General features: G+C 54.7%; 57 protein-coding genes, 3 tRNA genes and 1 pseudogene (1 of these 61 running past the window's edge). 22 read left to right on the top strand and 39 right to left on the bottom strand.

Going from position 1 to position 56,864, the window contains the following annotated elements:
- Together DWZ82_RS11415 and DWZ82_RS11410 are read left to right on the top strand one after the other, a co-directional pair.
- Positions 1–534 carry the end of an ABC transporter substrate-binding protein gene (locus DWZ82_RS11415; RefSeq protein ID WP_118480943.1) on the top strand. It extends 657 nt beyond the left edge of the window, so 534 of the gene's 1,191 nt are visible here — the last part of the coding sequence; the start codon falls outside the window, past its left edge; the stop codon is at positions 532–534.
- 27 nt (positions 535–561) lie between these two features.
- Positions 562–1,221 carry a DUF1847 domain-containing protein gene (locus DWZ82_RS11410; RefSeq protein WP_110436009.1) on the top strand — a complete coding sequence of 220 codons (660 nt, stop codon included), beginning with the start codon at positions 562–564 and terminating at the stop codon, positions 1,219–1,221.
- Between the two features lie 175 nt (positions 1,222–1,396).
- Here DWZ82_RS11410 and DWZ82_RS11405 read toward each other — a convergent pair whose 3' ends face one another.
- The 24 genes from DWZ82_RS11405 to DWZ82_RS11290 form a co-directional block, all read right to left on the bottom strand.
- Positions 1,397–2,302, bottom strand: coding sequence for a DMT family transporter (locus DWZ82_RS11405; RefSeq protein ID WP_118480941.1), 906 nt, complete (start codon positions 2,300–2,302; stop codon positions 1,397–1,399).
- A gap of 180 nt (positions 2,303–2,482) precedes the next feature.
- Positions 2,483–3,757: a GTPase ObgE gene (gene obgE, locus DWZ82_RS11400; RefSeq protein WP_110436007.1), complete on the bottom strand. Its 1,275-nt coding sequence runs from the start codon at positions 3,755–3,757 to the stop codon at positions 2,483–2,485.
- Between the two features lie 351 nt (positions 3,758–4,108).
- Positions 4,109–4,387 carry a 50S ribosomal protein L27 gene (gene rpmA / locus DWZ82_RS11395; RefSeq protein ID WP_110436006.1) on the bottom strand — a complete coding sequence of 93 codons (279 nt, stop codon included), beginning with the start codon at positions 4,385–4,387 and terminating at the stop codon, positions 4,109–4,111.
- Complete coding sequence (locus tag DWZ82_RS11390) at positions 4,374–4,709, bottom strand: ribosomal-processing cysteine protease Prp (protein ID WP_118480939.1); 336 nt, start codon at positions 4,707–4,709, stop codon at positions 4,374–4,376. The genes rpmA and DWZ82_RS11390 overlap by 14 nt, the downstream gene beginning before the upstream one ends.
- A 4-nt stretch (positions 4,710–4,713) precedes the next feature.
- A complete protein-coding gene (gene rplU / locus DWZ82_RS11385) occupies positions 4,714–5,025 on the bottom strand; it encodes a 50S ribosomal protein L21 (RefSeq protein ID WP_117489775.1) in 312 nt (103 codons plus the stop codon).
- 161 nt (positions 5,026–5,186) lie between these two features.
- The gene (locus tag DWZ82_RS11380; RefSeq protein WP_118285920.1) at positions 5,187–6,083 is read right to left on the bottom strand and encodes a hypothetical protein; all 897 of its coding nucleotides are present in this window, start codon (positions 6,081–6,083) and stop codon (positions 5,187–5,189) included.
- A gap of 28 nt (positions 6,084–6,111) precedes the next feature.
- Complete coding sequence (gene rpiA, locus DWZ82_RS11375) at positions 6,112–6,789, bottom strand: ribose-5-phosphate isomerase RpiA (protein ID WP_110436003.1); 678 nt, start codon at positions 6,787–6,789, stop codon at positions 6,112–6,114.
- Positions 6,790–7,234: 445 nt separating this feature from the next.
- Positions 7,235–8,089: a bifunctional methylenetetrahydrofolate dehydrogenase/methenyltetrahydrofolate cyclohydrolase FolD gene (folD, locus tag DWZ82_RS11370; RefSeq protein WP_118480937.1), complete on the bottom strand. Its 855-nt coding sequence runs from the start codon at positions 8,087–8,089 to the stop codon at positions 7,235–7,237.
- A 27-nt stretch (positions 8,090–8,116) separates the two neighbouring features.
- Positions 8,117–8,950: a prolipoprotein diacylglyceryl transferase gene (lgt, locus tag DWZ82_RS11365; protein WP_118480935.1), complete on the bottom strand. Its 834-nt coding sequence runs from the start codon at positions 8,948–8,950 to the stop codon at positions 8,117–8,119.
- 20 nt (positions 8,951–8,970) lie between these two features.
- Positions 8,971–10,233, bottom strand: coding sequence for an EF-P 5-aminopentanol modification-associated protein YfmH (gene yfmH / locus DWZ82_RS11360; protein ID WP_118480933.1), 1,263 nt, complete (start codon positions 10,231–10,233; stop codon positions 8,971–8,973).
- Positions 10,230–11,513 (bottom strand): EF-P 5-aminopentanol modification-associated protein YfmF, encoded by a 1,284-nt coding sequence (gene yfmF / locus DWZ82_RS11355; protein ID WP_118480931.1) that lies wholly within the window; start codon positions 11,511–11,513, stop codon positions 10,230–10,232. The genes yfmH and yfmF overlap by 4 nt, the downstream gene beginning before the upstream one ends.
- 1,091 nt (positions 11,514–12,604) lie before the next feature.
- Positions 12,605–12,680 (bottom strand) — tRNA-Val (locus DWZ82_RS11350).
- Between the two features lie 3 nt (positions 12,681–12,683).
- Positions 12,684–12,758 (bottom strand) — tRNA-Glu (locus tag DWZ82_RS11345).
- 9 nt (positions 12,759–12,767) lie between these two features.
- Positions 12,768–12,844, bottom strand: a tRNA-Met gene (locus tag DWZ82_RS11340).
- A gap of 121 nt (positions 12,845–12,965) precedes the next feature.
- Complete coding sequence (locus tag DWZ82_RS11335; RefSeq protein WP_118480929.1) at positions 12,966–13,742, bottom strand: transglutaminase domain-containing protein; 777 nt, start codon at positions 13,740–13,742, stop codon at positions 12,966–12,968.
- Between the two features lie 92 nt (positions 13,743–13,834).
- Positions 13,835–14,617, bottom strand: a complete 783-nt coding sequence (locus DWZ82_RS11330; RefSeq protein WP_118480927.1) for a hypothetical protein — start codon at positions 14,615–14,617, stop codon at positions 13,835–13,837.
- Positions 14,618–14,642: 25 nt separating this feature from the next.
- A complete protein-coding gene (locus DWZ82_RS11325; RefSeq protein ID WP_118480995.1) occupies positions 14,643–15,368 on the bottom strand; it encodes a 16S rRNA (uracil(1498)-N(3))-methyltransferase in 726 nt (241 codons plus the stop codon).
- Between the two features lie 78 nt (positions 15,369–15,446).
- Positions 15,447–16,409 (bottom strand): 50S ribosomal protein L11 methyltransferase, encoded by a 963-nt coding sequence (prmA, locus tag DWZ82_RS11320; RefSeq protein ID WP_118480925.1) that lies wholly within the window; start codon positions 16,407–16,409, stop codon positions 15,447–15,449.
- 304 nt (positions 16,410–16,713) lie between these two features.
- A complete protein-coding gene (locus DWZ82_RS11315; protein WP_118480923.1) occupies positions 16,714–17,745 on the bottom strand; it encodes a hypothetical protein in 1,032 nt (343 codons plus the stop codon).
- 54 nt (positions 17,746–17,799) lie between these two features.
- Entirely contained in the window at positions 17,800–19,284 is a 1,485-nt protein-coding gene (locus tag DWZ82_RS11310) for a S41 family peptidase (RefSeq protein WP_158575209.1), read from the bottom strand.
- Between the two features lie 292 nt (positions 19,285–19,576).
- The gene (gene argS, locus DWZ82_RS11305; RefSeq protein ID WP_118361060.1) at positions 19,577–21,274 is read right to left on the bottom strand and encodes an arginine--tRNA ligase; all 1,698 of its coding nucleotides are present in this window, start codon (positions 21,272–21,274) and stop codon (positions 19,577–19,579) included.
- Between the two features lie 39 nt (positions 21,275–21,313).
- Positions 21,314–21,757: a DUF1934 domain-containing protein gene (locus tag DWZ82_RS11300; protein ID WP_118361062.1), complete on the bottom strand. Its 444-nt coding sequence runs from the start codon at positions 21,755–21,757 to the stop codon at positions 21,314–21,316.
- 13 nt (positions 21,758–21,770) lie between these two features.
- Positions 21,771–22,568 carry a glutamate racemase gene (gene murI, locus DWZ82_RS11295; RefSeq protein WP_118480917.1) on the bottom strand — a complete coding sequence of 266 codons (798 nt, stop codon included), beginning with the start codon at positions 22,566–22,568 and terminating at the stop codon, positions 21,771–21,773.
- A complete protein-coding gene (locus tag DWZ82_RS11290) occupies positions 22,561–23,631 on the bottom strand; it encodes a D-alanine--D-alanine ligase family protein (protein ID WP_118480915.1) in 1,071 nt (356 codons plus the stop codon). Before DWZ82_RS11290 ends, murI begins: the two co-directional genes overlap by 8 nt.
- Positions 23,632–23,848: 217 nt before the next feature.
- Between DWZ82_RS11290 and DWZ82_RS11285 the strand changes: the two genes are divergently transcribed.
- From DWZ82_RS11285 to DWZ82_RS11265, 5 genes are read left to right on the top strand one after another with little or no spacing between them, the layout of a single operon-like run.
- Positions 23,849–24,166, top strand: coding sequence for a PadR family transcriptional regulator (locus DWZ82_RS11285; protein WP_110435989.1), 318 nt, complete (start codon positions 23,849–23,851; stop codon positions 24,164–24,166).
- Positions 24,163–24,822, top strand: coding sequence for a DUF1700 domain-containing protein (locus DWZ82_RS11280; protein ID WP_118480913.1), 660 nt, complete (start codon positions 24,163–24,165; stop codon positions 24,820–24,822). The genes DWZ82_RS11285 and DWZ82_RS11280 overlap by 4 nt, the downstream gene beginning before the upstream one ends.
- Entirely contained in the window at positions 24,819–25,709 is an 891-nt protein-coding gene (locus tag DWZ82_RS11275) for a DUF4097 family beta strand repeat-containing protein (RefSeq protein ID WP_118480911.1), read from the top strand. The genes DWZ82_RS11280 and DWZ82_RS11275 overlap by 4 nt, the downstream gene beginning before the upstream one ends.
- Positions 25,710–25,767: 58 nt before the next feature.
- Positions 25,768–25,977: a PspC domain-containing protein gene (locus DWZ82_RS11270; protein ID WP_110435986.1), complete on the top strand. Its 210-nt coding sequence runs from the start codon at positions 25,768–25,770 to the stop codon at positions 25,975–25,977.
- A 40-nt stretch (positions 25,978–26,017) separates the two neighbouring features.
- Complete coding sequence (locus DWZ82_RS11265; protein WP_118480909.1) at positions 26,018–26,467, top strand: hypothetical protein; 450 nt, start codon at positions 26,018–26,020, stop codon at positions 26,465–26,467.
- A gap of 92 nt (positions 26,468–26,559) precedes the next feature.
- Here the strand turns inward: DWZ82_RS11265 and trmD are convergent, their stop codons facing one another.
- The 8 genes from trmD to DWZ82_RS11225 form a co-directional block, all read right to left on the bottom strand.
- Positions 26,560–27,294, bottom strand: a complete 735-nt coding sequence (gene trmD / locus DWZ82_RS11260; protein ID WP_118480907.1) for a tRNA (guanosine(37)-N1)-methyltransferase TrmD — start codon at positions 27,292–27,294, stop codon at positions 26,560–26,562.
- Entirely contained in the window at positions 27,291–27,797 is a 507-nt protein-coding gene (gene rimM, locus DWZ82_RS11255; protein WP_116705292.1) for a ribosome maturation factor RimM, read from the bottom strand. Before rimM ends, trmD begins: the two co-directional genes overlap by 4 nt.
- A 663-nt stretch (positions 27,798–28,460) precedes the next feature.
- Positions 28,461–28,691 carry a KH domain-containing protein gene (locus DWZ82_RS11250; RefSeq protein ID WP_110435982.1) on the bottom strand — a complete coding sequence of 77 codons (231 nt, stop codon included), beginning with the start codon at positions 28,689–28,691 and terminating at the stop codon, positions 28,461–28,463.
- A 14-nt stretch (positions 28,692–28,705) separates the two neighbouring features.
- Positions 28,706–28,948: a 30S ribosomal protein S16 gene (gene rpsP / locus DWZ82_RS11245; RefSeq protein ID WP_110435981.1), complete on the bottom strand. Its 243-nt coding sequence runs from the start codon at positions 28,946–28,948 to the stop codon at positions 28,706–28,708.
- Between the two features lie 64 nt (positions 28,949–29,012).
- Positions 29,013–30,371, bottom strand: coding sequence for a signal recognition particle protein (gene ffh, locus DWZ82_RS11240; protein ID WP_118480905.1), 1,359 nt, complete (start codon positions 30,369–30,371; stop codon positions 29,013–29,015).
- A 1-nt stretch (position 30,372) separates the two neighbouring features.
- Positions 30,373–30,744: a YlxM family DNA-binding protein gene (gene ylxM / locus DWZ82_RS11235; RefSeq protein WP_110435979.1), complete on the bottom strand. Its 372-nt coding sequence runs from the start codon at positions 30,742–30,744 to the stop codon at positions 30,373–30,375.
- 181 nt (positions 30,745–30,925) lie between these two features.
- Positions 30,926–33,919 (bottom strand): EAL domain-containing protein, encoded by a 2,994-nt coding sequence (locus DWZ82_RS11230; protein ID WP_118480903.1) that lies wholly within the window; start codon positions 33,917–33,919, stop codon positions 30,926–30,928.
- A gap of 42 nt (positions 33,920–33,961) precedes the next feature.
- A complete protein-coding gene (locus DWZ82_RS11225) occupies positions 33,962–35,386 on the bottom strand; it encodes an extracellular solute-binding protein (protein ID WP_118480901.1) in 1,425 nt (474 codons plus the stop codon).
- Positions 35,387–35,762: 376 nt separating this feature from the next.
- On the opposite strand from DWZ82_RS11225, the gene DWZ82_RS11220 reads away from it, so the two are divergent.
- Positions 35,763–36,293, top strand: a complete 531-nt coding sequence (locus DWZ82_RS11220; RefSeq protein WP_110435976.1) for a DUF5662 family protein — start codon at positions 35,763–35,765, stop codon at positions 36,291–36,293.
- A 281-nt stretch (positions 36,294–36,574) separates the two neighbouring features.
- Here the strand turns inward: DWZ82_RS11220 and DWZ82_RS11215 are convergent, their stop codons facing one another.
- From DWZ82_RS11215 to DWZ82_RS11185, 7 genes are all read right to left on the bottom strand, one after another.
- Positions 36,575–37,591, bottom strand: a complete 1,017-nt coding sequence (locus DWZ82_RS11215) for a sugar ABC transporter substrate-binding protein (protein ID WP_118480899.1) — start codon at positions 37,589–37,591, stop codon at positions 36,575–36,577.
- Between the two features lie 79 nt (positions 37,592–37,670).
- The gene (locus DWZ82_RS11210) at positions 37,671–38,615 is read right to left on the bottom strand and encodes a sugar phosphate isomerase/epimerase family protein (protein ID WP_118480897.1); all 945 of its coding nucleotides are present in this window, start codon (positions 38,613–38,615) and stop codon (positions 37,671–37,673) included.
- A gap of 96 nt (positions 38,616–38,711) precedes the next feature.
- A complete protein-coding gene (locus DWZ82_RS11205; protein WP_118480895.1) occupies positions 38,712–39,719 on the bottom strand; it encodes a Gfo/Idh/MocA family protein in 1,008 nt (335 codons plus the stop codon).
- Positions 39,720–39,937: 218 nt separating this feature from the next.
- Positions 39,938–40,972, bottom strand: coding sequence for a LacI family DNA-binding transcriptional regulator (locus tag DWZ82_RS11200; protein ID WP_118480893.1), 1,035 nt, complete (start codon positions 40,970–40,972; stop codon positions 39,938–39,940).
- Between the two features lie 501 nt (positions 40,973–41,473).
- A complete protein-coding gene (locus tag DWZ82_RS11195) occupies positions 41,474–42,847 on the bottom strand; it encodes a YARHG domain-containing protein (protein ID WP_118480994.1) in 1,374 nt (457 codons plus the stop codon).
- Positions 42,848–42,850: 3 nt separating this feature from the next.
- Positions 42,851–43,183, bottom strand: a complete 333-nt coding sequence (locus tag DWZ82_RS16120) for a DUF2085 domain-containing protein (protein WP_367575343.1) — start codon at positions 43,181–43,183, stop codon at positions 42,851–42,853.
- 7 nt (positions 43,184–43,190) lie between these two features.
- Positions 43,191–43,880 carry a hypothetical protein gene (locus tag DWZ82_RS11185; protein WP_118480889.1) on the bottom strand — a complete coding sequence of 230 codons (690 nt, stop codon included), beginning with the start codon at positions 43,878–43,880 and terminating at the stop codon, positions 43,191–43,193.
- Between the two features lie 146 nt (positions 43,881–44,026).
- Here DWZ82_RS11185 and DWZ82_RS11180 point away from each other — a divergent pair, with 146 nt between their 5' ends.
- From DWZ82_RS11180 to DWZ82_RS11110, 14 genes and pseudogenes are all read left to right on the top strand, one after another.
- The gene (locus DWZ82_RS11180; RefSeq protein WP_118480887.1) at positions 44,027–44,392 is read left to right on the top strand and encodes a helix-turn-helix domain-containing protein; all 366 of its coding nucleotides are present in this window, start codon (positions 44,027–44,029) and stop codon (positions 44,390–44,392) included.
- A gap of 306 nt (positions 44,393–44,698) precedes the next feature.
- A complete protein-coding gene (gene cas9, locus DWZ82_RS11175; RefSeq protein ID WP_118480885.1) occupies positions 44,699–45,262 on the top strand; it encodes a type II CRISPR RNA-guided endonuclease Cas9 in 564 nt (187 codons plus the stop codon).
- Positions 45,263–45,420: 158 nt separating this feature from the next.
- A complete protein-coding gene (locus tag DWZ82_RS11165; RefSeq protein WP_118480883.1) occupies positions 45,421–46,800 on the top strand; it encodes a ParB/RepB/Spo0J family partition protein in 1,380 nt (459 codons plus the stop codon).
- Between the two features lie 309 nt (positions 46,801–47,109).
- Positions 47,110–47,466 carry a DUF7768 domain-containing protein gene (locus DWZ82_RS11160; RefSeq protein WP_009901612.1) on the top strand — a complete coding sequence of 119 codons (357 nt, stop codon included), beginning with the start codon at positions 47,110–47,112 and terminating at the stop codon, positions 47,464–47,466.
- The gene (locus DWZ82_RS11155) at positions 47,453–47,728 is read left to right on the top strand and encodes a DNA cytosine methyltransferase (RefSeq protein WP_199667484.1); all 276 of its coding nucleotides are present in this window, start codon (positions 47,453–47,455) and stop codon (positions 47,726–47,728) included. Before DWZ82_RS11160 ends, DWZ82_RS11155 begins: the two co-directional genes overlap by 14 nt.
- Before the next feature lie 107 nt (positions 47,729–47,835).
- Entirely contained in the window at positions 47,836–49,437 is a 1,602-nt protein-coding gene (locus tag DWZ82_RS11150) for a site-specific integrase (RefSeq protein ID WP_118480881.1), read from the top strand.
- 1 nt (position 49,438) lies between these two features.
- Positions 49,439–50,407 carry a tyrosine-type recombinase/integrase gene (locus tag DWZ82_RS11145; protein ID WP_118480879.1) on the top strand — a complete coding sequence of 323 codons (969 nt, stop codon included), beginning with the start codon at positions 49,439–49,441 and terminating at the stop codon, positions 50,405–50,407.
- Positions 50,400–51,425 carry a tyrosine-type recombinase/integrase gene (locus DWZ82_RS11140; RefSeq protein WP_118480877.1) on the top strand — a complete coding sequence of 342 codons (1,026 nt, stop codon included), beginning with the start codon at positions 50,400–50,402 and terminating at the stop codon, positions 51,423–51,425. Before DWZ82_RS11145 ends, DWZ82_RS11140 begins: the two co-directional genes overlap by 8 nt.
- A gap of 665 nt (positions 51,426–52,090) precedes the next feature.
- Positions 52,091–52,432 (top strand): DNA cytosine methyltransferase, encoded by a 342-nt coding sequence (locus tag DWZ82_RS16115; RefSeq protein ID WP_227359021.1) that lies wholly within the window; start codon positions 52,091–52,093, stop codon positions 52,430–52,432.
- 4 nt (positions 52,433–52,436) lie between these two features.
- Complete coding sequence (locus DWZ82_RS11130; RefSeq protein ID WP_117567937.1) at positions 52,437–53,150, top strand: antirestriction protein ArdA; 714 nt, start codon at positions 52,437–52,439, stop codon at positions 53,148–53,150.
- A 14-nt stretch (positions 53,151–53,164) separates the two neighbouring features.
- Complete coding sequence (locus tag DWZ82_RS11125) at positions 53,165–54,214, top strand: hypothetical protein (RefSeq protein WP_118480873.1); 1,050 nt, start codon at positions 53,165–53,167, stop codon at positions 54,212–54,214.
- Between the two features lie 91 nt (positions 54,215–54,305).
- The gene (locus DWZ82_RS11120) at positions 54,306–54,776 is read left to right on the top strand and encodes a PcfB family protein (RefSeq protein ID WP_118480871.1); all 471 of its coding nucleotides are present in this window, start codon (positions 54,306–54,308) and stop codon (positions 54,774–54,776) included.
- Positions 54,773–56,596, top strand: coding sequence for a VirD4-like conjugal transfer protein, CD1115 family (locus tag DWZ82_RS11115; protein WP_118480869.1), 1,824 nt, complete (start codon positions 54,773–54,775; stop codon positions 56,594–56,596). The genes DWZ82_RS11120 and DWZ82_RS11115 overlap by 4 nt, the downstream gene beginning before the upstream one ends.
- Positions 56,597–56,685: 89 nt before the next feature.
- A pseudogene (locus DWZ82_RS11110) lies at positions 56,686–56,838 on the top strand (Maff2 family mobile element protein); the annotation flags it as partial.
- Positions 56,839–56,864 lie beyond the last annotated feature (26 nt).

Genomic DNA, 56,864 nt, shown 5'->3' with positions numbered 1-56,864 from the left:
ACCGCACTCATCGACACCGCTACCGATCCCACCTACAAGGATAAATACTGCTGCGATGCTTTCGTAACAAGCAAGCTGGCTGAGGAAAATCCGGAAGCTGCTGCAGCATTTACCCGTGCCGTACAGAAGGGCGCACAGTGGGTAGAGGAGCATCCGGAGGAAACCGCGAAGATCATCGTTGATAAGAAGTACACCGCCGGCGATGCAGACCTGCTCGCTGCCATCCTCGAAACCTACAACTACAAGCCCTCCGTTCAGGGCGGCTACGACGCACTCAAGCTGGGCGCAGAGCAGCTGACCGAAATCGGTATCCTCAAGGAAGGCACCGATGCGACCAAGTTCGCAGACAATGCATATATCTTCTTCGATGATGTTCCGGATGCACCGGAGAGCGACGCTTCCAACGATAACGCCACTAAATCCACAAATGCCTCCTCTGTCAGCTTCCAGCCGGCAGCAGCAGCCGAGGCTGAGGACGACTGCTGCAGCGGCAAAATCACCAAGCCCGCACAGGACACAAACGCAAAGGCATAACATTGTTTTTACAGGGAGGAAAGGATTATGTCGGAACTGAAATGCACACACAGCTGCTCGGACTGCAGCAGACTCGGCTGCCGTTCGGCCAGCGAGGAGCAGTACCCGCCGTTCTGCCTGACGACGAACGTAGATAAGGCACTGCTCGAGGAAACACTTGAAATCTACCGCAACGACCCGGAACAGGGTCTGATTGCCCGCACCTCCGCGTGCATTGAAGGCGAGTTTTACGGCCGCCTGACCCGTGTTGAGGAAACCATCGAGTTCATCAAGCGCATGGGTTATAAAAAGATCGGCATCGCGTCCTGCGTCGGTCTGATGCGAGAGACTTCCATCTTCGCCCGTATTCTCAAGGCAAAAGGTATCGAATATTTCACGGTCGGCTGCAAGGTCGGTGCACAGGACAAGACCGAGATCGGCGTACCGAACGAGAAAAAGCTCAACGGCGGCTGCGGACACGAGTCCATGTGCAACCCGATCATGCAGGCCAAGACGCTTGCCGCGCACGGCTGCGATTTCAACATCGTGATCGGTCTGTGCGTCGGACATGATACCCTGTTTCTGCGCCACAGCAAGGTTCCGACAACGGTTATGATCGTCAAGGACCGGGTACTGCAGCACAATCCGGTGGCGGCACTGTACGGCGTACAGTCCATGTATTCGCGGTTTAAGGATTTGGGATTGTAAATTCAACAAACCGGCTGCAATCCGACACCGTCCGAACTGCATCCCTGCATTTTTACCCTTTGGGCTTCATCATCATCTCTCTTTCGCCGTTTTGAATAAAAAATCCTCCTGCCTTCTTCTGAAGACAGGAGGATTTTTCAGCTTAACCTATAACATCGGGCAAAGCCAAGGCGTCTCATCTGGTTTTCTCTTTGCCGAGCGTTGAATACAGCACACCGAACACGATAAGCACCGCACCGGCAATAAAGCCGACCGTCATGTGCTCGTTCAGCAGCAGGACACCGAGCACCATCGAGGTGAGCGGCTGAATCGGGTAAAACAGAGAACAGGTGCTCGCCTCTGCCCGGGAGAGACAGTAATTCCACAGCGAATGCGGAATGGTCGTGCAGAAAATCGCCACATAAAGCAGCACAAGGATGTACTTCGCGTGCAGGAAGTCCATCTCCGGGTGGGTGATGACCTCGCGGAGCATCAGCGGCAGCGTGCCGATAGCGGCAACGTAAATACCGTAAGTCGTGACGGTCAGCGCATCATACTTCTGCGAGAATGAGCGCATGAACACGCTCAACGCACTCCACGTCAGCACCGAACCGAGTGAAAGCGCTATGCCGAGGATATGACCGCCGCCGGCGTCTCCGCCGACGATGCAGACCGCACCGGCAACCGCGCTGACAATGCAGACGACCTTCTTCATCGTCATGCGCTCATGCAGCAGCAGCACCGCAAAGAAGCAGATAGCGATCGGGTTCATGCAGTTGATGAGCGATGCCAGCGATGCTCCCGCCAGCTTGGTGCCGTACTGCTGCAGACCGATGGACAGCACATAGCCGCCCAGGCCGAACATGATAACGTATTTCCAGTCGCCGCCCTTGATCCTGCGCGGCTTGCCGTTCGGGTCGGGTTTGCGCAGGCGCTGCAGGATGGTCATGGCGATGGCCGCGATGATGTAGCGCAGGCACAGCAGCGTGAACGGCTGAATCACATCGAGCAGTACCTTGCTTGCCGTGTACAGGCTGCCCCAGAAAATCGTGGTCAGCGCAAGCAACAGGCAGGTTGTTTTATCGTTCTTTTGTTGTTGCACAGTTTGTCAACTCCCTTTTTGTGCATTCTGAGTTAATTGTAGCACTATTTCAGCGAGTTGAACATAGTACGATATAATTTTTTAGTGATATTGCATTATGCTACTCCTGCACGTTCTCTTCACTCTGAATCAACCGCACGATATGAAAAAAGAGGACCCAAAGGTCCTCTTTCACCCAGTTTAGTAAACGTACTCGAACTCGAACTCTCCGATTACGACCGGAGCGCCCTCCTCGATGCCCATTTCCTCCAGCTTGGCGTAAATGCCTGCAGACTGGAGCATACGATCCATATACTGGCGGGATTCGTAGTCGTCGATGTTGACCGAGCCCATAATCTTGTCCACCCATGCACCGGTGACAACGTAAGCGTCGCCGTCGCGCTCGATGGTCCAGTCGTTCTCGGTTGCGGCCTTCTCCTCGACCTCGACGAACTCCGGCTCGTAGATGAATACCGGCGGCAACTGCTGCAGCTCATGCCACGTCAGGTTCATCAGCTCCTTGACGCCCTGATTGGTCGCCGCGGACAACTCCGCAAACAGGAAGCCGCGCTCCTCTGCGTACTTGCGGATCTTCTCAACCGGCTCGCGGTCATCGCCCAGCAGGTCGGTCTTGTTGGCAACAATGATCTGCGGACGCGCTGCCAGAAACTCGCTGTAACCGGCAAGCTCGGCGTTGATCTTCTCAATGTCGTCGATTGGGTCGCGGCCCTCACTGCCTGCCGCGTCAACCAGATGCAGCAGCAGTCGGCAGCGATCAATGTGGCGCAGGAAGTCGTGGCCCAGACCGGCACCCTCGCTCGCGCCCTCGATAATGCCCGGAATGTCGGCCATGACGAAGTTCTGCTCCTCACCGACCGAAACCACACCGAGGTTGGGCACCAGAGTCGTGAAGTGGTAGTTTGCAATCTTCGGGCGCGCCGCCGAGACCATGCTCAGCAGCGTGGACTTGCCGACATTCGGGAAGCCGACCAGACCGACATCGGCCAGCAGCTTCAGCTCAAGGATAATGTCGCGCTCGACACCCGGCAGACCCGGCTTGGCAAAACGCGGTGCCTGACGCGTCGGCGTTGCAAAATGCGTGTTGCCCCAGCCGCCGTTGCCGCCCTTGGCTGCTACAAACGGCTCGCTGTCGGACATATCCTTCATGACCTGACCGGTTTTCTGGTCACGGATGATCGTGCCGCGCGGTACGCGAATGATCAGGTCCGCACCGTCCTTGCCCTTGCAGCGCTTACCGCCGCCCGGCTCACCGGGAGCCGCGACATACTTTTTCTTGTAACGGAAATCGAGCAGCGTGGACAGATTGTCATCTACCTTGAAGATGACCGAGCCGCCGCGGCCGCCGTCGCCGCCGTCCGGACCGCCGGCTGCCACATACTTTTCGCGGTGGAAACCAACCTTGCCGTCACCGCCCTTACCGGATACGATCTTGATTTTTGCAATATCAATAAACATGGTAGTCCTCCTTTCTTCTCAAAGGTGTAATATCTATCTAAAATCAACAAAATCCCAGACGAAGTCTGGGACAATAAAATACCAGTTTGCTTGCAAACTGCAACCACATGACAGGATTTCATTCAGAAATCCGAGTCATCGGCCCGCCCGCAGGCGAATTGCGCCTCCGGCGCAATCATCCAATCGCGGCACTCCGTGCCGCACAAAAAGTGCGAGCTTTGCCCGTGCTTTTTGTACCCCCGACCCAGCGATCTTAGATCGCTTCGTTCGGGTATCAAATTTCGGTTTCGCAAGGAACCGGAATTTGAATATAGGGGGCTTTTGAAGCCCCCTATACTGCAATCGCTATAATTACTGCGGGTAAACGGAAACCTGCTTGCGGTCCTTACCCAGACGCTCGAAGCGAACAACGCCCTCAACCTTTGCGAACAGGGTGTCGTCCTTACCGCGGCCAACATTCACACCCGGGTGGATCTTGGTGCCGCGCTGGCGAACCAGGATGTTGCCTGCCGGTACGGTCTGACCGTCTGCACGCTTTACACCCAGTCGCTTGGACTCGGAATCACGACCGTTCTTGGTCGAACCAACGCCCTTTTTATGAGCGAAAAACTGTAAGCTAATCTTCAGCATCTGCTTGCACCTCCATTACGTTCAAGAAATCAGAATAATTTTGTTCCAGTTCGGAAAAATGCAGTTTCAGGGCACAGAGTGCGTCCTGTCCGCGTTCCACATCGCCTTTCGGCAGCGTAAAGCGGATATGCGCTCCGTCATCCTCGATGAGAGTATCGACCGGAATATGCTGTACATTATACAGCAGCGCATGCGTCAGCATAACCGCACTGGAGATCGCTGCGCAAACGATGTCTTCCCCTTCCTCCGCATAGCCTGCGTGGCCGAGAATATCCACCGCGAGGATTTTATCCTCCTGCAGCGAAAAAGTGACTTTGGTCACGGTCTTACGCCTTGATGGACGCGATGGTCACCTTGGTGTACGGCTGACGATGACCCTGACGACGGCGATAACCCTTCTTCGGCTTCATCTTGAAGATGTTGATCTTCTTGCCCTTGCCGGTCTTCTCAACCGTGCCGGTTACAACCGCGCCGGAAACGTACGGAGCGCCTACGGTGATGGAATCACCCTCGCCTACTACCAGAACCTCGTCAAAGGATACGGTAGCACCGTCCTCTACGCCGAGCTTCTCAACGTAGATTACGTCGCCCTCGGATACCTTGTACTGCTTGCCGCCAGTTTTCAGAATGGCATACATGTGTTTTCCCTCTCTTTCGTTGTAGAGTCACGCTTGGCACGGCGGTGCATCGTTTGATACACACTTACAAAAGCCTATGCACAATGCGGCTTTTAATAGCATATCACAAGAGGCACGAACTGTCAAGTCCATGCCTCTGATTTTTTTAATTTTTCCGCAGATTATGCGTTTGCATCCGCAGATGCGGAGGAAGCGCTGCTGTCAGACGAATTGTCGGACGCACTGCTGTCGCCCGAACTGTCAGAGCTGTTATCCGAGCTTCTGCCGGAAGCCGCGGTATTGCTGCTGTTGTTGAAGAACGAAGCAACAAAATCATAGAAGCCGGACGGAATCGTGCTCGTCGAGCCGGTTGCGCTGCGGTCGGTGCTGACAAAGCCGGTGTCGCCCTCTGCAAGACCGATCACGCGGTCGGTGAACAGCACATAGTACTGGCAGATCGGTGCATCGCCGGTGGAGGCGGCATAGCCGGAAGCGTCATCGCGGTACTCGCCCAGCTTGTCCTGCAGGTAGCCCTTCGGAACGCTGATGTAGCGAAGCTGCGAGCCGGTGCTCTGTACTACATAAACGCCGTCGTTCAGCATCGGGATCAGATCCACGATGCTGTTGGTCTCTGCGGTCTTAGCCGCAGGAAGCGTTGCGGTGATGCTGCTCTGCAGGGTCTGATTCTCCTGCGTCAGCGCACCGATCTGTGCGGACAGATTGTCCTTATCCTTATTCAGTGTTTCGATCTGCGAGTTCAGGTCCGCAATTTTACTGCCGCGGGACTTGAACAGTCCGCCGAAGATGATCGTCAGCAAAAGCAGTACCAGCACGGCAATGCAGAGCACCATGCGGTAGTTCAGCTTGACCGATGCTCTGCGCATCGGCTTGCCTTTGCCCATACGCATGCCGGAACGCACCGGACGTGCCGACTGACGTCTGCCTGTGCGTGCGGGACGCTCACTGCGGTCGAGGCTGCTCGAGCGCTCACTGCGGTCCGAGGCACTTTCGAACCGGCTGAAGTCCGGCTCAAAGCGGTCGAATCTGTCGAAGCGGTCGTTCTGATCGTTCTGATCCATCATTAATTCTCCTGCCTTTCAGCTGCGCTTACTTGGACGGATTTTCGATGACCTGAACCTCACCGTTGGAGTGGCCGACGATCATGCGCTTGCACATGTTGAGGAACAGACCATGCTCCAGCACGCCGAGCATGCCGGTCAGCTTGGAGTAAACGTCCTGAATGTCAAAGCCTGCGCCGAGGTGCAGATCAGCGATAAAGTTGCCGTTATCGGTAACGAAGGTCTTGCCGTCGCGTACACGCAGAACCGGATTCCAGCCGTAAGCTGCCATGCGCTCCATCGCCTGCTTGGAGCCGTACTGTGCGATCTCAACCGGCAGATGGAAAGCGCCGATCTTGTCTACCAGCTTGGACTCGTCCATGATCCAGATAACTTCCTTCGCCATGGATGCAACGACCTTCTCGCGGTACAGCGCACCGCCGCCGCCCTTGATGGCGTTGAACTGCGGGTCGATCTCATCTACGCCGTCGATTGCCAGATCAACATGATCCAGCTCGTCGATGGTCAGCAGCGGGATGCCCAGCTCGCGCGCCTGTGCCTCGGTAGCCTTGGAGGTCGGGATCGCCTGAATCTTCAGGCCGTTCTTTACCATCTCGCCTACTGCATTTACCATGTGGTACGCAGTGGAACCGGTGCCCAGACCAACAACCATGCCGTCCTTTACATACTCTGCCGCCTTATCGCCGGCAAGCTTCTTCATATCCATTGTATTCGTCCTCCCCTGACGTGATAAACCGTATGTTGCGGTTAACTCATTAGTTTTATTATAGAATGAATCCGGACAAAGGTCAATCTTTTCTAATTTACAAAATAAAAACAATCCCGCCGAAATTTGGTGGGATTGCAAAAGCAGTCGATTTCTGTTATACTTGTCGTTAAGAAAGGTGCTGCTGTGCTTTCACGGTAGGCGGTTAAGTCTTGCCCCTGCAAGGGGGGGTGGTTCTATGGAATATCTCGTAATACTTGTAGTGATACTCGTACTCATTGAGCGTATTTTAGGAACAAAAAAGAAGTAACCGCCGACACTCCTACATGTGCGATTACTTCTTTCCACAGTTTTAGGGGCTGACCGTCTACCGGCAGCACCTTTCGTTATCTTTAGTATACCCGCCCGCACCCGGATTGTCAACCCGGATACGGGCGGTTTTTGTTTACTGAATGCCGTGCTGGAGCTTTGCCGCCTTGAGCGTATTCTTCATCAGCATGGTGATGGTCATCGGACCGGCTCCGCCCGGAACCGGCGTCATGTAAGAGGCCTTTTCCATAACCTCCGGCGCCACATCGCCGCAAACCTTGCCCTCGGCGTTGCGGTTGATGCCAACGTCAATCACCACTGCGCCCTCCTTGACCATATCCGGCGTAATAAAGCCTGCCTTGCCGACAGCGGCTACCAGAATATCCGCACGGCGGCACACCTCTGCGAGATCCTGCGTGCGGCTGTGGCAAATGGTAACCGTGCCGTGACGGTGCAGCAGCAGCATGCTCATCGGCTTGCCGACGATATTCGAGCGGCCGACTACGACGCACTCCTTGCCCTTCGGGTCGATCTTGTACTCGTCGAGCAGCTCCATGACACCCGCGGGCGTGCACGGCACGAAATCAAAATTGCCAACCATGATCTTGCCGACATTGACCGGATGGAACGCGTCCACGTCCTTCTTCGGATCGATGGCGTCGATGACCGCCTGCTCGGAAATATGCTTCGGCACCGGCATCTGGCACAGGATGCCCGAAATTGCCGGACTTTCGTTGAGCTGCGCGATCAGACCAAGCAGCTCCTCCTGTGTGGTCTCCTCGGGAAGCGCGTACTTCTCGCTGTAAAAGCCGCACTGCTCACACGCGCGCTCCTTATTGCGGACGTAAATCTCGCTCGCCGGATCGTTGCCGACGATAATAACCGCCAGACCCGGCGTTACACCCTGCTTTTTCAGCGCCTCGGTCTCTGCCAGAATGCTGCCGCGCACCTTCGCGGACAGTGCCTTGCCGCCCATCCTTACTGCACTCATATTGTCGTTCTCCTTTATCGTGAAATGTTATTCGCCTTTTTTCTCGTCCGCCTTGTCCTGCTCCGGCGCGTAGAACGCCTTTTCAACCTTGAAGCGGTTATACTGCCGTACCAGCACAACAATCGCTGCAATGCAGCTTATGCCGGCCAGCAGCTGCGATACGCGCACCGGGCCGAGATACAGGCTGTCCGTCCGCAGGCCCTCGATCCACGCACGTCCCAAACCGTACCACGCTACATACAGCAGCGCCATTTCGCCCCCAAACTTGCGCTTCTTCGAGTAGAAATGCAGTGCAATAAAGCCCACCAGATTCCACAGCGACTCATACAGGAAGGTCGGATGCACCGGAGAGGCACCGTCAATGCTCATGCCCCACGGCAGAGAGGTTGCACCTCCATGTGCCTCACCGTTGACAAAGTTGCCCCATCTTCCGATGCACTGACCGATCAGCAGACCGAACGCCGCCAGATCGCACAGGCTGGCAAACGACAGTTTCTTCATTCTGCTGTACACCGCCAGTGCGATTACAACACCGATGACCGCACCGTAAATTGCGATGCCGCCCTTCCAGATGGCGATGATCTCATTCGGATGCTGGCTGTAATAGCCCCATTCAAATGCCACATAGTAAATACGAGCGCAGATGATGCCGACCGGCACACAGATGATCAGGCAGTCCATCAGATTGTCCGACGTAACGCCGAACTCCTTCGTCCGTCGATTGACATACAGCGCCGCCAACACAAAGCCCAGACAGATAATAATGCCATACCAGTAAATATCCTTGCCGAACAGATTGACAGCGACACGGTTGATGTCAAGGCTCAGGCCGAGCGCCGGAAATGAAATTGTGTGTTCCATGATCTTTCTTCTTTCTATCGTTACTTCGGCTCTACCACCGACATGGTCGAGCGGTTCGGCTGTGCCCAGCGGCGGAACATTTCCTGCACATCCTCCGCATGAATGGTGTCAAACAGCCCGGCAAAATCTAGATAATGCTCGCCTGCAAAAACAGAAGCGATCTCCTGCCGTGCATACAGATCGGGCACATCCAGCATACGCAAACGCATGCCGTACAGCGCGTTCTTCATGCGGCGGAACAGCTTCGGCTCGATGCCCTCCTGCGCCAGCCGTGCAGTCTCCCGCTCAAGCGCTTCGCGCACAGCCGCCGGATCTCGGCTCTCACCGCCGAGGATCGCGCATGCGCCATCCGGAATCAGCGAGTAATCCACATCAAAATCGCGCCCGAGCAGCCGCTTTTCGTACAGCTTTGCATACAGCGGAGAGGTATCGCCGCACAGAATACGCACCGCCAGATCACCGATCAGACTGCGGCGCAGACGGCTTTCTCCGGCCGGAACCGGCTCGTCCTTAAAGCCGACCATACACTGCGGCAGCGACACCTGCATTTTGCGCGTCACAACCGGCTGATGGACTTCCGCGCGGCGCTCGCCGTAATGACGCTGACCGATCTCCGGTGCGTCCTGCGGTGAAATCTCCTCTGTCAGGCGGCATACCTGCTCAAAGTCCGCTGTGCCGCACACCACGAGCGCCATGTTCTTCGGACTGTAAAACGCGCGGTGACAGGTGTACAGCAGCTCCGGTGTAATATGCGAAATGCTCTCCTCGCTGCCCGGAATGGACACGCGCACCGGATGATTGCGGTACAGGCCCTCATACGCGCCGACGAACACCTCCCAATTGGGTGTGTCCTCTACCATGCGGATCTCCTGATTGATAATGCCGCGTTCCTTCTCCACGTTTTCATCCGTGAAGTACGGCGTGAACACGAATTTAAGCAGAATCTTCAGATTCTCCTCAAACCGGTCGGTGCAGGAAAAGTGATACGCCGTCATGGTGTGGCTTGTGAACGCATTCGGACTTGCACCGGTGCGGGCGAATTTCTGCAGTGCATTGCCGTCCTCATCCTCGAACATCTTATGCTCAAGGAAGTGCGCAACGCCCGCCGGTGTGTCATACCGCTTGCCCTCAAAGGTGAACGATGCGTCCACCGAACCGAAATCGGTCGCCAGAATGGCGAAGGTCTTGCTGAAGCCCTCCTTGGGCAGATAGCAAATGCGCAGACCGTTTGCCAGCGTGCGGGTCTGCATACTCTCGTGCAGAGCGGAATCATTCTTTGTCATTTTGCCGCTCCCTTCATAAAGAATACCGTGTCAAGCGCTGTGCTCTGTGCCGCGGCAATGACCTGCTCGCGCGTGATGTCGGCCACCTGCTCGATGCGCGCCTCGGGCGATACGAGCGTGCCTGCAGCCGCCTGTCCCATCCAGTAGCGCTCGAGTGTAAGCGGGTCGTCGAGCATAGTGCGCCAGCCGTTGATCAGCGTTTTGCGTGCGCTTTCGAGTTCTGCGTCCGTAATTTCGCCTGCACGGCACAAATCCAGCTGGTGCAGGATTTCATCGCGTGCGACCTCGAAATTTCTGTTCTCAATGCCGGAGCCCACGATCATCAGTCCCTTAGATGCCACAAACTGTGCGCTTGCATAGTAGCACAGCGACTTTTTCTCTCGCACGTTGAGGAACAGCTTCGCGCTCGTCGAGCCGCCGTAGATGGTCTGGAACATCCAGTACGCCGCCGGTTCTCCGCCGGTCAATGATGCACCGCCGGTGCGGAAGCCGAGTGACAGCTTGCCCTGGGTTACCTCGGCATCCTCAACGACCTCACGAACGTCACCAACAGGTCGCACCTGCACAATCGTGTGCGGCTGATACAGCGTGCTCTCGCGCGGCTGGGCCAGCGGCGTTGCCATGAAGCGCGCTTCCACCTCGTCCGGCATCATCGTACCGCAGTAGAACAGCTCCACCTGCGCCTCACTCAGCGCGCGGCGATAGGCCGCGTACAGCGTTTCCGATGTAATGCGCTCCGCCTGCTCGATCGTACCGAGCGCGGACTTGCCGTAGTCCTCGTTTTCGCACATGATCTCATTCAGCCGGCGCGGCGCCCACGAACGCGGATCATTTTTAAGTGCAGCAATGCGGTCGATCAGGTTGCCGCGCTCGCCCTCTGCATAGGCGGCGCAGAACAGGCCGTCCTGCAGATACGGATCGTACAGCAGATCGCACAGCAGACCGATCACACCGGCGGTCAGGCCGTCGGCTCCCGGTGCATAAGCCTCATCAATACAGTCGGACAGAAAGCCGATGCACAGGTTTTCGCCCTCCTTGCGCACTGCGGCTTCAATACGCGCACCGTACAGCTCGTCAAGCGCGGTGCCGAACGCCTGCATGTCGTTCAGCCTGGCCGTGCCGCGGCGCAAAACCTGCGGCAGACACGCGCGCAGCGCGGCATCCTCGCCGCCGAGCGGCAGCACCAGCATCGTGCGCAGCACTGCCCGCTTAAACTTCGGTGTGGTCACGCAGGTGAGATTGATTCCCTCACCCAGCGTTTTTCGGGTCACTTGTTGCATAATTTCCCTCGATTCCGGAAAAGTTTGTCTAACGGGTTATATTATACCGTATATGTGGGAGTAACGCAAACGTAGTTTATGTGAAGTTGCGGCGGTTTAACCGCAACGCAGGCTATTCCGGCACCGACCCGCTGGGATGCACGAACCGCGCAGGCGGTTCGCCCTATTCGGGCGGCATTTCTCAGCACCGGCTGAGCGGGGTACTCGAACTGCGCAAGCGTGTTCGTCCCTTTCCGGGCGGAGAGTTTTCCGCTGAACCTCAGCGGGGGATTCGCCGTCTGCGGACGGCGGGAACGTGCCGCGCCCCGCGGCGGGGGCAAAAAGGAAGGGACACCTACGGTTTCCCTTCCTCTTTGAACTCCTACCTTTCCCTTGCTTCCTAATCTGGCACAGATTTCCTATATGTGACCGCTACGAAAAGGAGTACGGCAGAGGATTTTTTCTTCCGTATCTTTCTCAACATATTCGCAGTGTCAGATACCGTTCTGCTACACAGGTCGGCTACTTCCAGCAGGCGCGGCATGACAGTGCCGCGCAACTCTTTAACACGTTATACCGCACGGCACCTACGAGAATAAATTATACCAGACATCTAAATTCGCAGATGCCGTGCGTTACAACGTGCCAAGGATTTGCGCGACACGGGTATGTCGCGCCTGCGTAGAGTAAACCGTATGTGTAGCAGTACGCTGTCTGTGAACTGCGAATATTTTGCGAAACAAACGCAAGAGTAACCCGACTGCCGTTCCCCTATTTCGCAGCGGTCACATGTCGGCAATCTGCGCCAGACCCTCCCAAAAGGAAGTGGGAGTTAAGAGGGTAGAAACCTTGGTGTCTACCCTCTTGCCCCGCCGCGGGGCGCGGCGAATCCCCGCGCTCCGCAGAGCGCAACTCCTCGCTTGATTTCAAGCGAAAAACCTCCCGCCCGGAAAGGGACGAACATGCCTGCGCGGTTCAGGTACCCCGGTCAATCCGTGCAGGAAAAGGTGCCGCCCGGACAGAACGTAGCGCTGCGCGCCTCGTATGCCCCGGAAAGCCGGCGGTTTCTAAAGACAAAAAGAAAAACCACTCACTTTCGTGAGTGGTTTTCGTGGTGGAAGTTAACGGGCTCGAACCGCTGACCCTCTGCTTGTAAGGCAGATGCTCTCCCAGCTGAGCTAAACTTCCAAGTGGTGACCCGTGGGGGAATCGAACCCCCGTTACCGCCGTGAAAGGGCGGTGTCTTGACCGCTTGACCAACGGGCCAAGGGAAAATGGTAGCGGTAATTGGACTTGAACCAATGACCTTCCGGGTATGAACCGGACGCTCTAGCCAACTAAGCTATACCGCCATATCCTTTTCCGTTGTTATCGCCCGCTCGCTGACGACTTGTTTAGTATAGTCCATAATCGAGTAAATGTCAACACCTTTTTTCAAAATTTTTTGAAAAAGTTTTGGAACCGATTTTTCCGCTATTTCCCGCCCTGTTCCAGACTGTCCAGAAGCTGCTCGTAGAACGCCTCATTCCAGGTATGCGTCTGCGCCAGTTCTTCTCCGGTGAGCATAAAATACTGTTCGGATACATATTCGCCTCTGTCCGGAATCGGGTCGTCAAACGTGCAGTCGATGTAATATGTTGTGCCGCCCAGCCGCACAGCATTCCAGCCGTGGTTCATTTCCTCGGATGCGACATAGATGACCTGAATGCCTGCCGCCTTGCACAGCATCTCATACGCGCGGCCGTAACCGGCGCACACGGCCTTATGATCGAGCAGCGCGCCGTCTGCCGCGAAAGCGGGTGCCGCGCCGTCCGGAGCGTCCTCCTCTGCCGTATCCACATCGTACTCGCACTGGCGGATGAGGGTATCGTGCAGCGCACGCAGTTTCTCCTCGGCCGTCATGGTCTGTGAGATCGAACCAGCTGTCAGCACCTTGGCATACTCCCACGCCTGCTCCTGCCGCGCCTGCCGAGAAACCTCAGTGTTCAGCTCAATGGTCTTGTTCGGCCGTGTTACCGCATGCAGCGCGAATGCGTATGGATACTGCGCCTCCAGTGCCCTGTACACCTCGTCCGCGTCCACGTTGTCCTCGCGGAAGGCAACGCCGTTTCCGCCGTTCTCCGCGTCCTGCCGGAGCAGATCTGCCGCCTGATAGACATTATCCACCGGCTTCGCCTGCAGATACGGCAGCCAGAATGCACCGCCGCCAAGCAGAGTCATGGTCAGCAGAAAGCCGAAAAATCGTCTCATACGTCCCCTCCTTCGGGTATGACAAAGCGGGCGGCTGCGCCGCCCGCTGTCTAACCGTCAAAACGCGCCGCGCTTCGACAAAAATGCAATTATCACATCAGCTTCACGGTGTAATATACCGCAGTGATGAACAGATATGCCGCTGCCGCACCCAGTGCGATCATGACATGACTTGCCGCAAGTACAACGACCGCCGTCAGCGCTACCATCACGATCGGCGTAATGGTGAGCATCAGGTACGCGTTCTTGCTGAACCGGGTGTCGATCTTGCTGCCGCGGAAGGTGAACTTGCCCTTCTTGCGGCGCAGAGAAGCCGTAACAGCGATCTGGATCAGCGCCAGCACCGCGGTACCTGCTACCGCCACGGTGGACATCCACGTATGGTTAGCCGAAACCAGTGCACGGTGAATCACCAGCATCGCCGCAACACCCACACCGGTATCTACTGCAATCAGGAAAAATTCCGGCGCATAAGAATGATACACCAGATAATACACTGCCAGAACCGGCAGGACAACATACATCGCCTTGATCGGCATGGTGCCGTAGTAGTTGATCGCGGTCAGGAATACGATGGCAACAATGCTTGCAATCAGCATATTTCGTCCGCACACGATGCGGCGCACGCTGCTGCGCTTGCCTGCATGCTCCTGTCCCAGCATGATAATGCCGGCTGCTGCGCCGACAATGCCCACGCCGAGCAGCACCCGCGTTACCAGCACGCCGGTCTTCCAGGTGTTGCTGTAGCCCAGCAGACGCTCGAGGATCATCAGCACCAGTACGCCGAGCAGGCACACGCTGAATACCGCGAGCACCTTGTTGGTGGTATACTCTTCCTGAGAAATTGGCTTTTTACCCACATTGTTTTTTGCCAATGTTTAACACTCCCTTTATTTCTTCTCACATGTTGCCGCCGGCATAGAGCACGGCCGCAAGCGCCGCAATCGGCGCAGTCTCACACCGCAGGATGCGTGTGCCGAGCGAAACGCTCTGCAGTCCCGCGTCCACGGCTGCCTTTGCCTCAGCCGGATCGAAGCCGCCTTCCGGCCCGACCATCAGCGAAACCGTGTCCTTGACACCGCCTGCAAGCGCGTCGCGCAGACCGGTCCGCTTCTCGTTTTCGTAGAAAAACAGTGCCGTTTCACTTTGCGCCGCCTGCACGATCGCTTGAGCGACCGGTACAACGGCTGCCACCTCCGGCAGACGTCCTCTGCCGCACTGCTTTGCTGCCTCGGCAGCGATTTTACGCCAGCGTTCCACCTTCTTTTCGGTCTTATCCGGTCGGGAAACGCAATTCTTGGACAGATACGGCACGATACGGCTGACGCCGAGTTCTACCGCCTTCTGCACGATAAATTCCATTTTGTCGCCCTTAGGCAGCGCCATAAACAGCGTGATAGCCTGCTTCGGCTCGGTATCCGCCGCGTGGCAGCTTACGACCCGGCAGGTCACGGCTTCCTTCTCCACGGCTTCCACCGTGCAGTCAAAATCCATTCCGGCACCGTCACACAGGGTAACACCTTCGCCGACACGCAGACGCAGAACACGTCCCGCATGATGCGCGTTTTCTCCGGTAAGGGTCAGCACGCCGTCCTGCGGCTGCTGATCGACAAAAAATCGAGGCATAATAATCAAATAACCTTTCCTATTTTAGCAAAAAAACAGCCGTTTGGCAAGTGAACATTCCGTGAATCCTGAAATAAATCACTTTTTCGCAGCAAAAGCGCTCCAGTCATCGCTCTTCTCGTGCGAAAGAATCGTAAATCCGCTCTTTTCCAGCGCCGCGCGCACCTCCTCGGCACGCTCGTTGAGGATGCCGGAGCAGATCAGCGTACCGCCCTTGACCAGCTTATCCGCAAACATGGGCGACATGCCGATGATGACATCAGCCACGATGTTCGCCACGATCACGTCGTAGCCGCCGCCGATGTCCTCGGCAAGCTTCGGGTCGCGCAGCGCGTCGCCGCACAGACCCCTGCCGATCTCAACATGGTTCTTTTCCGCATTTTCGTGTGCAGTTTTCAGGCAGTTCTCGTCGATATCGACGATAGTCTGCACATCCGCACCGAGCATAGCCGCCGCAATGGCCAGAATACCCGAGCCGGTGCCCATATCGAGCAGCTTGTCACCCGGCTTTACCGCATCCTCGAGCGCCATCATGCACAGCTGGGTCGTGTCGTGGCTACCGGTGCCGAAGGACGACGCCGGGTCGATCTCAAGAATACGGCGGCCCTGCGGGTCCTCAACCGTCTCCCACGAGGGCTTGATCATAAAGCCGCGTCCCACCGGGAACGGCTTGAAATACTGCTTCCAGCCCCACTCCCAGTCCTCCTGACGGGTCAGCGCGGTTTCGGTACACAGTCGGCCCCAGGCGTGCTCCTCATCGCGTGCCTTGAGGTTTTCCAGCGCGGCACGGATATCCGCGTACTGCTTTGCACCCTCGTCGCTGTCCGGCAGATAGATCTTCAGACAGGTTTCCTGCGCGCGCTTCTCGCGCACGAGATCCTCGTCTACATAGTCCCAGTATATTTCGGTGTCCTTGAGAAATTCTTCAAAATCCGCCGCATCCTCGAGCACATAGCCTTCTACGCCGTTGTCCTCGAGCAGTGCCTCGACCGGACCGATGCCCTCGGTCGTCGTGTAGATCGTAACTTCTCTCCAGTCCATAGGTTCCACCCTGCCTTTCCTATCCAGATAACCGCGCTCCGCGCGGTATTCAATAACAATTTGCTTGCATAATTGCAACTACAAGACCGGTTTTCGTCCAGAAAACCGAGTCTTTGGTCCCGCCCGCAGGCGACTGCCGCTCTGCGGCAGCATTCAATCCGCGGCGCATTGCGCCGCAACAAAACCCGCGACATGTGCGTGGGTTTTGTTTCCCCGCCCCAGTGCCCCTGGGGCACGTCATTCGGGTATCGAAAGGCGGTTTCTCCGGAACCGTCTTTCGTATATAGGGGACTTTTGAAGTCCCCTATAAGCGGATCATGCCGTATTTCGTCTCAAAGTACGAAATGACCGCGTCTTCCTGCTCCCATGTGCCGTCATACAGCGCAAGTCCCGGAAAAACCCGCAGACCCTGCTCGAGCAGGTCGGCAGATTCCGCACACAGGCACAGCGGACGCGAGATCATATAGCGGGATTCCTCCAGTGTGACAACATCCTCTTCGGTTTCGAGCAGCAGCTTGAACGCACCCGAATCATCCTCGGCTTCGATGAGATCCTCATCCAGATGCGGACCGCACTCGATCTCGTCCGAAATGTCGATGGTCGGAGCGATAAAATGCGCGTGCTTGCCATCCGGCGCACAGATAAAATCATCGTGATCGCGCGGCAGCGTTTTGCACGCCACCTGATTGCCGCGCAGCGCTGCGACAAATGCTTCCGTAATGTCGGGCATAATGACCTCGGTGTTGTACAGTGTGGTTTGAGACAGCCAGTCCGCGTGCATGCACACGCCGAGCGACAGCCGCGCATACGGCGCCGCGATTTCGAGCGCCTGCGTCAGCGATTCGGGATCGTGTGCGCTGATCAGCACAGTCGTAACGCCAATGCGCTGCAGCACACCGATAGCTGCCCGCACATCTGTGCCGTCCGGCAGATGGCCTTCGTCGTCCTCCACCTGCAGCTCCGCAATTACCGTTCGGCCGCACAGATCGCCCAGAGCCAGCACAGCGGCACGCAGTGCCGGAAACGTCGGCGCGCCATGCAGATAATAGAACGCCGCATCATCGTGCAGCAGAGGACGGAAGACCTCCTTGCACTGCTCAATGTAGTGCATGGTGATCGGGCGTTCGCAGTGCTCCGCATCGGGTTCGGGCGGACACGCGAGCGCCAGGCCGACCGGCAGCGGTGCCAGTTCTTCAGCCCATGCATCACACAATTCGGCATTCGGTGCAAGTGCGCCTGCAAACTGCTCAGGCGCAGTATGATACAGCGGAATTGCCGCCGGATCGTTCAGCAAAAGCTGCGGTTTATGCTCGGATTGACATAAAGGAATATCCAAGGTTGTGCTTCCTCCTAAGAAGATGAAAAATATTCATATTTCAGTTGATAAAGTTTACTTTTTCGTCCAGCTGCCGTCACTCTTAACGGTATACTGCTGCGGTTTTGCCGCCGCCAGCCTGCACATTTCAAGTGCACTCTGCAGCTGATCGTCCACCAGATAGGTCTGGCCGTTCAGCGCAGTAACCGCTTCGTCCAGTGCGCTCAGCATCTCCGGAGACGCATACAGCGCCGCAGGCAGATCGTAGGCCGCCCGGAAGGACGCTACCGCGTCCGCTACGTCGCCGTCATACCTGCCGGTTGCTTCGGTGAGCAGACCCAGCAGCGACAGGCGCTCGGTCATGGCGTAAACCGCGTCCGAGCTGTCGCCAAAACGCAGGGTTGTGCTCGTATCGAGCGGTTTCAGGTCCTTGGTATTGACTGTAACCTTGCGGTTTTCCAGCTGGATATCCGGCGTCAGGCCGACGCCTTCCCAACAGCCCTGCTTGGGCAGCTCGAGTTCCAGCGTGGTGATGACCAGCTTGTCGCCGTTTACCAGATCAATGTGGAACTGACCCTGTCCCTTGCCATAGGTCTTGCTGCCGATGAGCGTCGCCGAACCGGTATCCTGCAGGCTGCCTGCCAGCAGCTCCGCCGCGGAAGCCGTGCCGCCGTCCACCAGAACGACAATCTTGCCCAGCGGCAGCGCATTGCCGGTCGAATAGGTCTGCTCCAGACCGCCCATATCATCGCGGTAGCGCACGCCGGCAAGCTCTGCATCCTTGACCGGTGTCATAACATTGGCCATTTTGAGCGCCGCGTCGATCAGGCCGCCGCCGTTGCCGCGCAGGTCGAGAATGACCGCACGGGTGTTCTTGGACGGCAGGCTGTCCCAAATCTCCGAAAACGCCGACCAGTCGTTCTGCGAGCCGATGGCGCTGACCTTGATGTACTCCACACCGTCCGCCATCGTCTTGTTGGAAACGTACACGCGGTTGACCTGACGGCGCTCACAGGTAACGGTAATGTCCCGTCCGTAGCGGCGCACGGTCAGCTTGACCGACGTGCCTTCCTCACCGCGCAGCTTAGATGCTACATCGGCATTTTTCAGCCCGGTTGCGTCCTCACCGTTGATTTTCACGATAAGATCGCCAATCTGCAGACCGGCTTCCTCCGCCGCTGAATAGCGCATGACCTCAGCAATCTGTACGCCGTTTTCTGTCTCCTGCAGGCCGACACCGATGCCGACAAAGCCCTCAAGCGTCGAAAATCCCTGCGAATACTCCTCGCTCGACAGATACATGGAATGCGTATCGAGCAGCGAGAGAATATCGTTGAGCACGTCATACATTTCATCCGGATGCTTTTCCAGATATTTATTGATATAGTTCTGCAGAACGTACGGATCATGCTCTGCCTTGAGGCCGAAAGCATCAATGAGCGCCCAAACGCCGTCAAACCACGTTTCGCTCTGTCCGTCCTGCGTGATCGCACCGGCGGAGGCGGTCATCATTGCCGCTGTCATCGCCAGTGCCGCTAATCTTTTGGCTAATTTTTTCATGTGGTTCTCCTCCGCGCTCAGCGCGGCAAAAAAATCCGTTTTGCTTGCAAAACGTAACCGCATAGCAGGTTTTTTACCGAAAAACCGAGCCATTGGTCCCGTCCGCAGACGGCCGCCGTTACACGGCGGCTTTCAATCAGCGGCGCATGCGCCGCAACAAAACCCGCGACATGTGCGTGGGTTTTGTTACCCCGACCCAGCGCTCTTGGAGCGCGTCATTCGGGTATCGAAGTATGGTTTCTCCGGAACCATACTTCGTATATAGGGGACTTTTGAAGTCCCCTATACGTTGTCACATGGACTCCGGTGCATCTACGCCGATGAGCTTCAGCACGTTCTCAATGGTCTGCTTTGCTGCCAGGCACAGGGTCAGACGCGCATCACGGACAGCCGGCTCGGCATCCTTGATACGGCAGGCATTGTAGAAATGGTGGAACTGCTGCGCCAGTGCAACGGCGTATTTGTTGAGGCGCGACGGATCGCGGCTGACAGCGGACTGCACGATCTCCTCGGGCAGCAGAGCAACCTGCTTGATGAGCTGACGCTCATCTGCGCCGGTCAGCACGGACAGATCGGTCTTGCCGGTATCCGGCAGCGCGATGCCGCTCTCCTGTGCGTTTTTGAGCACGGAGCAGATACGCGCGTGCGCGTACTGCACATAGTACAGCGGGTTGTCGGAATCCTGCTTGATGGCAAGGTCAAGGTCGAACTCCATCTGGGTCTCAGCGGCGCGGCTGTTGAAGAAGAAACGCGCTGCATCGACCGGAATCTCGTCGAGCAGGTCGGTCAGGGTCAGGCTCTTGCCGGTACGCTTGGACATGCGGACAACCTCGCCGCCCTGCATCATGCGGACAAGCTGCATGAGCACGATCTCCAGACGGTGCGAGCCGTCCAGACCGAGTGCATCCAGAGCGCACTGCAGACGCTTTACATGGCCGTGATGGTCAGCGCCCCAGATGTTGATAACACGGTCAAAGCCGCGCTTCTCAAACTTGTTGCGATGGTAAGCGATATCGGCCGCAAAGTAGGTATAGAAGCCGTTTGCACGGCGCAGAACGTCGTCCTTGTCGCAGCCGAAGTCGGTTGAACGGAGCCACAGTGCGCCGTCCTCGGTCTCGTAGGTTGCGCCCTTGGCGGTCAGCATGTCGATGGTCTCCTTGACGTAGCCGCTCTCGTGCAGAGTGGACTCACGGAACCATACGTCGTAGTTGATCTTGTAACGCTTGAGGTCGCGCTCCATGCGGGCAATGTTGGTCGGCAGACCGTAACCCTCGATAACAGCGAAGCGCTCCTCCGGGGTCTTTTCGAGCAGGCTGTCGCCGTACTGCTCTACCAGATCATGCGCCAGCGCCTTAATGTCGTCGCCCTGATACCAGGAAGCGTCAAACTCGATGGCGTCCTCGCCCTTGATCTCCTGGATATAGCGGCCCTCAACAGAGTGCGCGAACTTGTCTACCTGATTGCCTGCATCGTTGATGTAGAACTCACGGGTAACGTCGTTGCCGGACCAGTCCAGAACCGAGGACAGACAGTCGCCCAAAACACCGCCGCGCGCGTTGCCCATGTGCATCGGGCCGGTCGGGTTGGCGGAAACGAACTCTACCATGACCTTTTCCGGCTTTTTGCTCTCGGTACGGCCGTAATTCTCGCCCATGGTGAATACACCGCGGACAGCCTGCTCGTACCAGCCCTGATTCAGCGTGAAGTTCATAAAGCCCGGGCCTGCAATGGTCACGGTGTCAAAGCAGCTGCCCTCAAGGTCGAGGTTTGCCACGATGCTCTCTGCGATCTTGCGCGGCGCCATGTGCAGCGGCTTTGCACACTGCATGGCAAAGGTGGATGCCCAGTCGCCGTTGGAAGAATCCTTCGGGGTCTCTACTGCAACCGGAGGAATGGTGCCCTCAGGCAGCTCGCCTGCGGCTACAGCCTTGCGGTACGCCGCTTCTACAACGCGGGTTGCTTCGGCGCGTGCGATTTCGTATGCGTTCATGTGTACACTCCTATATCTAAATCTCTTATTTTTACTTTATTAAACGACCTGAATGTTCGGTTTGGTCGATACCGTCATCTCAAAGTGGTGTTCGCCCATGAGAGAGTTGTCCACCTCGACCGTATAGTCGATGATAAGGTGTCCGCCGTTCTCGCCGATGGTGTTGTGCACCCGCGAGGTGTGGGTGGCGATAGCCATTTCGCTGCCGACCGGCGTCTGATACAGACCGACATGGCGCTCGTCCTCAGCGAACAGCATGTGCGAGGGAAACGTACCCGTGCGGATGAGGGCAACCGTTTTGCCGTCCAGCTTGACGGTGGTCTTGGTGCCTTCGAGTCCGGTCAGTTCACTTTCCTCGTATGCGATGTAATATTTTCCGCCGCGCTCGTACAGCGTGGCAGCGGTTTGCAGGTCGATGTTCTCCTCGTCACAGCCCGCAAACTGCTGCTGGGAGGAAATCGTCAGCCAAACGTCCTTCTTCATATCTCTATGCTCCTTAATAGCGGGAAATATCCACAAGCTCCGCACCGACATCGACCTTTTCCTGCAGGAACAGCTCGGCGAGCTGGTCAAAGCCCTGCGGATCGTCCGAAACGAAATACTGCGTGGTGCCCGTACCCTCGTTCGGGTCAAACTGCGTGGAAGCGAGGTTTGCCGCCTCGGCGCCCGAGTCAATGAGCGTCACATCCGGACCCATAAAGTCGCCGATGACCTCCTCAAGCAGCGGATAGTGCGTGCAGCCGAGAATCAGCGTATCCACACCCGCCTTTTTCAGCGGCGTGAGATATTCCTTCACGATCGTTTCGATGACCACATCGCCGCGGTGCACGCGGCCGTTCTCGACCAGCGGCACGAACAGCGGACACGCCTGCGTGAACAGGTCGAGCGTGCCGTCCTTTTTGTGCAGATACTTCTCATATGCACCCGAACGGATGGTTGCCGCCGTGCCGATCACGCCGACTCTGCCGGTCTGCGTCATGGTCATGGCGCGGCGGCAGGCAGGCTCTACCGTGCCGATGATTGGAATGTCGTTCTCCTCGGAAAGCAGGTCGAGCGCGATAGCGGACACGGTGTTGCAGGCAATGATGATGGATTTCAGGTCAAACTGGCGCAGAAACGCCACATCCTGCCTCGCATACTTGGTAATGATATCGCGGCCGCGCGTACCGTACGGCACACGGCCGGTATCGCCGAAATAGATGATATTCTCCTGCGGCATCAGGGCGTGCAGACGGCGCACGGCGGTCAGACCGCCCAAGCCGGAGTCAAATACGCCGATGGCGCGCTTATCCATGATGCTCCTCCAGTGCCAGAGAGATCAGGCGGTCGAGCAGCTCGGCATAGCCGATGCCCTCGTAATCAAACAGCTTGGGGTACATGCTGATCGAGGTAAAGCCCGGAATCGCATTCAGCTCGTTGAAAACGACCTCACCGCTGTCGTGGGTGACAAAGAAGTCTACGCGCGACAGGCCGCGGCAGCCGAGTGCAGTGTAAACGCGGACAGCGTCCTGACGGACGGCCGCAATCTGCTCCTCGGTGATGTGTGCCGGAATGTACAGACGCGAGCTTTCGTCCTTGTACTTGGCATCAAAGGTGTAGAACTCCTGCGTCGGAGCGATCTCGCCGACCGTGGAGGCCTGCGGCTCGAGGTTGCCGAGCACAGCGCACTCGACCTCGTGACCGTCGATGAACTCCTCGACGAGCACCTTGGTATCCAGCTTAAAGGCTTCGGTCAGGCCCTCGGCCAGCTCGAGCAGATTGTTCGCCTTGGCAACGCCCACGGACGAGCCCTGCGAGCACGGCTTGACGAATACCGGGAACGCACCCAGCGTTTCCGCAGCCGCGGCGATTACTGCCTCGGCATTGCGCTCAAAGTCATATCTCAGCGCCAGATAGTAGCGTGCCTGACGGACGCCGGTGCCCTCAACGACCTTTTTGGTCAGCGCCTTGTCCATCGTATTCGCGCTTGCAGCTACGCCGCAGCCGACGTACGGAATGCCGGCCAGCTCGAGCAGACCCTGCATCGTGCCGTCCTCGCCGCCGACGCCGTGCAGCACCGGGAATACACAGTCCAGACGGACAATCTCGATCTCTCCCTCACGGAGCAGCACCATGCCGTGCATGCCGCGGTCGGGTGCGAGAACGACCTTTACCTTGCCGGTCATGCGCTCCCACGCACCGCTCTCTACACGGTCCGGATCACAGTCCGGGCAGTAGAACCACTCGCCGCTGCGGGTGATGCCGACCGGATAGATTTCATATTTATCTTTATTCAGGTTTCGCAAAATAGAAGCGGCAGACAGGCACGAGATGTCGTGCTCACTCGAAATACCGCCGAATAATACAGCCAGTTTCATTTATCAGATTCGCCCTTTCGTTCGTTTCCTCTGCCCATACTTATACAGATACCATTATACGCTATCTTTCCGGCGAATACAATGCGAAAACAGTGTTTTTCCTGCACTGATCCCACAAAATTTACAATTCCTTCATAGTTATTTTTGATATACCTGTTGACGGACTATATTATATTCCATATAATATTATTAGAAACACAGGAGAGGAGGATTCCATATGTCCTATCCCATCTCGTCCTCCCTGCTGGACGGCATCGTGCTTGCCGTAGTCGAGCGAGAAAGCACCTACGGCTACCGTATCACGCAGGACGTGCAAAAGGTACTGGATATTTCCGAATCTACGCTGTATCCGGTACTTCGGCGGCTGATGAAGGACGGCTGCCTGACCACCTACGATCAGGCCTATGCGGGCCGCAACCGCCGCTACTACCAGATCACCGAGCACGGCAGAGCCGCTCTGCGGCAGCACCGCATCGACTGGCAGAACTACCGCAGCGGGATCGACACGATCTTTTTTGGAGGGGTGAACGAATGAACAGAGCAGATTACATGGCAGCGCTGCGGCGTGCGCTTTCGGTTTTGCCGGAGGAGGAACGCGCGAACGCTCTGCGCTATTACGAAGAATATTTTGATGACGCAGGCCCGGAAAACGAGGCGAAGGCCATCGAGGAACTCGGCGAGCCGGCAAAAGTTGCGGCGCAGATTCTTGCGGACTACCGCGAACTGACCGCTGTACCGCATGCACAGCCGATAAAAGAGAAGCGCCGCTGGCGCGGCATCAGTCCGCTGCTGCTGATTGTGCTGGTGCTGCTCGCCATCCCGATTGGATTGCCGCTCGTATTCGGCGCAGGTGCAACCGTGCTTGGCGTGCTTCTGGCGATCGTTGTGACCGTGCTCGCGGTGATTTTCGCTGTACTGCTCATTCTGTACGGCATTCCGCTTGCGCTGATTTGCGGCGGAGCGGTCCTTGCCTTGCTGTCCTGCACACTGTGGGCGACACCGGCGAACGCGCTCGTTACGCTCGGCAACGGACTGGCTGCCTTTGCCGCCGGTATCCTGCTCGGACTGCTGTCCATCAAGCTGAGCATTCTGTTTGTGCCGCCGGTGTTCCGCGCCTTTGTCGCCGTGCTGCGTGCGCCGTTTAACTGGATTCGCAACAGATGCCGCCGTACAGGAGGTGGAAATGTATGAAAAAGCTCATTATTGCCTGCACTGCCGTGCTGGTGCTCGGTCTGGGACTGACAACGGTCGGTCATGTACTCGGCGGACAGTTTTACAGCGTGTACTACGATGGTGCGCTGCACCCGTTCAGCGATGCCGCACGCGATTTTTCCGATACGGTTGAGAATATCCGCGATCATTATGTTTCTCCGGATGATGAAATCGACAGCGATTACGACACCGGTTGGGTGCAGGATTACCTTGAGACCCGTCAGAACGCTATTAAGCACGGCGATATGCCTATCCAGTCGGTCGATCATATCTCCCGCATCGACCTGACGCTTAAAGGCGGCAATTTTACTATCGAGAATGGTTCGGACTTTGCCGTCAGCGCAAGCGCTAATTTCGGAGACACGCAGGTAAACGGTATACGATGGACCGCTTCACTCTGGGCGAACGATGAACCGGTCACGATCACCCTGCCTGACAACGCAAGTTATCTGCAGGTTCACATTTCCTGCGACCATCAGGCAAATGTGACCATCAGCGACCGTCTGCGCGCGGAAACCATCGAACTGTCCGCCGGAAACGGTACGCTCATCGCCGGTGAGCTGGATGCAAACAACATCACCCTTGCAGCAACTGACGGCCGCCTGTCTGCACTTCTGCCCGAACCGGCAGACCAGTACCATGTGCAAGCCGGCACCAACTGGGGTACAGTCACGATGAACGGCACGCCGCTGGTTCAAATCAACGAGGACGGCAGCGGCACTGCACAGTATGACAACAGCTATAATACCGAAACGGGTTCCTATCGTTTGGACTTCCCCCGCAGCGTAACTGCCACGGTGTCCGGCTCCGGCCAGATCAGCCTGCTTTCCCAAGTCACACTCGCTAACGCCGATGCCCCTGTCTGAACTGTAACTTGACGAAATCCACAAAACAACGTATGATAAAAGAAAAGGAGACTTTACGATGAATGGCAAGAAATTGTATCGCAGTGAATCCAACCGCATGCTGTGCGGTGTCTGTGCCGGCATCGCGGAATATTTTGATCTCGACCCGACTTTGATCCGTCTGGCATGGGCGCTTGTATGCTTCCTCGGCGGTTCGGGTATCCTGGCGTATATTATCGCCGCGATCATCATTCCGTCCGAGAGCACGCGCAATAACAATATGATGTGACCCATCGCCGTTTCTCCGGAAAAGAGAGGAAGTGCTCACTATGAGCGAAAACCAGCAGCCGCTGGACGAAGAACAGGCGGTTTCCGATGTGCAGGAGCAGGAAACCCTGCCTGCCGCAGCCGAAGATACCCTGCCCGCTGCGCAGGACGAAAATGCACCCGCCATCCTCGATGCGGAACCAGAAGAGGAAGAAGAAGATATTGATCCTGCCGATGTGAAGATCTTCGGCATGAAGCGCCATGTGTTCCAGCTGACCTGTCTGGGCGCCGCTGTCGGCTATATCCTGTGCGGACTGGTCGGTATTCTCAGTGAGAAGATGCAGGGTACCGGTCTGGGCGATATTCTGGCGAAATCCCCGAGCACAACCGTCTGGGCGGTCGTTGTGGCCGCTGTCGGCTATTTTATCGGCTCGCGTCTGGAGAAAAAGCGCGAAGCTGCTCTTGCGGACGAACAGGCCGCACTCGAGCAGTCCAATGATACAAACGCATAATTTTCCTTTTGGAGCTGTCCGGAAAGAGAGTCTGTGTAAGCAGGCTCTCTTTTCGCGTTTGCACAACAAAAAAGAACCCCGAAGGGTTCTTTTTACCGCTCATCGCTGTGAATTTTATCGAGAATCTTTTTATCCCGCTTATTCTGCGGCTCAAACCGTGCAAACAGGTCGGGCCGATCCTTTTTCGTGCGGCGCAGGCTCATTTCGCGTCTCCATGCTTCAATATTGGCATGGTGCCCGGAGAGCAGCACCTCCGGCACTTCTCTGCCGCGCCAGTTTTCCGGGCGGGTGTACTGCGGATGCTCGAGCAGACCGTCCCAGTGGCTTTCCGCCGTGAACGCTTCCTCGTCCGGCAGAACGCCCGGCACCATGCGGCATACCGCGTCCGCGACAGCCATCGCAGGAATCTCCCCGCCGGTCAGCACAAAGTCGCCGATGGAGATCTCCTCGTCCACGCACTCGTCAATAAAGCGCTGGTCAATGCCCTCATAATGGCCGCAGACCAGAATAAAGTGCTCCTTTGCGAGCAGCTCACGCGCTTTCTGCTGGTTAAACGGCTGTCCCTGTGCAGAGAGGAACACCGTGTGCACATGCTCACCGGCACTCAGCGCCTGATGGCACAGATACAGCGGCTCAGCCAGCATGACCTGTCCGCGTCCGCCGCCATAGGGCGCGTCATCCGCCTTGTGGTGCTTGTCAAGCGCATAATCGCGGATGTTGGTTGCCTTGACCTCGACAACACCCTTGTCCTGTGCGCGTCCGATGATGCTTTCGCGCATAACCGCGTTGATCATCTCCGGAAACAGCGTCATAATGTCGATTTTCATTCGATCAGGCCCTCGATGCTCTCAACGTAGATCACGCCGGCTTCCATATCGATCTCCTTGAGGAACGGCTTGATGGCCGGAATGTAGATCAGGCGGCCGTCCTCACCGGCGATTTCGTACATATCATGCGCCGGATTACTGGTCAGCACATCGCGGATGCGGCCGATTACGCGGTCAACGCGCAGATCGAACACCTTGAAGCCCAGAATATCCTGAATGAACACGAGATCCTCGGGCAGCTCTACGTCCTCGCGGTCGAGGTGGAGCACCTTGTTGCGCATCGCCTCGGCGGCTTCGACCGTATCAATTCCCTTGATGTGCATGAGCACAACATTCTTGTGAACCTGCGCCTTTTCGACGGTCACAGGCGTTTTTTCGTCCAGATAGAGCGTGTCAAAGTCACACAGCACCTCAGGGCTGTCGCACCAGCTCTGCACCTTCAGGTCGCCGCGCACGCCGTGCGTGCCGACGATCTTGCCGGCCTCTAAAAATTTCTTCGGCATATTCGTTCTTTCCTCCTGCCTGTGAGCGTTTTTATTTCTGCGATGTTTGATTGATGGTGATTCGTTTATCTGTCGGGGATTTCACCGTCTGCGGACGGGTCGCGCAATTCTTTAGCCCGTTACTACGCACGGCACCTGCGAATTTAGGCATTCACCACCACTGAACTGCGTAGGTGCCTTCCAACACAACACGTTAAGAGTTTGTGCGGCACTGTTATGCCGCACCCAGCGCTAATGAACCCGCCTGTGTAGCAGTCCGGTATCTGGCACTGCAAAACGGTTGAGAAAGACACGGAAGGAAAAATCCTCTGCCGTTCCCCGATAGTCTCAGTTCTCTGATTGTCGCCGTGCTCTCTAAGGGAAAAGGGGAGAAAATCAGAGGGTGGAAAACCGCAGGTTGTCTACCCTCTTGTGCGCCCGCGGCGCGCAGCCGCAGCGTCCTCGCCGCCCGCAGGCGGCGCCACTCCTCGCTGAGGTTCAGCGAAAAACACCCCGCCCGTTAGGGACGAACACGCTTACGCAGTTCGTACACCCCGCTGGATCGGTGCAGATAAAACAAAAAATCGCCGCGCTGCGGCGATTTTCGGAAAAAGCCAGCGCCTGACGGCACCGGCTCTTCATTCAAGTTGAAGTGATTAACACTTCGGCGCGATCCGCGCAGGCTCAGTCGAGAATATCAACTGTGACGCGCTTGTTCTCGCGATTGCCTGCCGCTTTCATGAGTGTGCGGATTTCCTTTGCGATGCGGCCGTGGCGACCGATAACGCGACCCATATCTCCCGGTGCTACACGCAGCGAGTAGGTGATGTTATCGCCGTCGATCTCCTCAGTAATGGCAATCGCAGCCGGATCGGAAACCAGATTTTCGACTATATAAGTCAGTAACTCTTTCATTTCGACGACCTCACTCAATTCAGCACACCGGCCTTCTTCAGGATACCGCGAACGGTATCGGTCGGCTGAGCGCCGTTCTTGATCCACTCCTGAGCGCGGTCAGCGTTTACGTTGACAACAGCCGGCTCTGCCAGCGGATTGTAAGTGCCGATCTCCTCGATGAAACGACCGTCACGCGGGTAACGGGAATCAGCGACAACGATGCGGTAGAACGGAGTCTTCTTAGCGCCCATGCGACGCAGTCTGATCTTTACCATTGAAATTTCACCTCCTGTTATAGAAATTTATCTATTGTAAATTTACTTTACAAACGAATAGCGATTAAAACGGCAGCTTGAAGCTGCCCAGTCCCGGGAAGCCGCGGCGCTTTTTGCCCTTGCTGCGTGCCATGCTGGTAAGCTGCTTGGTCATCTTCTGCATGGCCTCAAACTGCTTGAGCAGCTTGTTGACCTGCTCGACCGACAATCCGCAGCCGTTTGCAATGCGCTTCTTGCGGGAGTAGTTGATGATGGAGGGATTATCTCTCTCCTTCGGGGTCATAGACTGGATGATGGCTTCGGTATGCGCCATCTGCTTTTCGTCGATCTTTGCACCGGCGAGGGCTTTTGCGTCCACACCCGGCAGCATGCCGAGCATTTCCTCCATCGAGCCCATGTTTTTCATTTTCTGCAGCTGATCGTAAAAATCGGTCAGCGTCAGCTTGCCGGCCATCATCTTCTTGGCGGTTTCGGCTGCCTGCTTCTGATCGAAGGACTCCTGCGCCTTTTCGATCAGCGTCAGCACATCGCCCATGCCGAGGATGCGGCTTGCCATACGGTCCGGGTGGAACGGCTCGATATCGCCGAGCTTCTCGCCCGTACCGATGAACTTGATCGGCTTGCCGGTAACAGCCTTGACCGAAAGCGCTGCACCGCCGCGTGCGTCGCCGTCCATCTTGGACATAAGCACGCCGTCGATACCGAGGGCCTCGTCAAAGGTCTGTGCGACCGTTACAGCGTCCTGACCGGTCATTGCGTCCACCACGAGGATGATCTCGGTGGGCTTGACCGTTGCTTTGATGTTCTTCAGCTCATCCATCAGCTTTTCGTCGATGTGCAGGCGGCCTGCGGTATCGAGGAAAACCAGATCATAGCCGTTCTTGCGGGCAAAGTCGATGCCGTGCTTTGCGATCTCGACCGGATCGCCCTGACCTTCGTCAAAAACGGGGATGTTAAGCTGCTTGCCAACTACCTTTAACTGTTCGATAGCTGCCGGACGGTAAACGTCACAGGCTACGAGCAGCGGTCGGCGCTGCTGCTGCTTGCGGAGCAGAGCGGCCAGCTTTGCGCAGTTGGTGGTTTTGCCGGCGCCCTGCAGACCGGCCATCATCACGATGGTGGGCGGGTTCGGCGATATAGTCAAACGAGTGGTCTGGCCGCCTAAGAGCGAAACCAGCTCCTCATTTACGATCTTGATGACCTGTTGGGTCGGAGACAGGCTTTCGAGGATCTCCGCGTCCGTTGCCTTTTCGGTAACGGTCTTGATGAAGTCCTTTGCGACCTTGAAGTTGACGTCCGCCTCGAGCAGTGCCATGCGGATTTCCTTCATTGCGTCCTTGATATCGGACTCGGTCAGCCTTCCCTTGCTGCGCAGGTGCTTAAAAGCAGATGAAATTTTTTCGGTAAGCCCTTCAAATGCCATGTTAAGCCTCCTGCCTGAGCTGTTCGAGCAGTGCCGTCATGCGGGAAACGATTTCGTCCGCCTCGGCACTGTGCAGTTGTGCGGCGTTCAATTCATGCAGCTGCTCAACCTCGTGCTGAAGTTCCTCTGCGCACCGCTCGGTGTCGCCGTATCGGGCCACCAGACCGAGCTTGTCCTCCATCTCATGAAGGGCGTGCTCCGCTCGCTTGATGCTGTCGCGCACACCCTGACGGGTGATGCCGGCGTGCTCGGCGATCTCGGAAAGCGAAAGATCTTCATTGTAATACAGATCAAACAACTCGCGCTGCTTCTCGGTGAGGGTTTCGCCGTAGAAGTCAAACAGCAGGCTCATTTCAAGCGGTGTTGCCTTCATGGTGATCCTCCCTCTGAAGTGTAAAGTGTTTTGCCTTTACATCGAACGTGTTTATTCTATCCTATATCGGCTCTTTTGTCAAGAGGAAACTTTTCATATTGTAAAGATTTTTTCGTTCCGGTTGAACCATCGAGAATTGCGGATGGAAACTGCAGCTTCTCCCGCTTTGCAAGCGACCCGCTCACCGATTCATCCACCGAATCACGCGCAGCGCCTGCGGCGCGATCTCGCTCGGAGACGCCGCCGGCTTCGCCAGAAAATATCCCTGCAGCAGATCAACGCCCAACTCAATAACCTTGCGCAGCTCGGCTTCGGTCTCAATGCCCTCGGCAACGATCTTCATGCCGCGTCCGTGTGCGTATTCCACAATATCCTTGACCAGCTGCTGCTTATCCGCATCGGTGTCGATATCGCAGATGATGTTGATATCCACCTTGATATAGTCCGGCGACAGCTCGAGCAGACTGTTGCTGTTGCTGTAACCGCTGCCCCAATCATCCAGCGCGAACACGCCCTGATCGCCCATTGCTCTGCGCTTGCGCTCCAGCGCCTCGCGGTCGATCTCCTCTTCCTCGGTGATCTCGATAACCAGATTATTCAGCAGCTCGGCAAACTGCGCCTTAAATTCCGCAACATCCTCATCCGTCAGGCTGCTGCTGGCAATCGAGTTGAGAAACAGCTTGGTGTTCCTATGAAGCCGCCCCCTGTTCTGCATCATCACAAACGTGGATGCTGCCTTGAAGGCGGTCAGCCGCTCAACCTCGTACAGCTTGTCCATCTCGCGCGCCAGCTTCATCACGGTCAGCGGCGAACTCAGAAGCGGCATTTTCACACGCATCAGCGCCTCATACGCCTCTACCCTGCCGGTATGCGCTGAGAAGATCGGCTGAAAATGGTAGCCTGCACTGCTCTCACGCAGCATCTGCAGGAATTCCCTGCTCAGCTGTGCTGCGTAGACCTCCTGATTATAGGCACCGATATCAAATTCACCCATTTCGCCCTTGGACTCATGCTTCACCTGATACATGGCAAAATCCGCATACTTTTTGAGCGTAGCCAGATCCCTGCCGTTCTCCGGATACCACGCGATACCGCCGGAAATGCTGATGCGCATGGTGTCGCCGTTCGGCAGAAGTGCCGTGCGCTCCTTCATTGCATCGGAAAGCCTGTTCAGCACCTGACGGATTTCGTCTCGTTCATCGTAACCATAGAACAGCACAATGAATTCATCTCCCGACATACGGGCGCAAATGGTATTCTGGGGCAGCGTCTGTGCAAAGCACTGACCCGCCAGATTGATATATCGGTCGCCCCAGTCATGACCGAACGTGTCGTTGATATGCTTGAGGTTATCCATATCCATCATCAGCAGCGCAGCATGCCCCAGCTTTTCCGGCATACGGAACAGTTTTTTCGCCCGTGCATCAAAGGCCCGGCGGTTGTACAGACCGGTCAGCACATCGTAATCGCGCTCATGCTCGATGCGGCGGCGCTCAAGTGTTGTCGCAGTCACATCCTCGACCAGACCGACCTGCACCTCATCCTCGCCGGTGATGCGCAGCATGACAAACCGCTCACTGCCGTCCTTTTGCGGAATGGTGAGCACACAGCCGCCGTCCTGCAGACTGAAGCTCTCATTCTGCAGCACCAGATTCTCCATCAGCATCTCAAACTGCTCCCGTGTCACATCATTCGGGTCGATGTCCTGCATGCCGAGCATGGAGAAAAAGTTGTCGGTCACGAATACTTTATCGCTGTCCTCACGCATTTCATAGCCGCCGAGTTCAATACTTGCCATGTTCATAATACGCAGGAATTTCGTGGAGGTATCCAGAATATCCTGACTGAGTTGGGTGATTGCGGTGGAAAAGCCGTCTAACTCGCGGATGCCGGTGCGCGAGAGCTTTGGGATCTCCGTTCTCTTATCCTTTATAGCGGCTATCTCGTCGGACAGCTGCCGGATCGGATGCGCCAGTCCGCGGCTGACCAGATAACTGCATACCAGACCGACGGCCAGCGTCAGCACGACTGCCACCAACAGCAGACTCTGCATATCGTTGGATATTTTATACAGCGTGCTGTTGGGCACAATGCCGAGCAGCAGCCAGTGCTCATTCGAAAATGGTGCGTTGCGGTCGTACAGCGTCAGCGGTTCCGCACAGGCGAAGTATTTTGTCTTATTGACGACAATGGTGCCGGCAGCACCGTTGTTCCGCATGACAATGCTCTGCGCGCTTTTCAGCGAACGATCCTGCGTAGAAAACGTCACCGGCTGCAGCGGGATGCCGCCGGCCTGCTTTTCATCAGTCGTTACGGCGAGCAGGTATGCGCCGGTGCCGTCATTCTGCAGTTCGGTCAGCGGCAGCTGCTCCTCCAGATAGCTGCACAGCAGCTCCACGCCGACAACGCCGTACACCGTGCCGTCCGGTAGGATGAGCGGCTGCGCGTATGCGATTGCCTCCCGCTTGTCTCCCGGCAGAACATACGGCGAGGTCGTCCAGCGGCCGTACTGCGCCATCATCAGCTTGCCGCCGTCCTGATAGGCGGTCCTGAACGGCCGATACACAAAATCACCAAGCTCTTCATAGTCCAGCGCGGGCTGCCAGCAGGAGTCCGTCGAAATACGCATGGACTTCACGATTCCTGCCGGTGCAAACGACAGCATCAGATCCTCGTTGCGCTCGGAAGCCGCCGCATCCGGGTCCAGATCGCGCAGATAAATGCCCGGCAGACGCCCATTGGTCTTGCGGGCATCCAGATCGCATGTATTGAGCACAACGAATACACCCGTCACCGACGAGCTGCGCAGCTGCATCACCAAATCATCTGCAATCGCTTCAAGCAGCGGCTCGCTCGAAGCACTGCTCTGTCCCAGCGTATCCTTTGAGATTTGACCGGAGGCCAGTAGCGCTTCGGTTTTCTCGTTGATCCGCTTCGGCATATCACCGAGATTCTGCGCCTGCACGAGAAAATTCTCCAGATAACTGCTGCGGTTCTCAACCTGTTTGGCTAAAATATCCTCCGCATTCCGGTCCAGCTGCTGTGGCACGCGGCTTACCGCGATGGAGCCGACCAGCAGTGTGACCTCGACCGCCAGAATGACCAGTACCGATATAAATATAGTGGAAAAGACCGATCTTTCCCGTTTTTCTGTTGGCTTACTGCGAGCCTTCATACCGCACCGCCTGTTCAAACCTGATCTCTCGAGCTGTTTCTCTTATCCTTCGTATGCCTGAAGCTGCGCCAGCGTATCCCGATACCAGTTGTCAAAATATGCATCTGTCAGGAATTCCGCTTCGGCCTGCTCCGCGCTCTGTCCGGCTGCAATACGCTGTTTCACCGTGTCGCGGTCTGCCACAGCAAGATCACTCATCGCGTATTCCAGCACCTTGCGCGCGTTCTTGCCGCCCTCGAAGGCGCGGGTAGTGTACAGCTTATTCTCGTTTACCGTCTTGACCGCCATCTGCAGAACGGACTTGACCTCGGGTGTCATAGCAACCTCGCTGTCAGCCAGCGTTTCTTCTTTATTCGCTTCCCGGGTGACCGGCAGATAACCCGAGCCAATCGAGAACTGAATGTTGTTCTCCGGTGCGGTGAAATACTTGAGGAAGGTTACGCTCGCCTTGATCTCCGCCTCATCACCCTTGGTAACAACCATGCCCGCTCCCTGCTGCACTGAAACCGGTTCACAGCCCGCAAAATGCGGATTCGGCAGCACTTTCAGCTCGATCGAATGGCTGTCGTCATCACTGGTCATTACGCTGTCCGGAAAGAAGGTCGCGCTCGAGCTAGAGCCGACATAGGACAGGATCGTACCGGTTTTGATGTCATCGCTGCGGAAATGGCCGTTTGCCTCAAAATAGCCCTTGATAAACGGCACGTAGTAGTTGTCCCACAGCTTACGAATAACATTTTTATCAAAATCAAGCGTCATTTTGCCGTTCTGTACGTCAAAAATTGTGCAGCCAAGCTCCTTTGCACCGATGAGCAGATAGTTTGCCATCGCATCTCTGCCAAACAGAGCACGGCCGTCATCCGGCGCCTCGGTCTGTGCGTCCGTCCAGTTATAGTATTTCTCGGCTGCTGCGGTCAATCCCTCAACCGTCGCAAGATCGTCATAGGTCGTGCCGGTCGCCTGCGAAAACGCCTGCCAGTCGGTATCGTTCAGGTAGAGCACCTCGGTAGCCTTTGCGGTCGGAAAAATCTTGATGCTGCCATCACCGTCAAAGTCACCCTCGGTGAGATAGCCTTCGATGTACTCGCTTTTTTCGCTTTCGGTCAGGTAGTCGTTCAGGTCCACGACCATGCCCTGCTGATCGAGCGCATAGGCGGTATCCGCATAGCCGGAGAAGATATTCGGCAGTTCTTCCGCACCGACCTTGCCTTCTGCAGCGTTCAGCACGTTAGTCTCCAGATCATTTACACTGCCCTGACTGGCGCTTTCCACCGTGATCCCCTGCTCTTTGCCGACCGTATCGTTGAAATTCTGCACCATCCGGTTAAATGCTTCGAGCTGCTCACCGTTATAGTAGTTCCAGATTGTGATCGTCACCGGCTCCTTTTCCGCACCGCAGCCGCCGCATGTCAGCGCCAGCATGACCGCAGCCGCCGTTCCGGCGATCAGCCGCTTGTATACCTTCATAGTTTCCTCTTTTCCTCATGATAGTATGTAAACAAATTCATCCGATTCTATGTATTTTCCCATATGCACGGAATTTTTCTTTTTCCATTCCTATAAGGCAACACCGCACAATTAAAGCAGCGTGCACCGCGCGTAAAGAGCGCGGAAATTTTACGCGGGCATACTGCCGCATGGCAAATGAAATTGATAATGGTATTTGTGTGCTGTATGCATGCACCTGCTGCAGTATCTGTCTGAACTGCTATAGTTTATCACAATGCGCAAAAAACGTAAAGCGCGAGTTCCCTGTGACACACATTGCACCTTGTTTTTTGCTTTTCTTTTTCCGCACAGCATGGTAGAATACTATCAGTCCGAAAAAAGGAGGGCGCATGCCATGAAATGGCTTTCACATCTGCGCACGGTGCAGCACCATCGTTTTCTGGTTCTCCGGCACTGCTGGCGCGTTGGATTATACTGGCAGGGACTGACGCACGATTTGAGCAAGTTCAGTCCGGTGGAGTTTTCCGCCGGTGCAAAATATTATCAGGGCAACCGCAGCCCGAACGAGATCGAACGCCGCGAAAAGGGCTACAGCGCAGCATGGCTGCATCATAAGGGCCGGAATAAGCATCATCTGGAGTACTGGATCGACTACGCCGCCGACGGCTCCGGTATGTGCGGCATGAAAATGCCCATTCAATATGTAATAGAGATGTTCTGTGACCGCGTAGCCGCCAGCAAGACCTATCGCGGTGCTGCCTACCGCGACAGCGATCCGTATGATTACTATGCACACTCGGTCGATCACTATATCATCCATCCGGATACCGCCGCCGCGCTGGAATCCCTGCTGCGTATTCTGCGCGACGAGGGCGAAGAAAGGGCGTTTGCGGCTGCACGAAAACTGCTTAAAACGGGATATTGAGCAAAAAGGAATCAGCCGACCGGCTGATTCCTTTTTTATAATATGATGTGCGGCCGCAAAAGTATCCACAGGCTGTGGATACTTTTTGTTTGTGTCCGCTTTGCAAGCAAAGAACCGAAACAGCGCACAGAACCTTCGTTCCGTGCGCTGTGTGTTTCAGCATTATCACCCTTGGGCAAATACCGCCGCCCGAGGCGGTACGATTGGGAACGTTGGAGCGTCAGACCCGACCGTTTTTCCAAAGGAAAAAGAGATTTAACAGCGTGCAGCCGGTCTGCGAATTACTCCCACAGACCCTTAGCCTTCATGTCGTCGATGTACTCATCGCAGTTGGTGGAGTCAACGACCTTGGAACCGGAATCAATAAAGGAATCAACCTGTTCGCCTTCCAGCGCCTTTACCGCAGCTTCCACTGCCTTATAGCCCATGTCGTAGCCGAGCTGGGCGATATCCATGCCGAGCGTACCGTCCTTGATGGCGGAGATAGCGGAGGTATTGCCGTCAAAGCCGCACACGATGGTGTCAGCATACTTGGCGTTGCCGGAGTCCTTGATGATCTTAACAACGCTCATTGCCATGTCATCGTTGGAGGAAAGAACAACATCAATGCCGTCCGGATACATCTGCATAACGGATTCCATTGCGGTTGCAGCCTTCTCAGCCAGACCGTCGCAGTACTGCACCTCAATGACCTCGCCGCCGGCTTCCTCAACGCCTTCCTTGTAGCCGGCCAGACGTGCTTCGTGCGTCTCGTCGCCCTGTACGCCGGTAACGATAAGGACAGTCGGCTTGTCAACACCGTTCGCCTTGGCGGCTTCTACGGCTGCCGTGCCGCCGCTCTTGGCAGCGTCCTTGTTGCCGGTGCCGACAAACGCGAGCTTCTTGTCCGAGGTAAAGTCGGTATCGAGTGCGATTACAACCTTATCGGTGTTCGCAACCAGCGTGGAAGCAGAATTCGACTGCAGCGGAGCCAGTACCAGCGCGTCAATGCTCGGGTTGCCGAGCGAGGTCTCGATCATGTTGACCTGCTCATCGTAGGACGTTGCCGACGTCGGAGACTGGATATCTACGTTTACGTTGTCGTGCTCATCGGCGTATGCCTTTGCACCTGCCATAACCTTGTTGAAGTGGCCGTCGGTCAGCTTTACGATAACCGAGATGTTGTATGCGTTACCGCTGCTGCCGCTGTCTGCGGAGGAGCCGCCGTTGTCGCTCGCAGAGGTGCCGCTGCCGCAGCCCGCCAGCATACCTGCGCACAGTGCGCTTGCCAGAGTCATCGCTAACAGTCTCTTTTTCATGATAATTGTCCTTTCTTTCCTCTCGTTTTTCTCTTCAGGGGTCCCTCTTTTTTATTCAATAGCGCCGAAGCGTTACTTTTTACAGATCGCAGGGCATTGCTTCCTTGAGTACGGTGGTGGACTTTTTCAGTCCGGTCAGTGCCGGCATAGTCAGATCCTCCATCTCCTGGCTGATCGGGCCGTCATAGCCCTCCATGCTCAGGCAGGACAGGAATTCCTTCCACCAGCTGACATCATGGCCGTGGCCGAGCGCAACATAGTTCCAGGTGCGCTTTGCGAACTGGTCGATGGTCTTGGTGTCGAGTACGCCGTCCGGACCGATATAGTTGCGTTCGATGCGGACGTCCTTGGCGTGTACATGGTAAATGCGGTCCGCGCCGAGCTTATGAACAGCCGTTACCGGATCGCCGCCCATCCACATCAGATGGCTCGGATCTAGGTTCATGCCGACCATCGGGCCGACTGCGTCACGCAGACGAATGAGCGTTTCCGGATTGTAGACCATCTGACAGCCGTGATTCTCGAGTGCGATCTTCTCGATGCCGTTGGTCTTTGCCAACTCGACGGTTTTCTTCCAGTACGGAATGAGCACCTCTTCCCACTGCCAGTTGAGAATCTTGGTGGTGATCGGCGGCCAGCTCGTTACGATCCAGTTCGGGGTGTGATCCTCCGCCGAACCGCCGGGGCAGCCGCTCATCATAACGATTTTCTTGACGCCGAGCAGACCTGCCAGCTTAAAGGTCTTTTCGACTACCTCATGATGCAGCTTGCCCTCCTCGTTCGGTGCGAGCTGGTTGCCCGAGCAGTTGAGCACCTCAAGCACCAGTCCGCGCTTTGCGATAGCGTCCATAAAGCTTTTGCGGGTTTGCTCGCTCTCAAGCATGGCATCGAGGTCAATATGCGGCGCTTTGGACCAGTTGCCGCAGGCGATTTCGATGGACTCGTAGCCGAGCTCCGCAACGGTATCAAGCATTTCTTCAAACGGCATGTAGCCGAGACAGTCGGTATTTAAGCAGAATCTCATTTTGCATATCCTTTCAGAGTGGTCTTCGCTCGTGCCACGGCGTCCGATGCACCGCGGCACGCGAAAGAGAAGTAGAAAATAAAAAGAGAAGATAAGTTATTTCTTATAGAAGTCCGGCATTGCGTCATACTTGATTTCAACAACGGACTGGGTGTCACGCGCCTTGGAAGCGGCCTTTGCAGTTACCTGTGCGGTATAGCCGTCCCACGCGGACGGACCGTCTACGCGGCCCTCCTTGCAAGCGTTGATCCAGGACTGGAATTCGATGTTGTATGCTTCCGGAAAGCGCTCGGACCAGTCGTGGCAGATGGGCGTTACGCGGGAATCGTTGGTGCGGATCATGGCGTTTGCCGGCTCGGGCAGGTTGATGCAGCCCTCCTCGCAGACGACCTCGCAGCGGACGTCATAGCCGTAGCGGCAGTTTACGAAGGATTCTACATCAATGCGCACGCCGGATTCGGTGGTCAGATACATGATCTGCGGGTCGCGCAGCTCGCCTTCCGCGTTGCGGGTAGTCTTGGGGAATACGACCTCGGCAGTCTTGTAGTTTTCACCGAGCAGCCAGCGCAGAACGTCGATTTCGTGGATCATGGAGTTCTCAACCGGCATAGAGGTGGTAAAGCCCGGTGCGTCATAGTTGCGGTGTACGCAGTGCAGCATGAGCGGCAGGCCGTACTTGCCGGAATCGATAGCTTTCTTAAGCTGATTGTAGCCCGGGTCATAGCGGCGCATGAAGCCGACCTGAACCAGCTGCTTGCCGGCGGCCATCTCGGCCTCTACGATGCGCTTGCAGGCATCCGCCTCGGGTGCGAGCGGCTTTTCGCAGAATACATACTTGCCGGCCTTGATTGCCGCCATGACGTACTGCTCGTGAAACGGATCGAGCGTGGTAACAACAACGGCGTCGATTTCGTCCGAAGCGATCATCTCCTCGCCGCTCTCCCAAGCCTTGATGGCGTACTTCTCGGCAACCGACTTGCAGAAATCAACATTTGCGTCCGCGCAGCCGACTACCTTTGCACCCTGCAGGGTGTTGTTGATACGCTCAATGTGCGTGCGGCCGATTGCGCCCGTGCCTACCAGACCGATTTTCAGTTCTTCCATGATATTTCCTCCTCAAGTATGTCATTTCTTCTCATTTATGCAATTTTTTCTTTACGAGTACGTACTCGTAATTCTCTATAAAAAATATCTGCTGTTATTTAGCAAATATCTTTTGACGGGATTTTATGTTTTTATCGCTGTATCAGCCGATTTTTCGATTTACGAGGACGTACTCGTAAATCTCTACAAAAAAATATCTGCGGGATTCGCAAATATTTTTATGAAAAACATTCCTTAACCAGAATACGGATGTCGGTAAAAATACGGTCGATCACGGGTTTTCTACCGAATACGAGCTGATCCATGATCAGCTTGACCGGAAGCGCGCCCTGCTCGTCTTTTTCACCGCCGAGTGTCCAATCTACAACGCCCTGTCGCATCAGCTCTACGATTTCGGGATAATCCTCGTAGCAAAGCACACGAACATCGTTCGCACGACCGGTTTCGATCAGCGCCCTGCCGACCTGTGCTACGCCGCCGCAGGTAATGTAAATTCCGCGCAGATTCGGCTGTTCTGCTAACAGCTGCACCGTTTTTTCATAGGTAATCTGCGGATTTTCGAAGCTCTCCACGCGCGATACGATCTCAATCTGCGGATACTCCACTTTCAGAAAATCCGTAAATCCCTGTTCACGCATCTGCACATAGTAGTTGTTGTTTTCTGTCTCAATCGCACTCGAAATGATGGCAATCTTGCCGTTTCCGTTTAGAAACTGCCCCATCAGCCGACCGGCAATGCGGCTGGCTCTTGCGCTGTCAATGCTGACACAGCAGGTACGGCGCGAACCGTCGATATCCGAATCGGTGGTGATAACAGGAATACCTACATTAGCCGCCCGGTTAATCGCTCGACGCACACAATCTGCGTTGATCGGACTGAGGATGATGCCGTCGGACTGCTCGTTGATGGCCTTGTCGATATACTCGCTCTGCCTCTTGGCTTCCTGGAACCCGGTAACTGCATAGCTGACTTCAATATCGAAACCAGTCTGCTCTTTTACACCGCGTTCGATACCTTTTTTCAGGTACGGCAGTGCATCCACCTGCACCAGAATGGCAGAAATGCGGTACACCTTGCCTTGACGCTGCAGCACACGGCCGCTCGGATTGGGCGTATAGCTCAACTCGTTAATAATGGCCTGCACTCTTGCGCGAACCTCATCGCTGACACCTACACGGTGATGTACGACCTTATCGACCGTTGACGGATGAACGCCGGCACGCTCGGCGATTTCCTTCATGGTAACTCCCATGCCGAACGACACCTCACTTTCATCGGCATAACAGTGCTTTATTGGTTAACGTGTACGTCCTCGTTATTTTACGAGTACGTCCTCGTTATCTGACGATGTTATTGTAGCGCGATAAGCACGCAGCTGTCAACTGTTTTTTACGAAGTTTTTGAAGTTTCATCTTTTTCATAAAAGCCATGCTATGTTTTTGGTGTTTTACAACAAATGCTGTCACGATTGCTGGCAAGAAAATTTAAGTCGTTCTAAAAGTTATCATTTTCCATCTATAAATGCAAAAAGCTGCACTTTTCGTAATAAAAAGTGCAGCTTTCATGGCGGAGACAGAGAGATTTGAAAAGCAAAGTTTTGATTTTTTGCATCTTTTTCTGTGTTATTCCGTCTTATTCAGTTCATCATCCCGTTTTTTGAGTACATATAGCACATACAGTTTCGGTTGTTTTTATCGTGATTGCTGTCACGTTGCTGTCAGCCCGAGCGGTTTCCCGCTCGGGCTTTTGGCTTTTATACCGGTCTAAACACACCGCCGTCCAGACGGCCGATTACCCATGCGTCAGAGCCGTTGACCTCTACAATATATTCGGCCTCCCATTCATACTCACCAATCTTTGCACAGACCAGATATTCGTTCTCTGCATACGGTTCAACATAATCAAAACCCGTACAGTAATCGCCTTGGCTCTCCACATAGCTGCTGACCGCACCCTGCGCCAACTTTGTCGGCGAAACATCCTGCTCGGCCCAGCCCATCTTCTGCTCATATGCAGAAATAGTATCAACGTTCGCCTTTTCTACATCGTTCAAGCCACTGCCATCATACGACGAATTCGGTGTGTACCACGATTTAGCCGCAAAGTAATTCTGGATTTCCTGCGTCTGGAATACATAGCCGTGACGAGCAAAAATCTCGTTGCGGGCCAGCAGCGCCGTCTTTTGATTCCAGCCTGCCATATCGTCCTCGGTGATGTACTGCCGATCACTCGGAAAAATGTAATCAGCCGACGAAGCATCCGCAGTCGATGCCGGTTCTACTGCTGTCGTATCAGCAGTGTCTTGCTGTGCATAGTCGTTCATATCCAGATAACCATAAGCATCCAGCAGCCACGAAACCGAGGTTTCCAGTGCGTCCTCACCAAACAGCGTGCAAAGCTGTGCGCGATCACCCGTATAGTTTGCTGCCGCACCATACAACACTGCAGAACCGGAGATCTGATCCAGCTGATCAATAAAGACTTTCATCTTCTCTGCGCTGTCAAGTTCTGTTTCATGCTTTGTGGTGTAGGCCATAAAGTATAGGCTGTTTAACTCTGCCGGAAGGTCGCTTGCCTTTTCAATCGTTACATTCGGATCAACAAATGCAGAAATCTTGAACACCTGCTCATCCAGCATTTTGAACTGAATCGTTGTGTCGCCCACGGTTTCATCCGTATACTTTACTTCAACAATCTGCTGACCATCATCGTTCTCTCCGCCGTCCCACTCGGCTGTGCAGTCCAGCAGATCTTCATAGTAGCTGCCGAGCAATTCCTGCACCGTCATATCGGTAAATTCACCGAGATAGCCGTTTTGCACCGTTTCGATATAAGTATCTGTACTGGTCGTGCCTGTATCACCACCAGACGTACCAATCATCACTGCAATCAAAATCAGTACAACCGCCACAATACCGCCGATGATAAACTTCTTTTTACCGCCCTTTTTCGATGGTACCGGCGCTCCCTGTGGTGGTATTACATTCTCATGAACGTTTTCTATGCTTGCAGCAGCTTCCACCGTCTTTGTGTCCTCTTGAACTGCCTCTACGCCCAGCGGAGAGCCGCATTTCGGACAAAATGTTTTCTTCTCCTTAATTTCCGTACCGCAATTTGGACAGAACATCTTTTACCAACTCCTTAGCATTAAATTTTTTACGAATAACAGCAACGTTATCGCCATAGAGCAGATACCATATCCCGCTAAAACGCCTGTTGCAAATCTTCTTCGATTGGTAGACACCTGCCACTCCCATAGCTGAGTTAAACCGTCTATCACCAGTGGGATACAGCAAACGGCATACACGCTCACGTTCTTTCTGCAAACCGTATACGCTGGCACAGCGAGAATATATCCAACCAGAACACCTGTACAACGGGCACACAGCGGAAACTTCCTGCCTTTCCAGTAAAAGCTCCTATCTGCGCGTTGATGACAGCCTGCTCGATGGCCGACTGCCATCAGCCATTCATACACCATTTTCTTCATCACGAGCCTTTTTCAGTTTACTCAAATACTCTTGATATTTCTTTGCATTTTCGACTGCTTCGTTTAACTCGGTTAAGGCTGGTGATAGCTTTATGTAATACGGCGGCATCATGCACATTACTCCAATCACCATTGCAGCAAGAAACCAGATAATTATCGTAATCAGTTCGTCCATATCAATAGCCAGAAATGCTATAAAGCCCATCAATGCAATGATGATTCCTCTCCCAATCATCCGGAATGTATTCTGTACCTTACACGCCGGGTACTCTTGCAAAAATGCCTGCTTATCCGCTTTCAGGCGAGCTTTCAAAGCCTTATAGCGGTTTTCAGCTTCTATCACTTCGTTGTCGATATTCTGGAGTATTACTGGATTCGCTGCCGACAGCAATGCTTTTCGCCTGGCTTTTGCATTAAGTTCTTGTTGAATTTTCTCCTGCCGAGCCTTTTCCGCTGCTTTCGCAGTCCCCGCTTGAAACTTTTTACCGCAGGAATGGCACACCCAGTAATCATCGGTAAATCCCGGACTTGCTCCGCACAGGCCGCACAATATGCCGATCGGCCCGAAAATCATCATACCGCAGCAGGCATCTGTAAACGATCCGCTGCTGCCAGAATGATGAACAGCCACATACTGCGTATTTTCCGAACCGCACTTTGGACACTTCACGCGATCCCCTCCCCTTTTCTTTCTTATGCACAGTATATCATTTCCAGCCTCATTTGTAAATGATATAACAATTATTATTTATTAGTGTATATATCAATTTGCCGATTGGAACAACTACCTCTATGATGGTATGAGAGGTGTTGCCAATGACTGATATTTCGGCCGCAATCGGCAAACGAATCCGGCTTTTCCGCAACGCACAGGGCATCAGCTTGGAAGAATTATCTTTCAAAGCCGATCTGAACGCTGCACACTTGGGACAAATCGAACGCGGTCTGCGCAATCCGACGATTGAAACGCTGAACCGTATCGCCACTGCGTTGGACATATCGTTTTATGAACTGATCGGCTCGGTCGAGGAAGTCCCGCAGAAACAACCGGAAACCAATGAGATCAAACGGAAAATCGACGCACAGTTGTCCTCCATGACTTTGGACGAGCAGAAGGATATACTGCGCATCATTCGCATATTCCGCCGCCGTTTTGATGAAGAAAACAAAAAGACTGACTGATATACTTATGTGGTATCAGTCAGTCTTTTATATTTTGTAGTTTATACACATTGTAAAATATTGCTATTTGATGCCCATTGTGGTAATATTAAACCAATAAAAGTTAAATTGTCGCAAAATAATTGGACAAAATACAAAGAGATCTCCTAAGAGATCTCTTGTTCCACACACTGTGGAGCCGCATACACGGCGCTTGCGCTAAAAGCTTATTTGAACTTGTAGTGTAATACCTAATGGTAGTAAATCATTGGTACATCGTTATTATCCACCAAAACCACCAATTTGTCAATCAGGGAGATAAAGAAAATGAAAGAAAAAACACAGATTCCTTATTATCTCGGAATAGATGCCGGCAGCAGTTCTGTCAGCTGGGCCGTTACAGATACCATGTATCATGTTCTAAAATGTAAAGGGAAAGCCATGTGGGGTGTTCGTCTGTTCCCCGATGCATCAACTGCTGCAGAGCGCCGTACTCATCGTGCTGCAAGGCGTCGCTTGCAGCGCAGAAAACAACGTCTTGATATTTTAGAAATGCTCTTTGCTCCTGCATTAAATGAAGAGGATCCTCAATTTTTAGCCCGTATGCATGAGAGTGATTTATGGCAGGAAGATAAAAGTATAAATTCTAAATATTCTCTATTCTCCGATTCCAATTTTAATGACTGCGATTATCACGCCCAGTATCCAACCACATATCATCTTCGCAGTGAATTAGCACATTCCACAGATTCGTATGATGTCCGTCTTGTCTATCTTGCACTACATCATTTGATGAAATCACGGGGACATTTCCTCTACGAAATATCGGAAACATCGGACAATGACTCATCTTTAAGGGATAAGTTGCAACGGTGTACAAAGGGAACATAATAAAAAACTTAATAATGGACTGCCAATCTTACACAAAGTACCGCCCAAACGAGACTACGGGCGGTATTTTTGTATCATGGCGGAGAAAGGAGGAACTTCCCACGGGGGCTTGACTGAAAAGTTGAGCCCCTTTTTTCATGCCAAAAAACAGGAGGTAAATGCTTATGGCAGATGATAAAACCACAAAAACGCCGGAACAGCCAGTAACGGATACCGGATCGGGCAAAGAAACACCGCCTACTCCCCCAAAAGAGCCGGAGAAGGTTTCCGTTTCCCCGGAGCCGGAAAAAAAGACGGAACCGGAGGTAAAGAACCCGCAGGTTTCCGTCTATAACTTCGCTGAAATTATGAAGGAAAAGAATGTCGAGGAACGGGCGGCAGCTCCCAGCGAGGAAAAGCCTGTCCCGGCAAAAACGGAAAAACCGGAAAAGCAGCCGGAGGCTCCGAAGAAAGCGGAGGAAAAACCCAAAGAGCCGGAACAGCTGAAGCGCCGGGGCCGTCCCCCGAAAGCAGATAAGGACAAGGACGCAGCCCCGAAGTCCAAAGCTCCCGCACAGAAACCGGAAAAGGAGGTCAAAAAGGAACCGGAGAAAAAAACGGCTCCAACGGTGCAGACCGCTCCCACTCCGAAGGAACCCGAAAAGCCGAAGGATGCACCACGCCGGGGCAAGGAGCAGATCGTCTATATCAAGCTGAACGAGCTCTACGCCTTCAAGAACCATCCCTTTGAAGTCCGGGATGATGAAGAAATGCGGGCTATGGTGTCCAGCGTTAAGGACAAGGGCGTGACCCAGCCCGCTATTGTCCGTCCCCGTGAGGATGGCGGCTATGAGATCGTGTCCGGTCACCGCCGCCAGAAAGCCAGCGAGCTTGCCGGATATGCGGATATGCCCTGTATCGTCCGAAACCTGACAGACGATGAAGCCATCACCCAGATGGTCGAGGACAATCTCAACCAGCGTGAAGAAATCCTCCCCAGTGAGCGGGCCAAAGCCTTGAAAATGCAGCTTGAGGCTATCAAGCACCAGGGCTCCCGCACTTCGGGCCAGATTGACCCGAAGGACGCAGGCAAACGCTCCAACGAGATCGTGGCCGAGCGGAACAAGATGGCGGTCAAGCAGGTGCAGCGATATATCCGTCTCAATGAGCTGGTTCCCGACCTGATGAAGCTGATGGATGAAAAAAAGCTGGGCTTTACTACGGCGGTGGAGCTTTCCTATATCGGCAAGAAGAACCAGAACTATATCGCCGTCGCCATTGACAGCCAGCAGTCCTCGCCTTCACAGGCGCAGGCAAAGCGTATGCGTGAGTTGGACGAAAAGAAGCTACTCAACGGGGATGTGATCGACGGCATTATGATGGAGGACAAAAAGGAGGTAGACAAAGTGATTTTGACAGGTGCGGAACTGAGCAAGTATTTCGGCAAGGAAACTACGCCGAGGGAAATGAAGGATCAGATCATCAAGCTGCTGGACGACTGGAAGGGACAGCAGAAGGAACACGAAAAGCCGGAGAAGAAAAACGAACAGGAAAAGTAAGCCTAAACTTCGGGTCAGCATGGCCCGAGGATTGCGGGGCTCTGCCCCGCGCCCCGAAGCTCTGGAGATATAAATTATTCCCCGTCGCCAGTTATTCCGTAGCATAGCCGGGAAAATCAGTCAAGGGCAGCGCCGCCGCAGGCGGTGCCAGAGGCACCCTTGACGGATTTCTCCCGGTTATGCTTTTTCCCGGTCAAGCGACGGGGATATAAATTCTCCAGAGCCGTTCCCCTTCCCGGGGGAAGGGGCGGAGGGGTTGGGCGAACTCTTGCTTTTCCCTAAACCAAAACAGAAATGGAGGCTCAACCAATGAAACGACCTTTAGCGTACCTGACCGCCGCATGGAGCGGCGAGCCGGATGTTGATATGGAACTGGCGGCCCACTACTGCCGTCTTGCTTATGAGGCGGGCTTTTCCCCGATATGCCCGCTCTTGTATCTGCCGCTGTTTTTGAATGACAGCGTTCCCGAGGAACACAAGGCCGGGATTGATATGCGCCGGGATATGCTGCGGCGCTCCCACACCCTGATCGTCTGCGGCAGCGTTGTGGACGAGGATGTGAAAAACGATATTGCAGTTGCCGGACGGCTGGGCATTGCGGCGACCACGCTGGAAGGGGTGCTTGCCGTGAAGGGACACGGCACCCCGGGCCATGCCGGACATTAAGCTGGGGAGCCTTTTTGACGGGATCGGCGTGTTCCCTCTGGCTGCTTCCCGGTGCGGTATCCGTCCGGTATGGGCCAGCGAGATTGAGAAAGCGCCCATCTCCATAACCAAAAGGCACTTTCCCGATATGGCGCATTTGGGAGACATTACAAAGGTGGACGGCGGGAAAATCCCGCCGGTCCATGTGATAACCTTCGGCTCTCCCTGTCAGAATTATGCCGAAGAAATAGTTATTCCGAAGTTGCTGCATCAAGTCCCATAAATCCTGGACTTTCCACAAAAACATCGGAATAACAAAAGCGTCCGCCAAACCTGTATAATGAGAGCGCAGGCAACACAGCCTGCCATCAAAGATACAGGAGGAGGACTATGGAAACGATTGATTTGGTTGCAACCGCTACGCAAATATTGGAACTTTTATCTGACCAAGGTATAAGCGGCAAAAGTCTGCACGCATATACCCACACCGGCATTGGCTGCGTCATCCGCCACTTTCAAGCAAAAGGTATTCTTTGCGCAGCCCCTGAAATGTTAGATGCATTTTTACTTGAACAGCGTGAATTTTTTGATCAAGGGGCATTTTCGGTCTGGAAGTGGAGACTGCTCCGCAGGGGATGCGAACTCTTAAAACATTGTGCAGAAAAAGGCTCAGTGGATCTGACGCCGTTGTCCCCTTGGATGCCTGCATTGCGGCGACCACGACAAAGCATCTGGAAGGACACACCAACTCCAGAGCAGCTTGCGGATTTGGATAACATTTACGCGCTGGTCTGGAGAACCAACAGCGCGATTTTGGAACTTGGCCTTACTGACGCAACAGTTGGCCATTACAGGAACGAAGGTCTGGCGATCATCTTGAATCGACACTATGAATCTGGGACAGATCGATTTTCGGGAGAAATTTTGGATCAGATCGTTGCAGAGAAACGGATTCAATATGAGTACGGGCAAATTGGCAGAGGCTCATATCAAAACTTGCGCAAGGCTGCGTATTGGATACAGGAGATGCACCAGACAGGTCATATTACTTTGGCGAAGGTTCCAAACTGGGGGCAACGGGAACTTGTTGAGCCGTTCAACTCACTTTTAAGAGAATTTTGTACACACACCAAACAAAGCGAAAGCATGGCTGAGACTACACGCAATGTCGCCAGGAGCGCTATACGTCGGTTCTTGTTTGAAATGGAGGATCATGGGTTCCGCTCTTTGGCGGATTTCACTCTGATAAATGTAAATGGGTGTGTTACCAGTTTTGCAGCGCATTACGCCGGTGGACTTGGTTCAGCAATTTCTTCTGTGCGGCTGTTTCTGAGATTTTTATTTGAACGTAACTTGACAATCACTGACCTGAGTCAGTCTCTGCCGGAACTTATGGCAACCCGAAAAATGTTCCATGAGGGCTTTACTGAGGATGAACTGGAATATCTGCTGGAACATCCGGACAGGACTACGGCCATTGGGAAACGGGATTATGCCATGATGGTACTGGCTGCGCAGAGCGGTCTGAGGGCCTGTGACGTTGTTCGGCTGGAACTGGGTAGCATTGATTGGAGGGCGAGGGAAATTCGGCTGGTTCAACACAAAACTGGTGAACCGCTGTCCCTTCCACTGCAAGCAGAAAGCGGGAACGCGATTGCGGATTATATTCTCAATGGCCGCCCGGATTCCGCGCTTCCGAATATCTTCCTGTGCCATACGGGAGTGATCCGCCCGCTTGACGCGCGTTCTGCCAGCGGGGTTGTTTCCAAGCACATGAAGCTGGCAGGAATTCCGGCGAAACGTCGTGCCTTTCACGCGCTTCGCCGGACATTTGGGACAAGACTGCTCCAGAATGAGGTATCCTTTGAACTGATCCAGCAGCTTCTCGGCCACAGGGATATGGACTCTATGAAGCTGTATCTGTCTATTGACGAGCAAGGACTGAAGCAGTGTGCGTTGCCCCTGCTCTCCCACAGAAAGGCGGGGGGCTGAAATGACGTACACCTTTGAGAGCTGCTTTGCTGCCCGAATCGAGGACTTTATCGCGCAGAAAAACGCATTGGGGTTTGGTTATCTGGAATCCTCTCGCCTTCTGCGGGACTTTGACCGCTTTTGCATGACGCATTTTCCTGAAGAAAACTTTCTGACCGAGGAGCTTTGCCTGGCTTGGGCTACGAAAAAGAATACAGAGGGCAACAATACCTTCCGCAACCGCATGATGCCGGTGCGCGAGTTTGCCAGATACCTGAATCGCAACGGTGAGGCCGCCTACGTTCTGCCGCCGGATATTGCCAGGAAAGATGCTCCTTACGCTCCGTACATCTATACCGAGGACGACATCCTGACAATTTGGGATGTTTTCGACCATTTGAAACCGAGAGGCGGTTTCCCGGTACGGCAATATGTGATCCCGGCTATGGTAAAGCTGATGTATTGCTGCGGTCTGCGTCCGGCTGAGGCCAGAAAGCTTCGAGTAAGCGATGTAGATTTGGAAATTGGGCGGCTGAACATTATGGAGAGCAAGAAGCACAGGAGCCGCATTGTTATGATGGCAGAAGATGTGACGCAGATGCTCTCAGATTGCAGCGCCATCGTAGCCTCCGTTATGCCAGAACGTGAGCCGTTCTTCCCCAACTCTGAGGGCGGCTTTTACGGAAAGAGGGGGCTGGAGAAGACGTTCCGCCAGGTTTTGAAGAAAGCCGCCATTACAGGAACTGGCCGCCGTTCCCCGCGTCTTTATGATTTTCGTCATACTTTCGCTACCCACAGGCTGTATCGCTGGATGCGTGAGGGCAAAGACCTGAACGCCATGCTGCCCTATCTGAGTGCATACATGGGCCACGCACAGCTCTCGGACACTTACTACTACATCCATCTGGTCCCCGGTTTGCTGGAGGAGATGTCCGGATTCGCGTTTTCTTCTGCTGAAGCGTTCTTGCCGGAGGTAAGGGCCGATGAATGATTTTTTTGATGTGGTTCGGCGTTTCCTTTTGGACTATCTGCCCAAGCAGCGCTGCCTCAGTGAGAATACGATTCTCTCCTACAGACAGACGCTCAATCTTTTTGTAGCTTATATGAGAGATGAGATGGGAATTGGAGCCACCGAATTGACTTTCTCCCGCATTGACCGGGACGCCATTCTCGGTTTCCTGGCCTGGTTGGAAAATGCGCGGAGATGCAGTGTCTCTACCCGCAACCAGCGCTTGATGGCACTGCGGTCTTTTCTGGATTTTGCTGGACAGATTGATTGCACACAAACGGCACTGTACCTTTCCGCCTGCAACATCCCCTCCAAGGAGTCTCATGGGCGGATCGTTGAATTTCTGACCGAACCGTCATTGACTGCACTGCTTCAGCAGCCTGATCCATCCAAGCCCAAAGATTTGCGGAATCTGGTATTCATGATCCTCATGTACGATACCGCAGCCCGGTGCAGTGAACTTCTCGATATGAAAGTTTGTGATCTGCGCCTTGACGCAAAACACCCGATTGCGTATCTGCACGGAAAAGGGCGCAAAATCCGCACAGTCCCACTGCTCAGCAAGACGGTTCAGCATTGCAAGCAATATCTGCGCAAGTTTCATCCGACCGCAGATTACCACAGTGAAGCACCACTTTTCTTCACTGTGATTCATGGGACACAGCAAAAAATGTCTCCCGATACGGTATCTGCGTTCTTTATAAAATACGGAAGCATGGCGAAGCTTGTTTGCCCGGAAGTCCCGGAACACATCCACCCGCATATGATGCGGCACACACGGGCAATGCACTTATACCAGTCTGGAATGCCCATGGTGCTGCTTTCGCAGTATCTTGGCCATGCACAGGTTGAAACTACGATGATCTACGCCCATGCAGACACCGAGATGAAGCGGGCTGCGATTCAAAAGGCCGATGCTGTCCGCAAGGCCAAGCCCGCACCCGATGAAATCTGGGCTGATAACGAGGAGATGATCTTGAAACTGTCTGGGTTGACTTGATTTGAGCACGGATGCTGCTTGACCGTATAGTTTTGTTATTCCGAAGTTTTTGTGGAAAGTTCCGAATTCATGGGACTTGATGCAGCAACTTCAGAATAACTATTCCTTCGGCATAATTTTGGTTATTCCGAATTCGGAATAATCAGAACCTTTCTCTGATCGGCAACCGCTCAGGCCTTGCCGGGGCAAAATCAAGCCTGTTCTATCAGGCGTTTCGTATCATACAGGAAATGAGGGATGCTACTGATAACCTATATCCAGCTATCGCTGTTTGGGAAAACGTCATGGGAGCGTTTTCTACAAATGACCGGATGGACTTTAGAGCCGTCCTATCCGCCTTCTCGGACACCGAAGTTCCAATGCCTCCTTCGGGAAGATGGGGAAACGCCGGAATGGTGCGAGGGGGAACGCCTGATGTGTGCTGGCGGCTCATGGACGCCCAGTATTGGGCAGGCTCCCGAAGGCTGGCACGAAGGCAGCGGATTTTCGTCGTGGCGGATTTTGGAGGCAGACGTGCCGCAGACATACTATTTAAGCCCCGTCCAATGCTCCCACTTCCTCCGCCTTGCGGAGAGGGCGGGTGGGCCACCGCCGAAGGAGATCGAACAGCTTCTTTTGAAACAGGGCGGCAGATACCAGTCATCCACCCCTTTCAGTGCTTCCGTATGCGGGGAGCGGCAAAAAGGCAGGAAGAAACGGCCTTCCGAAACAGCTTCGGATTACCAACTGACCCTTTTCCCACTCTTTTAGCCAGTGATGTAACGCCCTTTGCCTTCTGGTATGAGGGCGACCCGGAGGGCGGCTGCATCCGTTTTCTGACGGAAACGGAAAGCGAACGGCTGATGGGGCTGCCGGAGGGCTGGACAAAGTACGGGGCGGACGGCGTGGAGATCCGGCCTCTGCAACGCTACAAGGCACTGGGAAATGCGATTGCCCTCCCTTGCGCCGATTACATTATGGCCGGGATTTATGAGGTGCTGGCTGACCGGGCTGGAAAGGAGGAATGAGCCCATGTTTGAAGCCTATATAACCAACACCGCCCTGTACCCCTTGATGGGGATCGAGGTAGGGACAACGGTACATTTCCCCATGACGACACAGGAGTTGCAGGCCGCCCTTGCCAAAATCGGGATAGACGGGAAACGGTACAGCGAAGTGTTCTTTACCAGCTTTGACAGTGATGTGCTGGGGCTCTACGATCATCTCTACGAATGTGAGAACATCGACGAGCTGAACGAGCTGGGCCACGCCCTGCTGGAAGTACGGGATAAGGGCGGACTGGAAACCTTTGAAGCCGCTCTTGTCTTGGGAAACCACACAAGGAGCGTGAAGGATTTGATAAACCTGACGCAGAACCTTGACCTTTACCGCTTTTACCCGGATATTTCCGATGATGAAGGGCTGGGTCGTCTTTACGCCGACGAGCTTGGGACTATCGACATACCGGAGCACATTCAGAACTACTTCGATTATGAGGCATACGGGCGGGATGTGCGTATCAACGAGGGCGGCGTATTCGCTCCCGGTGGGTATGTGTCGGCAGTCCCGGAGGGCTTCAAGGAGTATTACCACGGGCCGCAGGACATCCCGCCGGAACACCGGATATTTGCCTATCCTGAAAAGGCCGAGCCTGTCCACTCCATTCTCGCTACACTCAAACGGTTTCAAGAAGCCCCACCCGCTCCGAAAAAGGACAAGGCGGGGCCTTCCCATGAAGAACGGTAGGACTTCGGGCCAGCATGGCCCGAAGCATAAAGGAGGTGCATACCATCAACTATTACCCTATCAATGAAGGAGCCGCCCGCCGGGCAAAAGAAATGAACAGCTTTTCCGACTACAAGGAAGGGAGCGCAACGGCGGAATACCGGGCAATGGTGGACAAGGCCGCCGCCATAGCGGAAAAGCAGAAATCCCGGGTGGACCCCATGTACCATGAGAAGATCGACCATCTGTTAGACACCTACGCCCGCAAGCTGGCCGAAAACATGAACCAGGGCTTTGCCATTGACGCAAGGGTTCCCTCTGTGATGATCGCCGGACCTGCCAATTTCCCGGTGGGAAAGAAGGAAAAACAGAACCGGGCCCGGGACAGCAACATGGAGGATTGGCGGCATATTCAAGGGCTGCTGGATAAGATACGCAGCACCGGCATGGGCGGGATCAGCGCCGATGACCCGGCAGCGATTGAAAAGCTCCAGAAGAAGCTGGACGGGCTGGAACGCTCCCAGCTCATTATGAAGGAGGTCAACGCCTATTACCGCAAGCATGGCAAGCTGGACGGCTGTGCGCTGCTGTCGCCGAACCAGATCGAAAAGCTGAAAGCAAGCATGGCGTCAAGTTGGCGAAGCGACCCGAGGCCCTTTGAAAGTTACCAGCTAACCAACAACAATGCGGAGATCCGCCGGGTAAAGGCCCGTATCGAACAGCTTTCCAAACAGGCGCAGCAGGAATTTTCCGGCTGGGAGTTCGATGGGGGTCGTGTGGAAATGAACCGGGAGGACAACCGCTTGCAGGTGTTCTTTGACGGAAAGCCTGACGCGGACACCCGGGCCGAGCTGAAAAGCAGCGGCTTTCGTTGGGCTCCCAGCGTGGGCGCATGGCAGAGGCAGCTCACGGACAACGCCATCCGGGCGGCTGACCGTCTGGAATGTATCAAGCCACTGTCCGGCGAAAAGCCCTCCCAACTTCAAAAGAAGCCCTCTATCTTGCAGACCATGCGGGAACAGGACGAAAAAGTCCAGACGGAGCCGGAAAAGAAAGCTCCGTCCGGCAGAGATGCCGAGCGGTAAGCCTCGGGCCACATTGGCCCGAGGTTTTCTGTTCCCCGAGATTGTACGGGGGCCTCCCGGATAGCGGGAACCCCGACGGAAAGGAGGTTTTATGCAGGAAGAAGTAAACCAAAAAACGGTTGCCCTTTCGATCAGGACAACGAAGCTCACAGGAAAAGTGCTGGCTGCCGCTCTTGGAAAGGTGGCGCGGGCGGTGCAAAAGCACCACCGGAAGGCGCTGACCCCGCAGGGACGCCAGAGCGTAAAAAAGCTGATGAACCACTATGGCGGCAAAAGCGCTATGCCCTATGTGGGAGCCCCAAAGGATTTTGACCGGATTGCGAAGGAGTTCCATGTGGACTACGCTTTCCATAAAGTGAGCCCCGGTCATTACCTGCTGTTTTTCAAAGCCAATCAGGCGGACGTTATCACAGCGGCCTTCCAGAAGTACAGCGCAAAGGTGCTGAACAAAGAGCAGGACAAGGCTTCCATCCTCGGCCAGCTTCGGAAATTCACGGAGCAGATCAGGACACAGGCAAAGGAAAAGCAGCGAACCAGAGAGGCGGTGAAGGACGGACGTTGAGTGACAAGATCAGAAAATATGTGCTCCCAAACCTGCCGTACCTCTTTGTGTTCTGGTTCTTCTCCAAAATCGGGACGGCCTACCGGATCGCCCCCGGCACAGACTTCGGGACAAAGCTCGTGGGGATGCTTGATACCTTCCCCAAAGCCTTTGAAACCTACTGGCCGGGGCTGGGCGGTATTGACCTGCTGGTGGGCCTTGCCGGTGCGGCTGGGGTGTATCTGCTGATACAGTCAAAGATCAGGCAGGCGAAAAAATTCCGGCGGGATGCGGAGTACGGCACCGCCCGCTTTGGAACAAAGGAGGATATAAAGCTGTTTGTTGACCCTAAATTTCAGAACAATGTCATTCTGACCGGGACGGAGTTCCTTACCATGAACACCCGCCCGAAGATTCCCGCCAATGCCCGGAACCTAAACGCCTGTGTCATCGGCTCGTCCGGCTCGGGAAAGACAAGGTTCTGGCTGACCCCGCAGCTCCTTCAAGCCCATTCCTCGTATGTGGTGGTAGACCCGAAGGGCGGCACCCTCGACCAGTGCGGGCGGTTTCTGCAACGGGAGAAATACAGGGTGCGGGTGTTCAACAGTATCGACTTTTCAAAATCCATGCATTACAATCCGCTGGCCTATATCAAGACGGAAAGCGATGTTTTGAAATTCGTTACCGCCCTGATCGCCAACACCAAAGGCGACGGCAAGGAGGGCGACGAGTTCTGGACTAAAGCTGAAACCCTCTTGTACTGCGCCCTTGTGGCCTACATCGTCTTTGAGGGGCCGGAGGAAGAACGCAACATGAATACGCTGGTGGAAATGATAAACAGCATGGAAGTCCGGGAGGATGACGAAACCTTCAAAAATGCGGTGGACTATATGTTTGACGGGTTGGAACGTCGCAGCCCCCAGCACTTCGCCGTGAGGCAGTATAAGAAATACAAGCTCGCCAGCGGCAAGACAGCCAAAAGCATCTTGATTTCCTGCGGTGCAAGACTGGCTCCCTTTGATATTCCCCAGCTTCGGGAGATCATGTCTTATGACGAACTGGAGCTGGATAAGCTGGGGGATGAAAAATCAGCGCTGTTCTTTCTTATCAGCGACACGGACACCACCTACAACTTTTTGGTTGCCCTCGCTTTTTCGCAGATGTTCAACCTTCTGTGTGAACGGGCTGATAACACCTATGGCGGGCGTCTGCCCTACCATGTGCGGGTGCTATGGGACGAGGCTGCCAACACCGGACAGGTGCCGGGGCTGGAAAAAATCGTGGCTGTCATCCGCTCCCGTGAGATCAGCCTGACGCTTTTTTATCAGGCAATGAGCCAGTGCAAGGCATTGTACAAAGACCATTCCGAAACCATCATGGGAAACATGGACAGTATCGTGTTCCTCGGAGGCCGGGAGGCTTCCACCCTAAAGGATATTTCGGAAAACTGGCTGGGCAAGGCCACCATTTCCATGCAGACCGAGGGTCGCAGCCGTGGACAGTCTGAAAGTTACAGCCAGAATATGCAGCGGCTTGGCCGGGAGCTGATGACCACCAGCGAGATCACCACCATGCCCGGAGATAAATGTATCTTGCAGCTTCGGGGGCTCCCGCCTTTCCTGTCCCCGAAGTATGACTTGAAAAAGCACCCGAATTACAAGTACACAGCCGAATTTGATAAAAAGAAAAACGCCTTCCGCTTGGAAAGCCTGTTCCGCCACCGGCCATTGAGACTAAAGCCGGAGGACGAATACACGGTGTACGAAGTGGACGGCTCCGACACGGACGAAGAAGCTGACCTGTTGAATTTCGATGATCTGGACAGCGACGAGTTTGTGTAACTTCGGGCCATGATGACCCGAAGCGCCGCCGATGTGGGCGGCTTTTTTTGTACCCAAAACCATCAAACAAACAAAATGGAGGAACGTATATGGAATTTTTCAATCAGGCAATCGACATTCTTAAAATTCTGGTCATGGCTCTTGGCGCTGGTCTGGCGGTATGGGGCGTCATCAACCTTCTGGAAGGTTACGGGTCGGATAACCCTGCGGCAAAGTCGCAGGGCATTAAGCAGTTCATGGCTAATTAAAGGGAACAAAAAAGAAAGGA

Source organism: Butyricicoccus sp. AF35-5AC (assembly GCF_003477715.1).
Classification (GTDB): Bacteria; Bacillota; Clostridia; order Oscillospirales; family Butyricicoccaceae; genus Agathobaculum; species Agathobaculum butyriciproducens.
Note: the sequence above shows the minus strand (reverse complement) of the source record. Positions and strands in the feature narration are given on the sequence as shown.

Excerpts from the sequence above, each read along its gene's own strand:
- rpsP (WP_110435981.1), bottom strand. The coding sequence starts at position 28,948 with ATGGTAAAGATCAGACTGCGTCGCATGGGCGCTAAGAAGACTCCGTTC.
- DWZ82_RS11180 (WP_118480887.1), top strand. The coding sequence starts at position 44,027 with ATGACTGATATTTCGGCCGCAATCGGCAAACGAATCCGGCTTTTCCGC.
- DWZ82_RS11125 (WP_118480873.1), top strand. The coding sequence starts at position 53,165 with ATGGCCCGAAGCATAAAGGAGGTGCATACCATCAACTATTACCCTATC.
- DWZ82_RS11205 (WP_118480895.1), bottom strand. The coding sequence starts at position 39,719 with ATGGAAGAACTGAAAATCGGTCTGGTAGGCACGGGCGCAATCGGCCGC.
- yfmH (WP_118480933.1), bottom strand. The coding sequence starts at position 10,233 with ATGACAAAGAATGATTCCGCTCTGCACGAGAGTATGCAGACCCGCACG.
- DWZ82_RS11120 (WP_118480871.1), top strand. The coding sequence starts at position 54,306 with ATGCAGGAAGAAGTAAACCAAAAAACGGTTGCCCTTTCGATCAGGACA.
- trmD (WP_118480907.1), bottom strand. The coding sequence starts at position 27,294 with ATGAAAATCGACATTATGACGCTGTTTCCGGAGATGATCAACGCGGTT.
- lgt (WP_118480935.1), bottom strand. The coding sequence starts at position 8,950 with ATGGAACACACAATTTCATTTCCGGCGCTCGGCCTGAGCCTTGACATC.
- DWZ82_RS11250 (WP_110435982.1), bottom strand. The coding sequence starts at position 28,691 with ATGAAAGAGTTACTGACTTATATAGTCGAAAATCTGGTTTCCGATCCG.
- DWZ82_RS11210 (WP_118480897.1), bottom strand. The coding sequence starts at position 38,615 with ATGAGATTCTGCTTAAATACCGACTGTCTCGGCTACATGCCGTTTGAA.
- DWZ82_RS11165 (WP_118480883.1), top strand. The coding sequence starts at position 45,421 with ATGCTTATGGCAGATGATAAAACCACAAAAACGCCGGAACAGCCAGTA.
- rpmA (WP_110436006.1), bottom strand. The coding sequence starts at position 4,387 with ATGCTGAAGATTAGCTTACAGTTTTTCGCTCATAAAAAGGGCGTTGGT.
- rpiA (WP_110436003.1), bottom strand. The coding sequence starts at position 6,789 with ATGGATATGAAGAAGCTTGCCGGCGATAAGGCGGCAGAGTATGTAAAG.
- argS (WP_118361060.1), bottom strand. The coding sequence starts at position 21,274 with ATGAACGCATACGAAATCGCACGCGCCGAAGCAACCCGCGTTGTAGAA.
- DWZ82_RS11285 (WP_110435989.1), top strand. The coding sequence starts at position 23,849 with ATGTCCTATCCCATCTCGTCCTCCCTGCTGGACGGCATCGTGCTTGCC.
- prmA (WP_118480925.1), bottom strand. The coding sequence starts at position 16,409 with ATGGACTGGAGAGAAGTTACGATCTACACGACGACCGAGGGCATCGGT.
- DWZ82_RS11410 (WP_110436009.1), top strand. The coding sequence starts at position 562 with ATGTCGGAACTGAAATGCACACACAGCTGCTCGGACTGCAGCAGACTC.
- folD (WP_118480937.1), bottom strand. The coding sequence starts at position 8,089 with ATGAGTGCAGTAAGGATGGGCGGCAAGGCACTGTCCGCGAAGGTGCGC.
- DWZ82_RS11280 (WP_118480913.1), top strand. The coding sequence starts at position 24,163 with ATGAACAGAGCAGATTACATGGCAGCGCTGCGGCGTGCGCTTTCGGTT.
- rplU (WP_117489775.1), bottom strand. The coding sequence starts at position 5,025 with ATGTATGCCATTCTGAAAACTGGCGGCAAGCAGTACAAGGTATCCGAG.
- ylxM (WP_110435979.1), bottom strand. The coding sequence starts at position 30,744 with ATGAAGGCAACACCGCTTGAAATGAGCCTGCTGTTTGACTTCTACGGC.
- DWZ82_RS11325 (WP_118480995.1), bottom strand. The coding sequence starts at position 15,368 with ATGCCTCGATTTTTTGTCGATCAGCAGCCGCAGGACGGCGTGCTGACC.
- DWZ82_RS11290 (WP_118480915.1), bottom strand. The coding sequence starts at position 23,631 with ATGAAACTGGCTGTATTATTCGGCGGTATTTCGAGTGAGCACGACATC.
- DWZ82_RS11275 (WP_118480911.1), top strand. The coding sequence starts at position 24,819 with ATGAAAAAGCTCATTATTGCCTGCACTGCCGTGCTGGTGCTCGGTCTG.
- DWZ82_RS11160 (WP_009901612.1), top strand. The coding sequence starts at position 47,110 with ATGAAACGACCTTTAGCGTACCTGACCGCCGCATGGAGCGGCGAGCCG.
- yfmF (WP_118480931.1), bottom strand. The coding sequence starts at position 11,513 with ATGCAACAAGTGACCCGAAAAACGCTGGGTGAGGGAATCAATCTCACC.
- rimM (WP_116705292.1), bottom strand. The coding sequence starts at position 27,797 with ATGCCGAAGAAATTTTTAGAGGCCGGCAAGATCGTCGGCACGCACGGC.
- DWZ82_RS11230 (WP_118480903.1), bottom strand. The coding sequence starts at position 33,919 with ATGAAGGCTCGCAGTAAGCCAACAGAAAAACGGGAAAGATCGGTCTTT.
- DWZ82_RS16120 (WP_367575343.1), bottom strand. The coding sequence starts at position 43,183 with ATGGCAGTCGGCCATCGAGCAGGCTGTCATCAACGCGCAGATAGGAGC.
- DWZ82_RS16115 (WP_227359021.1), top strand. The coding sequence starts at position 52,091 with ATGCGGGGAGCGGCAAAAAGGCAGGAAGAAACGGCCTTCCGAAACAGC.
- DWZ82_RS11270 (WP_110435986.1), top strand. The coding sequence starts at position 25,768 with ATGAATGGCAAGAAATTGTATCGCAGTGAATCCAACCGCATGCTGTGC.
- DWZ82_RS11380 (WP_118285920.1), bottom strand. The coding sequence starts at position 6,083 with ATGGATCAGAACGATCAGAACGACCGCTTCGACAGATTCGACCGCTTT.
- obgE (WP_110436007.1), bottom strand. The coding sequence starts at position 3,757 with ATGTTTATTGATATTGCAAAAATCAAGATCGTATCCGGTAAGGGCGGT.
- DWZ82_RS11300 (WP_118361062.1), bottom strand. The coding sequence starts at position 21,757 with ATGAAGAAGGACGTTTGGCTGACGATTTCCTCCCAGCAGCAGTTTGCG.
- DWZ82_RS11130 (WP_117567937.1), top strand. The coding sequence starts at position 52,437 with ATGTTTGAAGCCTATATAACCAACACCGCCCTGTACCCCTTGATGGGG.
- DWZ82_RS11265 (WP_118480909.1), top strand. The coding sequence starts at position 26,018 with ATGAGCGAAAACCAGCAGCCGCTGGACGAAGAACAGGCGGTTTCCGAT.
- DWZ82_RS11195 (WP_118480994.1), bottom strand. The coding sequence starts at position 42,847 with ATGTTCTGTCCAAATTGCGGTACGGAAATTAAGGAGAAGAAAACATTT.
- DWZ82_RS11140 (WP_118480877.1), top strand. The coding sequence starts at position 50,400 with ATGAATGATTTTTTTGATGTGGTTCGGCGTTTCCTTTTGGACTATCTG.
- murI (WP_118480917.1), bottom strand. The coding sequence starts at position 22,568 with ATGGATAAGCGCGCCATCGGCGTATTTGACTCCGGCTTGGGCGGTCTG.
- cas9 (WP_118480885.1), top strand. The coding sequence starts at position 44,699 with ATGAAAGAAAAAACACAGATTCCTTATTATCTCGGAATAGATGCCGGC.
- DWZ82_RS11225 (WP_118480901.1), bottom strand. The coding sequence starts at position 35,386 with ATGAAGGTATACAAGCGGCTGATCGCCGGAACGGCGGCTGCGGTCATG.
- DWZ82_RS11220 (WP_110435976.1), top strand. The coding sequence starts at position 35,763 with ATGAAATGGCTTTCACATCTGCGCACGGTGCAGCACCATCGTTTTCTG.
- DWZ82_RS11310 (WP_158575209.1), bottom strand. The coding sequence starts at position 19,284 with ATGAAAAAATTAGCCAAAAGATTAGCGGCACTGGCGATGACAGCGGCA.
- DWZ82_RS11335 (WP_118480929.1), bottom strand. The coding sequence starts at position 13,742 with ATGAGACGATTTTTCGGCTTTCTGCTGACCATGACTCTGCTTGGCGGC.
- ffh (WP_118480905.1), bottom strand. The coding sequence starts at position 30,371 with ATGGCATTTGAAGGGCTTACCGAAAAAATTTCATCTGCTTTTAAGCAC.
- DWZ82_RS11145 (WP_118480879.1), top strand. The coding sequence starts at position 49,439 with ATGACGTACACCTTTGAGAGCTGCTTTGCTGCCCGAATCGAGGACTTT.
- DWZ82_RS11150 (WP_118480881.1), top strand. The coding sequence starts at position 47,836 with ATGGAAACGATTGATTTGGTTGCAACCGCTACGCAAATATTGGAACTT.
- DWZ82_RS11155 (WP_199667484.1), top strand. The coding sequence starts at position 47,453 with ATGCCGGACATTAAGCTGGGGAGCCTTTTTGACGGGATCGGCGTGTTC.
- DWZ82_RS11200 (WP_118480893.1), bottom strand. The coding sequence starts at position 40,972 with ATGGGAGTTACCATGAAGGAAATCGCCGAGCGTGCCGGCGTTCATCCG.
- DWZ82_RS11215 (WP_118480899.1), bottom strand. The coding sequence starts at position 37,591 with ATGAAAAAGAGACTGTTAGCGATGACTCTGGCAAGCGCACTGTGCGCA.